Source organism: Pseudomonas berkeleyensis, assembly GCF_014109765.1.
Taxonomy (GTDB): Bacteria; Pseudomonadota; Gammaproteobacteria; order Pseudomonadales; family Pseudomonadaceae; genus Aquipseudomonas; species Aquipseudomonas berkeleyensis.
In genome coordinates this window covers 2,926,337-2,984,007 of sequence record NZ_CP059139.1, presented here as the reverse complement: position 1 = coordinate 2,984,007, position 57,671 = coordinate 2,926,337, and the positions used below count along the sequence as shown (strand labels likewise).

44 protein-coding genes (2 of these 44 running past the window's edge) are annotated in these 57,671 nt (G+C 62.6%); 17 read left to right on the top strand and 27 right to left on the bottom strand.

What is annotated here, in order from left to right:
- The 3 genes from HS968_RS13860 to HS968_RS13850 form a co-directional block, all read left to right on the top strand.
- Nucleotides 1-1,219 carry the 3' portion of a transglutaminase TgpA family protein gene (locus HS968_RS13860; protein ID WP_182366458.1) on the top strand. 767 nt of this gene lie to the left of the window's left edge, so only the last 1,219 of its 1,986 coding nucleotides appear in the window; its start codon lies beyond the left edge, outside the window; the stop codon is at nt 1,217-1,219.
- Nucleotides 1,220-1,292: 73 nt separating this feature from the next.
- The gene (locus HS968_RS13855) at nt 1,293-2,063 is read left to right on the top strand and encodes a CHAD domain-containing protein (RefSeq protein WP_182366456.1); all 771 of its coding nucleotides are present in this window, start codon (nt 1,293-1,295) and stop codon (nt 2,061-2,063) included.
- Between the two features lie 106 nt (nt 2,064-2,169).
- Complete coding sequence (locus tag HS968_RS13850) at nt 2,170-2,967, top strand: acyl-CoA thioesterase (RefSeq protein WP_182366454.1); 798 nt, start codon at nt 2,170-2,172, stop codon at nt 2,965-2,967.
- A gap of 38 nt (nt 2,968-3,005) precedes the next feature.
- Here the strand turns inward: HS968_RS13850 and HS968_RS13845 are convergent, their stop codons facing one another.
- From HS968_RS13845 to HS968_RS13825, 5 genes are all read right to left on the bottom strand, one after another.
- Nucleotides 3,006-4,577, bottom strand: coding sequence for a GGDEF domain-containing protein (locus HS968_RS13845; protein ID WP_182366452.1), 1,572 nt, complete (start codon nt 4,575-4,577; stop codon nt 3,006-3,008).
- A 5-nt stretch (nt 4,578-4,582) separates the two neighbouring features.
- On the bottom strand, nt 4,583-5,080 hold the full coding sequence (locus HS968_RS13840) for a molybdopterin-dependent oxidoreductase (RefSeq protein WP_182366450.1): 498 nt from the start codon (nt 5,078-5,080) through the stop codon (nt 4,583-4,585).
- 208 nt (nt 5,081-5,288) lie between these two features.
- Complete coding sequence (locus HS968_RS13835) at nt 5,289-5,459, bottom strand: hypothetical protein (RefSeq protein WP_179624865.1); 171 nt, start codon at nt 5,457-5,459, stop codon at nt 5,289-5,291.
- Nucleotides 5,460-5,554: 95 nt separating this feature from the next.
- Nucleotides 5,555-7,024, bottom strand: coding sequence for a methyl-accepting chemotaxis protein (locus HS968_RS13830; RefSeq protein WP_119691397.1), 1,470 nt, complete (start codon nt 7,022-7,024; stop codon nt 5,555-5,557).
- An 84-nt stretch (nt 7,025-7,108) separates the two neighbouring features.
- The gene (locus HS968_RS13825; RefSeq protein ID WP_182366448.1) at nt 7,109-7,936 is read right to left on the bottom strand and encodes a TatD family hydrolase; all 828 of its coding nucleotides are present in this window, start codon (nt 7,934-7,936) and stop codon (nt 7,109-7,111) included.
- A gap of 276 nt (nt 7,937-8,212) precedes the next feature.
- Between HS968_RS13825 and HS968_RS13820 the strand changes: the two genes are divergently transcribed.
- Both HS968_RS13820 and HS968_RS13815 read left to right on the top strand, forming a co-directional pair.
- On the top strand, nt 8,213-9,628 hold the full coding sequence (locus tag HS968_RS13820) for an MltF family protein (RefSeq protein ID WP_182366446.1): 1,416 nt from the start codon (nt 8,213-8,215) through the stop codon (nt 9,626-9,628).
- A gap of 107 nt (nt 9,629-9,735) precedes the next feature.
- Entirely contained in the window at nt 9,736-10,170 is a 435-nt protein-coding gene (locus tag HS968_RS13815) for a DoxX family protein (RefSeq protein WP_106740906.1), read from the top strand.
- Nucleotides 10,171-10,234: 64 nt separating this feature from the next.
- On the opposite strand, the gene HS968_RS13810 is transcribed toward HS968_RS13815, so the two are convergent.
- The gene (locus HS968_RS13810) at nt 10,235-11,164 is read right to left on the bottom strand and encodes a LysR family transcriptional regulator (RefSeq protein WP_106740908.1); all 930 of its coding nucleotides are present in this window, start codon (nt 11,162-11,164) and stop codon (nt 10,235-10,237) included.
- A 162-nt stretch (nt 11,165-11,326) separates the two neighbouring features.
- On the opposite strand from HS968_RS13810, the gene HS968_RS13805 reads away from it, so the two are divergent.
- Nucleotides 11,327-12,556 (top strand): acyl-CoA dehydrogenase, encoded by a 1,230-nt coding sequence (locus tag HS968_RS13805; RefSeq protein WP_182366444.1) that lies wholly within the window; start codon nt 11,327-11,329, stop codon nt 12,554-12,556.
- 98 nt (nt 12,557-12,654) lie between these two features.
- Here the strand turns inward: HS968_RS13805 and HS968_RS13800 are convergent, their stop codons facing one another.
- From HS968_RS13800 to xthA, 4 genes are all read right to left on the bottom strand, one after another.
- Nucleotides 12,655-12,813, bottom strand: a complete 159-nt coding sequence (locus tag HS968_RS13800) for a hypothetical protein (protein WP_170965108.1) — start codon at nt 12,811-12,813, stop codon at nt 12,655-12,657.
- 12 nt (nt 12,814-12,825) lie between these two features.
- Nucleotides 12,826-13,809, bottom strand: coding sequence for a TerC family protein (locus HS968_RS13795; RefSeq protein ID WP_119691393.1), 984 nt, complete (start codon nt 13,807-13,809; stop codon nt 12,826-12,828).
- A 166-nt stretch (nt 13,810-13,975) separates the two neighbouring features.
- Entirely contained in the window at nt 13,976-15,358 is a 1,383-nt protein-coding gene (locus HS968_RS13790) for a substrate-binding domain-containing protein (protein ID WP_182366442.1), read from the bottom strand.
- Nucleotides 15,359-15,639: 281 nt separating this feature from the next.
- Nucleotides 15,640-16,452, bottom strand: a complete 813-nt coding sequence (xthA, locus tag HS968_RS13785; RefSeq protein ID WP_119691391.1) for an exodeoxyribonuclease III — start codon at nt 16,450-16,452, stop codon at nt 15,640-15,642.
- Between the two features lie 166 nt (nt 16,453-16,618).
- On the opposite strand from xthA, the gene HS968_RS13780 reads away from it, so the two are divergent.
- The 9 genes from HS968_RS13780 to HS968_RS13740 all read left to right on the top strand — a co-directional run bounded on the left by HS968_RS13780 (nt 16,619) and on the right by HS968_RS13740 (nt 35,016).
- Nucleotides 16,619-17,263, top strand: coding sequence for a GNAT family N-acetyltransferase (locus HS968_RS13780; RefSeq protein WP_106740922.1), 645 nt, complete (start codon nt 16,619-16,621; stop codon nt 17,261-17,263).
- Nucleotides 17,264-17,475: 212 nt separating this feature from the next.
- Nucleotides 17,476-19,203, top strand: coding sequence for an autotransporter assembly complex protein TamA (locus tag HS968_RS13775; RefSeq protein ID WP_119691389.1), 1,728 nt, complete (start codon nt 17,476-17,478; stop codon nt 19,201-19,203).
- Complete coding sequence (locus HS968_RS13770; RefSeq protein WP_182366440.1) at nt 19,200-22,883, top strand: translocation/assembly module TamB domain-containing protein; 3,684 nt, start codon at nt 19,200-19,202, stop codon at nt 22,881-22,883. Before HS968_RS13775 ends, HS968_RS13770 begins: the two co-directional genes overlap by 4 nt.
- A gap of 163 nt (nt 22,884-23,046) precedes the next feature.
- The gene (gene tpx, locus HS968_RS13765; protein ID WP_182366438.1) at nt 23,047-23,547 is read left to right on the top strand and encodes a thiol peroxidase; all 501 of its coding nucleotides are present in this window, start codon (nt 23,047-23,049) and stop codon (nt 23,545-23,547) included.
- Between the two features lie 222 nt (nt 23,548-23,769).
- Nucleotides 23,770-25,005, top strand: a complete 1,236-nt coding sequence (locus tag HS968_RS13760) for an MdtA/MuxA family multidrug efflux RND transporter periplasmic adaptor subunit (RefSeq protein ID WP_182366436.1) — start codon at nt 23,770-23,772, stop codon at nt 25,003-25,005.
- Nucleotides 25,002-28,094 carry an MdtB/MuxB family multidrug efflux RND transporter permease subunit gene (locus HS968_RS13755; RefSeq protein ID WP_182366434.1) on the top strand — a complete coding sequence of 1,031 codons (3,093 nt, stop codon included), beginning with the start codon at nt 25,002-25,004 and terminating at the stop codon, nt 28,092-28,094. Before HS968_RS13760 ends, HS968_RS13755 begins: the two co-directional genes overlap by 4 nt.
- 106 nt (nt 28,095-28,200) lie before the next feature.
- On the top strand, nt 28,201-31,305 hold the full coding sequence (locus HS968_RS13750) for an efflux RND transporter permease subunit (RefSeq protein ID WP_179624869.1): 3,105 nt from the start codon (nt 28,201-28,203) through the stop codon (nt 31,303-31,305).
- Nucleotides 31,302-32,795 (top strand): efflux transporter outer membrane subunit, encoded by a 1,494-nt coding sequence (locus HS968_RS13745; protein ID WP_182366431.1) that lies wholly within the window; start codon nt 31,302-31,304, stop codon nt 32,793-32,795. The genes HS968_RS13750 and HS968_RS13745 overlap by 4 nt, the downstream gene beginning before the upstream one ends.
- A 139-nt stretch (nt 32,796-32,934) precedes the next feature.
- Nucleotides 32,935-35,016, top strand: a complete 2,082-nt coding sequence (locus tag HS968_RS13740) for a putative bifunctional diguanylate cyclase/phosphodiesterase (RefSeq protein WP_182366428.1) — start codon at nt 32,935-32,937, stop codon at nt 35,014-35,016.
- On the opposite strand, the gene HS968_RS13735 is transcribed toward HS968_RS13740, so the two are convergent.
- Complete coding sequence (locus HS968_RS13735; RefSeq protein ID WP_119691381.1) at nt 34,994-36,001, bottom strand: TRAP transporter substrate-binding protein; 1,008 nt, start codon at nt 35,999-36,001, stop codon at nt 34,994-34,996. The genes HS968_RS13740 and HS968_RS13735 overlap by 23 nt on opposite strands.
- Before the next feature lie 327 nt (nt 36,002-36,328).
- Between HS968_RS13735 and tam the strand changes: the two genes are divergently transcribed.
- Complete coding sequence (tam, locus tag HS968_RS13730) at nt 36,329-37,090, top strand: trans-aconitate 2-methyltransferase (protein WP_182366425.1); 762 nt, start codon at nt 36,329-36,331, stop codon at nt 37,088-37,090.
- A 117-nt stretch (nt 37,091-37,207) separates the two neighbouring features.
- On the opposite strand, the gene nuoN is transcribed toward tam, so the two are convergent.
- The 13 genes from nuoN to HS968_RS13665 form a co-directional block, all read right to left on the bottom strand.
- Nucleotides 37,208-38,677, bottom strand: a complete 1,470-nt coding sequence (nuoN, locus tag HS968_RS13725; protein ID WP_182366423.1) for an NADH-quinone oxidoreductase subunit NuoN — start codon at nt 38,675-38,677, stop codon at nt 37,208-37,210.
- Between the two features lie 19 nt (nt 38,678-38,696).
- Nucleotides 38,697-40,226 (bottom strand): NADH-quinone oxidoreductase subunit M, encoded by a 1,530-nt coding sequence (gene nuoM, locus HS968_RS13720; protein WP_179624873.1) that lies wholly within the window; start codon nt 40,224-40,226, stop codon nt 38,697-38,699.
- A 15-nt stretch (nt 40,227-40,241) separates the two neighbouring features.
- Nucleotides 40,242-42,092 (bottom strand): NADH-quinone oxidoreductase subunit L, encoded by a 1,851-nt coding sequence (gene nuoL / locus HS968_RS13715; protein WP_182366421.1) that lies wholly within the window; start codon nt 42,090-42,092, stop codon nt 40,242-40,244.
- Nucleotides 42,089-42,397, bottom strand: a complete 309-nt coding sequence (nuoK, locus tag HS968_RS13710) for an NADH-quinone oxidoreductase subunit NuoK (RefSeq protein ID WP_106740960.1) — start codon at nt 42,395-42,397, stop codon at nt 42,089-42,091. The genes nuoL and nuoK overlap by 4 nt, the downstream gene beginning before the upstream one ends.
- Nucleotides 42,394-42,903: an NADH-quinone oxidoreductase subunit J gene (gene nuoJ / locus HS968_RS13705; protein WP_119691375.1), complete on the bottom strand. Its 510-nt coding sequence runs from the start codon at nt 42,901-42,903 to the stop codon at nt 42,394-42,396. The genes nuoK and nuoJ overlap by 4 nt, the downstream gene beginning before the upstream one ends.
- A 10-nt stretch (nt 42,904-42,913) precedes the next feature.
- Nucleotides 42,914-43,462 (bottom strand): NADH-quinone oxidoreductase subunit NuoI, encoded by a 549-nt coding sequence (gene nuoI, locus HS968_RS13700; RefSeq protein ID WP_106740964.1) that lies wholly within the window; start codon nt 43,460-43,462, stop codon nt 42,914-42,916.
- 12 nt (nt 43,463-43,474) lie between these two features.
- A complete protein-coding gene (nuoH, locus tag HS968_RS13695) occupies nt 43,475-44,467 on the bottom strand; it encodes an NADH-quinone oxidoreductase subunit NuoH (protein ID WP_182366419.1) in 993 nt (330 codons plus the stop codon).
- Nucleotides 44,464-47,172 (bottom strand): NADH-quinone oxidoreductase subunit NuoG, encoded by a 2,709-nt coding sequence (gene nuoG, locus HS968_RS13690; RefSeq protein ID WP_182366417.1) that lies wholly within the window; start codon nt 47,170-47,172, stop codon nt 44,464-44,466. Before nuoG ends, nuoH begins: the two co-directional genes overlap by 4 nt.
- A 107-nt stretch (nt 47,173-47,279) precedes the next feature.
- Nucleotides 47,280-48,626, bottom strand: a complete 1,347-nt coding sequence (gene nuoF / locus HS968_RS13685) for an NADH-quinone oxidoreductase subunit NuoF (RefSeq protein WP_119691372.1) — start codon at nt 48,624-48,626, stop codon at nt 47,280-47,282.
- On the bottom strand, nt 48,623-49,123 hold the full coding sequence (gene nuoE / locus HS968_RS13680; protein WP_119691371.1) for an NADH-quinone oxidoreductase subunit NuoE: 501 nt from the start codon (nt 49,121-49,123) through the stop codon (nt 48,623-48,625). Before nuoE ends, nuoF begins: the two co-directional genes overlap by 4 nt.
- A complete protein-coding gene (nuoC, locus tag HS968_RS13675; RefSeq protein WP_182366415.1) occupies nt 49,120-50,901 on the bottom strand; it encodes an NADH-quinone oxidoreductase subunit C/D in 1,782 nt (593 codons plus the stop codon). The genes nuoE and nuoC overlap by 4 nt, the downstream gene beginning before the upstream one ends.
- Nucleotides 50,902-50,967: 66 nt before the next feature.
- On the bottom strand, nt 50,968-51,645 hold the full coding sequence (locus HS968_RS13670; RefSeq protein ID WP_106740978.1) for a NuoB/complex I 20 kDa subunit family protein: 678 nt from the start codon (nt 51,643-51,645) through the stop codon (nt 50,968-50,970).
- A gap of 10 nt (nt 51,646-51,655) precedes the next feature.
- Nucleotides 51,656-52,069, bottom strand: a complete 414-nt coding sequence (locus HS968_RS13665) for an NADH-quinone oxidoreductase subunit A (protein ID WP_106740980.1) — start codon at nt 52,067-52,069, stop codon at nt 51,656-51,658.
- A gap of 650 nt (nt 52,070-52,719) precedes the next feature.
- On the opposite strand from HS968_RS13665, the gene HS968_RS13660 reads away from it, so the two are divergent.
- A complete protein-coding gene (locus HS968_RS13660; RefSeq protein ID WP_119691369.1) occupies nt 52,720-54,117 on the top strand; it encodes a pectin acetylesterase-family hydrolase in 1,398 nt (465 codons plus the stop codon).
- Nucleotides 54,118-54,151: 34 nt separating this feature from the next.
- Here HS968_RS13660 and HS968_RS13655 read toward each other — a convergent pair whose 3' ends face one another.
- The 3 genes from HS968_RS13655 to HS968_RS13645 all read right to left on the bottom strand — a co-directional run.
- Nucleotides 54,152-54,634 (bottom strand): hypothetical protein, encoded by a 483-nt coding sequence (locus HS968_RS13655; protein WP_238338845.1) that lies wholly within the window; start codon nt 54,632-54,634, stop codon nt 54,152-54,154.
- Between the two features lie 317 nt (nt 54,635-54,951).
- The gene (locus tag HS968_RS13650; protein WP_179624881.1) at nt 54,952-56,547 is read right to left on the bottom strand and encodes an isocitrate lyase; all 1,596 of its coding nucleotides are present in this window, start codon (nt 56,545-56,547) and stop codon (nt 54,952-54,954) included.
- Between the two features lie 563 nt (nt 56,548-57,110).
- Nucleotides 57,111-57,671 carry the 3' portion of a secretin N-terminal domain-containing protein gene (locus tag HS968_RS13645; RefSeq protein WP_182366413.1) on the bottom strand. The gene runs 249 nt beyond the window's last position, so only the last 561 of its 810 coding nucleotides appear in the window; the start codon falls outside the window, past its right edge — the gene reads right to left on this strand; it ends in the stop codon at nt 57,111-57,113.

The window sequence follows — 57,671 nt, the reverse complement described above, 5'->3', positions numbered from 1 at the left end:
CGAGTTGCCGGCATCGCCGCAGTGGAGCAAGGCCGGTGAGGCGCTCGATTACAGCATCATCATGCAGCCCAGCGGTAAACCCTGGTTGTTCGCACTGGATGTTGGCGAGATGGCGCAGAACGACGTGCGGATGATGACGGATTTCCGCTGGCAGCGACGGCGCCCGGTGGATCGGCCCTTGCTCTATCAGGTGCGTTCCTGGCCCCAGGCACTGCGTGAAGCGGATATCGCCGCGCCGGCCTTGCAGCGTGCTCTGCAATTGCCTGCACAGGGTGACCCGCGCAGTCGCGCCTGGGCTGCTGAATTGAAGGCGCAGCATCCGCAGGCCGACGCGCTGGTAGCAGCGCTGTTGCAGCACTTCAATCGTGAACCTTACGTCTATACCCTGCGCCCGCAACCGTTGGGGCGTGACAGCATCGACGACTTCCTGTTCAACACCCGCCGTGGTTTCTGCGCGCACTATGCCGGCGCGATGACTTTCGTCCTGCGTGCAGCCGGTATTCCGGCACGTGTAGTGGCGGGCTATCAGGGCGGCGAACTGAACCCCAGTGGCAACTACATTCAGGTTCGTCAGTTCGATGCCCATGCCTGGGTCGAATACTGGCAGCCGGGGCAGGGCTGGCGCAGTATCGACCCGACGTTTCAGGTCGCACCGCAACGTATCGAGCAAGGGCTGGAAGAGGCGCTGGCCGAGGAGGACGGCTTTCTCGACGACCAGCCGTTCTCGCCGCTGCGCTACCGCGAGTTGGCCTGGCTCAATCAATTGCGTCTGAGCTGGGAGAACCTCAATTACGGCTGGCAGCGCTGGGTACTGGGCTACCAGGGCGAACAGCAATTGAAGCTGCTGCAGAACTGGTTCGGTAGCCTCGACTGGCAGCGCCTGGCGCTGGCTCTGGTGGGCACGGGTGGATTGCTGCTTGGCCTTCTGGCGCTCTGGCTGCTCAAACCCTGGCAGCAGCGAGCGGATCCGCAGCGCCAGGTTTTCCGCAAGTTCGAACGTTTGCTGGCGCGCCATGGGGTACAGCGTCAGGCAGGAGAGGGCGCCCGCTCATTCGCTTTGCGTGCCGCTCGTGAGCTGCCGGCGCAGGCGGTGCAGATCGAGGCGTTCGCCCGTTGTTTCGAACAGCAACGCTATGCGGGCCAGCCGGCTTCGCGCGCGGCTCTGCTCCAGGCGCTGGGGGATTTGCGTCGGGCGCTGCCCTGGCGTTTTTCGCGCTAGCGACCAATGGTCACGTGTATGCGATAGGCTCGGTGTTGTTAGCTTGGCCCATCGTCGTTCGGGAGGAACGAACATGAGCGATTTCATCGAACATTGTCTCAATCGTGTATTGGCATTGCAGGTGCGCCTGTATGCCTGTCAGGCACGATTGACCAGTTGTACCGATACCGAGGCGTTGCACGATCTGCGCATTGCCTTGCGCCAACTACGCAGCTTGCTGCGCCCACTACGCGGGCTCCCGGCAGTGGATGCGCTGGAACAGGGCGCAGCGGTATTGGGGCGTCTCAGTGGCCCGCTGCGTGATCGCGAGGTGCTGGTGGCCGAGCTGGAGCGACTGGGTTTGCCGCAATTGGCAATGGTCGATGCCGGGCAGCGTGCTGCAGGTTATGCCGCGATTGCCAGCAGTCGCGAGCTTGCCGAACTGATGCTGTTGCTCGATGCCTGGCCGGCGAGCTGGCGCGAGGCCGCCAGGCAAGGCCAGCTGAAATCGGTGGAAAAGCGCATCCGGCGTCGTTTGCGGCGTCAGCAAGACAAGCTGGCGCAGGCCTTGCGCGACCCGACGCATGATCGTCATCGCCTGCGCCTGCTGATCAAGCGCGTTCGCTATGCCGCGGAAACCTACCCGGCGCAAAGCGGCTTGAGCAAAGCCGTGCAACTGAGACTCAAGCGTGCGCAGAGCCAGTTGGGCGACTGGCATGACCGCCTGCAATGGCTTGCGCAAAGCGAGTCGCTACCGGCCCTGGAGTCTTGTCGAGCCATCTGGCAACAGGCTCTGCAGCTTGCCGAGCAGCGCGCCGATGATGCTTTGCTGGCGCTCTATGGTGATTTTCCCTTTCAGGGATAGGGTGCCATTCTCGCCGGCAATATGACCGAACGAGCGTATTGCCGGCCTATCGTTCGGCCTCCTGCATCCCCTAAGATCGTCGCCATTGATGACCTATGAGGTGCGTATGATCTTTTCCGAGTTGCTGGACGCGGTGCGTCGCGATCCCGAGGCCGTGGTGATCCCTGCCGAATGGGGGCAGGGGCGTGCCAGTTTTGGCGGCCTGGTAGCGGCACTGGCGTTCGAGGCGATGCGCGCCAAAGTGCCGCAAGGGCGTCCGGTTCGCTCGCTGGCCATCACCTTCGTTGGCCCGGTTGCGGCAGAGGTGCCGGTGAGTTTTCAGGCCGAGGTGCTGCGTGAAGGCAAGGCGGTCAGCCAGTTGTGTTTGCGTGCCGTGCAGGACGGCCAGGTAGTGACCGTGGTGCAGGGGAGTTTCGGTGCTTCGCGTGCGTCTGCCATCGCGGTGCAGGCAGTGCCTGCTCCGCAGATCGCCGCGGTCGAACAGTGCCAGGAACTGCCCTACGTGCGTAACGTCACTCCGGAGTTCACCCGCTTCCTGGCCATGCGTTGGGGCATAGGCGGCATGCCTTTCTCCAACAATCAGTCGCGCCAGATGGGGGGCTGGGTACGTCTGCGAGGCGAGGCCGAACCACAAGCATTGAGCGAGGCGTACCTGCTGGCATTGGTCGATGCCTGGCCGCCGGCGGTGTTGCCGCATCTCAAGAACCCGGCACCAGGCAGCTCGCTGACCTGGACCATCGAGTTCGTCCAGCCGCTGCAAGCGCTGAGTACCGAAGACTGGTGCCTGTACCGAGCGGAGATCGAGCATGCGCGGGACGGTTATGGCCACGTGGCGGCAGCGATGTGGAGCCCGACCGGTGAGTTGATCGCGTTGAGTCGGCAGACCGTGACGGTGTTCGGCTGATTCAGCGCCCTTGGCGTCTTGTTCGAGACGCCAAGGCCTCAGTTCATGGCCCAGGAGACGCGGTTGCGTCCAGATGTCTTGGCCTTGTACAGCGCCATATCGGCGCGTCCCAGTACACCCTCCAGCGGTTCGGCTGGATGTCGGCTCGCCAGGCCGATGCTCAGCGTCAGGCTCAGTGGGTGGCCGTTGGCGCAAGACAGCGGCATGGCTTCCACGCTGGCGCGAAGACGTTCGGCTACTTGCAGCGCGTCGATCTGGTCGGTCTGCGCCAGCAGGGCGGCGAACTCTTCGCCACCGAGGCGGCCGACGATATCGACTTCGCGCAGTTCCCTGGTGAGCAACTGCCCCAGGCTGGCCAGCACCTGATCACCCATCTGGTGGCCGTGGTTGTCGTTGATCTGCTTGAAGTAGTCGATGTCCAGCATTAGCAAGGTGCAGTTCTGATCGTAGCGCTCAGCGGTCTTCAGCAGTTCGTTGGCGCGTTGCATGAATGCGTGGCGATTGTTCAGCCCGGTCAGTGCGTCGGTGGTGGCCAGCACCAGAAGCTCCTGCTCCATGCGTTTGCGCAGGCTGATGTCGTAGCTCCAGATCAGCAGTGCGGGGCCTCCTTGATATTCCAGCAGGCGCCCGGAAACCACGCCCCAATAGGGCTCTTCGCCGGCCAGCATGCCTTCCCAGTCATCGACGCGATGGCGTGCTTGCAGGGCTTCACGAAAATGCAGGGCCTCACGGGCGTTGTTGAACAGGCGGCTCAGCGAAAAGTCATTGGGTGAGCTCAGGTTCAGCCGCTGCATCAAACGTTGGTTGACGAAGTAGACCTGCTTGCCGCTGCTGTCGGTGAGCGCCACATCGCTGGGGCTGGCATCGAGAATCTGCCGCAGCAGCGCCTGGCCCTCGGCCAGTTCGGTGGTGCGCTCCGTTACCCGCTGTTCCAGGTGTTGATTGAGCTCGCTCAGGTTGTGTGAAAGCTCGCGGGCTTCGCGGTAGTTGCCGACCAGGCGCAGCACCAGCAGCGAACCGCCGAGCAGCAGGCCGAGCAAGGCCCAGCCCAGGCCGGTGAAGTACTGATACAGGTGCTGGCGCTCGACATCCAGCTCGTTGGCCAGCGAGATGTTGGTCGCGACCATCACCTCGTGCATCGGCCGTTGCAGCGCGGGCAACGCTTGTACGGCTTGCTCGGCGATCTGCCTGACACCCGGCGTATCGCCCCAGTGCGCGCGTTGATCCCAGTCGCGACTGAGCGCGATGACGCGCTTCAGGGTGGTTTCGGCGGCCGGGCGTGATTCAGGGAGAAAGTCGAACAGGTGCTGGCCTTCCAGTGGCTGGGTCAGGCTGCGCAGCACCTGAACCCGCACGACCAGGTCGTCACTCGCAAGTTTGCCGTCCAGAAGCGCTTGAGCTGCCAGCAACAGTCGATCCAGCTCCATGTGGATCTGGTAGGCCTGCCATAACTCGCTATGCAGCGTCGGCAAGGCCAGTTGCCTGGCCTGCTTCTGCACCAGCCACAACGAGCCGGCCACGGTCAGGGTCATGGCGATCACCAATGCGGCCAGGGCGACGATCTTCAGGCGTGCTGGCATGGCAGGGTACTTGGCGGGCGTATCGGGCATCGGAGTCACTCGACATGAATCTCGCTGAGCTGCCAGATGGAACGGTTATAGAACATCTGCTGGCGCAGTTCGGGGTGATCGTCGAAGGGGTAGATCAAATACAGGGGGCCATAGTCGCGAATCGACATGAAGCGCCCGTTGAGTTGGTAGGCGATCAGGGGCTGGTAGCGCTGGATGTCCTCGTAGGGAACCAGCACCGAGTAATGGTTGAGTGCCGTGGTGTGCAAGGGTTTGCCGTTGTCGGCACCGGGAATCTGCGCAAGCAGTTGGTGAAGAGGGACGCCTACCCAGTTCTGCATGACGCCTTCACCATCACGCAACTGAATGCTGCCTTGGGGCAGACGTTGCAATTGCTGGAGGCTGAATGTCAGGCGTTGTCCATCCGCCAGGTGTACTGTCAATGCCGGGCGATCCAGTGGGTAGGGCGCTGTTTCGGCATTGGCGGATAACTGGCAAAGCAATGTCAGCAGGGCTGTGACAAGAAAATGCCGCAGTGGCGACATACGACTATCCTTGGTCAATATGTTGGCGATTCTATCGTGCCATGACTTTTCCCTTCAATTCGTCCGACCAGCGGCCAAATTGCAGTTTTCGTTTGCATCATGGGCATGGCCATGCATTCGCGAAGAAAAAGTGCGGGGAAGTTACCTGTTGTTCGAGTAATAGACGCTTGCTGGTGCGGCGTCCATTGCAGAAAGGTTGCACGGTTTGTCACGTCGGAGAGAGGCCATGAGGCCGTAGCGCCAGGGCGGCGTACAGCCCGATGAGGCCGAGTGTCAGCGGCACGAAGCCGAGGTGCCAGGCGCCGATCAGCAGCAGGGTCAGCGATAGCAGAAACAGCAGCACCGCCAGCAGGGGCGGCAGGTTGGGATGAGTGTCCATGGGGCAATCCTCGACTCGATGAAGGGAGTCTAGGACTGCCGATGTGGCTGTGACGAATTGCTCCTGGCTATGAAGCAGATAGCCTGAGGCCGTGGTTACAGGCGTAACTGGCGGATGGCCTTGCTCAATTCTGCGGCCAGTTCGGCCAACTGCTGGCTGGTGGCCGCCGACTCGAGGGTCTGGCCGACCGTTTGCTCGGTGACGTCGCGGATGCCGACCACCGAGCGGGTCATCTCCTCGGCGACTTGGCTCTGCTGGTTGGCTGCCACGGCGATCTGCGTATTGCTGTCACGCATCAGTGCCACTGCCGCGGTGATTGCCGCCAGCGACTCGCCTGCCTCCTGTGCCAGTTGTACGCAGTGGTTGGCGTTCTCCGAACTCTCACGCATGAACTCCACGGCGTCACGGGTGCCGCCCTGCAGGTTGCCGATCATCTGGGTGATTTCGTCGGTGGAGTCCTGCACGCGCTTGGCCAGGTTGCGTACCTCGTCGGCGACCACGGCGAAGCCACGGCCCATTTCACCGGCTCGCGCCGCTTCGATGGCGGCGTTGAGGGCGAGCAGGTTGGTCTGTTCGGCGATGCCATGGATCACACCGACCACACGGCTGATGTGCTGACTGTCCTCGGCCAGGCGTTCGATGCTGCCGGCGCTCTGCCGTACGCCTTGCGACAGCGCGGCGATGGATTGCTCGACGCGCTCGACCACTTGCTGCCCGGCGCGCGCCAGCTGATCGGCGTTGTGCGACTGATCCCGGGTGCTGCCGGCATGCTCGGCGATGTGCTGCACCGTGGTGGACATTTCATTGATCGCGGTGGCGGCCTGGTCGGTTTCGCTCTGCTGGCTGAGCATGCCCTGACGCACGCTACCCATGCGCTCGGCCATGCTGCGGGTGCCGTTGTTCAGCTCCGCCGCGACCTGGCCGACAGTACCGACCACACGTTGATAGCCGGCCTGCATGGCATTGAAGGCAGCGGCCATCTGGCCGACTTCGTCGCGGCTATCCAGTGGCACGCGCAAAGACAGGTCGCCACTGCGCTCAGCCTGCAGCATCACGTCCTTGAGTGTGTTGAGGTGACTGAGCAGAAAGCGGATCAGCAATTGTGAGGCGGCCAGCAGCAACAGCATCAGAATCGCGACCGCGAGCGCATAGGAAAAGGCGTGCTGGGCGAAGAGATCGAGCAGGCTGGGCGCACGCGCGAGGATCGCCAGATTGCGCCCGTCGCTGAGCGAGACGCGCTGCGCACCGATAAGCGGGTTGTCACCGAACCAGGCATCGTGAGCCAGCACCTGCCAACCACTGGCATCGGCCGAGCCCTGAGCGCCCGGCAAGCTGCCGTTGCCTTGCAGCACCTGGATATTCGTCGCGTTGGGCAAGGCAGCCTGCTGGGGCCATTGCTGGAGCAGGCGCGACTGCTCGACAGCAGCCTGCCTGGCATCGGCACTGCGCGCCTGTTGCTCGGTGTGCAGCGCGAACAGCACCAGCATCAGGCTGATGATCAGTGCGACGGCATTGACCGCCCAGAATTTGTACTTGAGGGAAAGATCGCTGATCCAGGCGCCCATGCTGTTGTTATCCGTCTCGTTGCAGTCGGTGTTGGCTAATTGCCAGCAGTATGCCTCGGCTATTTGTCAGAGTCTTGACGTCAATCAAAACTCTTGCACTGCTTCATCTAGTATGGCCGGCATATCGAAGAATGCTCGTGCGCAGGCGGTGGTTTGTGCAGCCAGTGCTTGCTCGGACTGACCTCTGTGCAAGGCGACTTCGCGCAGTACTTCACCCAGGAAGGCCGGTTCGTTGCGCCCACTTTTGGGTTTCGGGCGCAAGCTGCGTGGCAACAGGAAGGGCGCGTCGGTTTCCAGCATCAGGCGATCACCGGGAATGTCCTTGAGCAGCGGGTGCAGGTGCGTGCCGCGGCGCTCATCGCAAACCCAGCCGGTGATGCCGATGTGCAGGTCGAGATCAAGGTAGGCATAGAGGGCGCTGCGTTCGCCGGTAAAGCAATGCACGACGGCCGCCGGCAGTTGATCGCGACAGTCACGGAGAATCTCCAGCATGCGCTGGCTGGCAGAGCGCTCGTGGAGGAACACTGGCATGTTCAGTTCGACCGCCAGCGCCAATTGCTGCTCCAGGGCCTTTTCCTGGGCGGGGCGGGGTGAGAAGTCGCGGTCGAAGTCCAGACCACATTCGCCTACGGCACGCACCGCCGGCTCGGCCAGCAATGCCTTGAGCGCTGCGCTGCTGGCGTTGTTCCAGGAGCTGGCATCGTGCGGATGAACCCCAGCGGTGCTGAACAGGCGCTCGCCGCTGGCATCCAGCTGTCGGCAAAGTGCGAGACTGGCTTCGCTTTCGGTCAGACTGGTGCCGGTCAGCACCATCTGACACACACCAGCGGCATAGGCGCGCTCGAGCAGGGCTTCGGCCTGCGAGGCGAGGCTGGGGTGAGTGAGATTGACGGCGATATCGATGAGTTGCATGGTGCCACCTGCTGTGAGCGAAAGGGCAGAATAGCAGCTTCCATCCGTTCGTCAGAAAGTCGATTTAAAACAATAAGTTGGTCTCTGTTTTTAAGGTTGATGCAAGGCTATGGGGTGGCGCTGCAGCGCTTGGCTGTGCCACTCTCCGCGCCCCGTGCCCGTCATGGGAAGGTGTTTGACGGGTTTGCAGCCAGTTGTCGTCTGTCGCGCATCGGCGAAGAGCAGGCTATGAACCCCGCGAGGCTTCGGCGGCTTGCCGCCATTCCTGGAGAATCGATGTCGCGATTGCTGCTGATTCTGTGCCTGTTGGCCATGCTGCCGCTGCCGGTCAGCGCGCGCGTGGCCGGCCCTCCAGAGGTCACAGGCCAGACGCGCAGTACCCGGGACTTGCCGGCCATTCGCAGCAGCGGAGAGTTGCGCGTGCTGGTCAATCAAAGCCGCAACAGCTCGGGTTCGGTCAAAGGGCAAAGCATCGGCGTCGAATACCACCGCTTGCGTGCCTTCGAGCAGTACCTCAATCGCAATTCCCGCGACGGGCGTAGCCTGACGCTGAAGATCATTCCCAAGGCCAAGGATCAGTTGCTCGGCGCCCTGCAGCGCGGCGAGGGCGACCTGGTCGCACCAGGCGAACTGCTCAACGTGCGCACCGGGCACGATGTCAGTGCCAGTACGGCGATTCGCAGCGATGTTCCCCTGGTGCTGGTATCGAAGCAGGGCAACAGGCATTACCGCAGCCTCGAACAACTGGCCGGACGCAGCCTCTCGTTGCCGGCAGGCAGCGCTGTTGGCGAAGCGCTGCGACTGATCAACCAGCAACTGGCCGACCGCAAGTTGCCGCCCATCGTCGTCGAATGGGTCGATCCGACCCTGGCGGTGGAGGACGTGCTGGAAATGGTGCAGGCCGGCATCTTCGAGCGTACGGCGGTAGAGCTGCCGATTGCGGAGCGCTGGGCCAAGGTGATGCCCAAGCTGCGGGTCGACAAGCACTTGGTATTGGCGCGCGATGGCGACATGAAGTGGTTCGTGCGTCCCGATGCACCCATGTTGCGGGCCAGCATCGACCGCTTCTTCAGCGGCTACCAGAGTCCGGCCGATCAGGACGCTGCCTTTCAGCGCGTCTACCGGCGCCTGTACAAGGTTCATTCACCACTGGGGCGTACCGAGCGGCAGCGCCTGGAAAAGGTGCGCTCGGTACTGCAGCAACACGCCCGGCAACAGGATCTCGACTGGCTGCTGCTGGCTGCGTTGGCATTCAAGGAATCGACGCTCAACCCTACGGCCCGTGGCGCCAACGGTGCCACGGGGTTGATGCAGATTACCCCGGCAGCCGCGCGTAGCGTGGGGGTGAGCAATATCCAGAATGTCGACGGCAACGTTCAGGCCAGCAGCAAGTACCTGGCGATGATTCGCCGCAATTTCTTCAATAGCCCGCAGCTTAACGAGCGCGAGCGCATGGCCTTCGTGCTGGCGGGCTATAACCTGGGCCCGCAACGGGTTCAGAGTCTGCGCGCCGAGGCGCGTCGGCGAGGCCTCAACCCCAACCAGTGGTTCTTCCAGGTCGAGCGTGTGGCCATGGAGCAGATGGGCATGGGGGTGGTGAGCTATGTGAACGCGGTTAATAAGTACTACCTTGCTTATGACCGTGAGCGCTATCTATTGGAGCCGCAAGGCCAGCGCTTGACGGCCAATTAACTATCTATTAATTCGATTTTGATAAGCGGTTTTTTGCTATTTTTTTATCGAATAAATTGGATATTCTGTGCGCCATCAACTCCCACACACCAAAGGAAGCCTTGCAAATGAACAACCTGATCAAGAGCATTACCGCTAGCCAAGCCGGTTTCGGCATTACCGTACTGCGCATCATCGCCGGTATCACCTTCGCCGCCCATGGCTCGCAGAAGCTGTTCGGCTGGTTCGGTGGTTATGGTCTGGCAGGGGTTGCCCAATGGATGGAAAGCATCGGCCTGGCGCCGGGCTACCTGATGGCGCTGATGGCCGGTAGCGCCGAGTTCTTCGGTGGTGTGGCGCTGATCATCGGTCTGCTGGTGCGCCCGGCTGCGGCGGTGCTGGCAGTGACCATGCTGGTGGCCATCTTCACCGTGCACCTGGCCAATGGTTTCTTCATGAGCAACAACGGCTACGAATTCGCTCTGGCACTGCTGGCCATCAGCATCGCCCTGGTATTCGAAGGTGCTGGCAAGCTGTCGGTCGATAGTAAGCTTGCCCGCTGATCCCGCTTCCGCGAAAACAACAAGGCCCGCATTTGCGGGCCTTGTTGCATTTACAGCCTTTCACTCACGCCGCTTGTTCGGCCTTCTTCTCCTGAGCGGCAACCTGTTGGGCCAGCTCGATCATCTGTTCGCGCATCCAGCGGTTGGCCGGGTCTTGATCCGTGCTCTCGTGCCAGTACAGATGGGTTTCCAGTGCCGGCACGTCGCCGACCGGCAGCGTCACATGGTGCAGGTTATGGCGACGGGCAAAACGCTCCGGCACGGTCATCACCATATCGGTCTGCAGCATCACGCTGCTGGCCATCAGATAGTGCTGCGAGCGTAGGGCGATCTTGCGCTGAATGCCCATCTTGCCCAGCGCCAGGTCGACGTAGCCGAGGCCGCTACGACGGCTAGAGATGTGGATGTGAGTCAGTGACAGGTATTCGTCGAGGCTGATCTTTTCCTTGGCCAGTGGGTGGCCGGGGCGCATGGCGCAAACGTAGCGATCATCCAGCAACTTGACGTGGCGAACCTGCGGGTCGGTGTTCAGCGGCGCATCGACGGCGAAATCCAGGCGGCCAGCGGCCAGTTCCTTGGTGGTTTCGCGACGCTTGGCCAGAAAACTCTCGATGCACACGTTCGGGGCCTGGCGGCGCAGACGCTGAAAAAGCGGCGGCAGAAGAATCTGCTCGGAGAGGTCGGTCATGCTGATGCGGTAGGTCTTGTTCGCCTGCTGCGGGTTGAAGGTACGGCTTTCCTGTACCGACACGCGCAGCAGCTGCAAGGCGTTGCGCACCGGACCGATGATGTTCTGCGCCATGGGCGTTGGCACCATGCCTTGGGCGGTGCGCACGAACAGCGGGTCGTTGAAGGTTTCGCGCAGGCGGGCGAGGGCGTTGGAAACGGCTGGCTGGGTAATGCCGACGATCTGTCCGGCACGGGTCAGATTGGCCTCGGTGTAGATGGCGTCGAAGACGATGAAGAGGTTGAGATCCACCTTGGTCAGGTTCATGCCGGCAGTGCTCCAGGGGCGTCGATATCAGTCGATCATATATCGGTTATGAATGTTCATACACGCTGAAAATAGGTTCGATAAATCTTAAGCGCTGTTCTAGCATCATTTCCACAACCTCACACCCTCTTGTTATACACAGCCCCGTCAGAAGGTAGCCCGATGAATTTCGCTTATTCCCCCAAGGTTCAAGAGCTGCGCGAACGCGTCACGGCATTCATGGAAGCGCACGTCTACCCGGCTGAAGCGGTATTCGAGCAGCAGGTAGCCGAAGGTGATCGCTGGCAGCCGACGGCAATCATGGAAGAGCTGAAGAACAAGGCCAAGGCAGAAGGCCTGTGGAACCTGTTCCTGCCCGAGTCGGACTATGGTGCCGGCCTGAGCAATACCGAATACGCGCCGCTGGCCGAGATCATGGGTCGCTCCTTGATCGGCCCGGAGCCGTTCAACTGCGCCGCGCCCGATACCGGCAACATGGAAGTGCTGGTGCGCTATGGCAACGAGGCGCAGAAGCAGCAATGGCTGGAGCCGCTGCTGTCCGGCGAGATCCGCTCTGCGTTCGCCATGACCGAGCCGGGTGTAGCCTCGTCCGATGCCACCAACATGCAGGCCAACGCTCGCCGTGAAGGTGATGAGTGGGTGATCAATGGCCGCAAATGGTGGACATCCGGTGCCTGCGATCCGCGCTGCAAGGTGATGATCTTCATGGGCCTGACCAATCCGGATGCGCCGCGCCACCAGCAGCATTCGATGATCCTGGTGCCGATGGATGCACCGGGTGTCACCGTGCTGCGTCCGCTGCCGGTATTCGGCTATGACGACGCGCCACATGGCCACGCCGAAGTGCTGTTCGAGAACGTACGCGTACCGTACGAGAGCGTGTTGCTGGGTGAGGGGCGTGGTTTCGAAATCGCTCAGGGGCGCCTCGGCCCAGGCCGCATTCACCACTGCATGCGCTCGATCGGCATGGCTGAGCGTGCCTTGGAACTGATGTGCAAACGTGCGATTTCGCGTACAGCCTTTGGCAAGCCGCTGGCACGCCTTGGTGGCAACATCGACCATATCGCCGACTCGCGCATGGAGATCAATCAGGCACGCCTGCTGACACTCAATGCGGCCTACATGATGGATACCGTGGGCAACAAGATCGCCGCCAGTGAAATCGCCCAGATCAAGGTGGTCGCACCCAACGTCGCACTCAAGGTGATCGACCGGGCAATCCAGATGCACGGTGGTGCCGGGGTCTCCAATGACTTCCCGCTGGCCTACTGGTACGCCATGCAGCGTACCCTGCGTCTGGCCGACGGCCCGGACGAAGTGCACCGCGCAGCCATCGGCAAGTACGAGATCGGCAAGTACGTGCCGCGTGATGTGATGAAAGCCAGCCGCTGATCGCTACTGCCAGAAAAACCAAGGCCCGCATATGCGGGCCTTGGTTTTTCCAGGTGGAGCTTGCTGCGCCTGAGTCGGTTATGCGGCGCTGCCTGCGGCTACCTGCCTTCTGCCAGCCAGCTCAATCGCGCATGCAACTGGGCGGCAAAGGTGCGGGCGGCCTGCTCTTCGCGGAAGGTCAGGGCACGACGCCCGACGCGCACTTGCCAAAGCTTCTGGCCTTGTCGCTCGATGAGCTCTATGCGCACGTCGGGCATCGCCTCTCCCTGCTAGGCCGGTTTCTGGTCGCGGGTCTTGATCAGCGACAGGATCACGCCGCCAGCGAGCAGGCCGATCGTCACGGCCAGCGACAGCAGGGCCGGAACCTTGACCAGGTCGTGCAGGAAGATTTTGCCACCGATGTACATCAGTACCAGCGCCAGAGCGTACTTCAGGTAAATGAAGCGGTGCATCAGTGCCGCCAGGGCGAAGTACAGGGCGCGCAGACCGAGAATGGCGAAGATGTTCGAGGTATAGACGATGAACGGATCCTGGGAGATGGCCAGTACCGCCGGCACGCTGTCGACGGCGAATACCAGGTCGGCCAGCTCGATCAGCACCAGCGCCAGCAGCAGCGGGGTGGCATAGAGCAGTGGCTTGCCGCTGACCTTGTCCTTGATGCGTACGAGAAAGCGGCCCTCGTGCATGTCGTCGGTGACGCGGATATGCCGGCGCACAAAGCGGATCATCGGGTTCTGCGCCAGATCCGGGTGCGATTCCTCATCGCCACTGCGCAGCATCTTGATGCCGCTGAACAGCAGGAAGGCGCCGAAGATGTACAGAATCCACTCGAATTCCTGCACCAGGGCCGTTCCCAGACCGATCATGATGGCGCGCAGGACGATGACCCCGAGGATGCCCCAGAACAGCACGCGGTGCTGGTATTTGCGCGGGATATTGAAGTAACCGAGGATCATCGCCATGACGAACACGTTGTCCATCGACAGCGACTGTTCGACGAGAAATCCCGTGTAGTACTCCATGGCCTTGGTGGCGCCGAGCTGCCACCAGATCCAGCCGCCGAAGGCCACGCCCACGCTGAAATAACCGCTGTAAAGCAGCAGGCTTTCGCGCATCTCGATTTCGTGTTGATCGCGATGCAGGACGCCAAGATCCAGGATCAGCAGGGTGAGGATGAGTACCAGAAAGGCTAGCCAGAACCAGCCGGGTGTACCGAAGTACGAAGTGGTGAAAAAGGCAAGTAGAGCGTCCATGAGCCCTCCCTTATGTCTGCCTGAGTTGATATTCGACTCAGTGACTCCGACATCACGGTGAGAAACTCACCGCCAGAGGGGCCCGGCGTCACGCGCTGCAAAGGCTAACGCCGCTTTGTCATTCTGCCAAGCCCCAGCGACGTGAGGGCGCGCCACAGCGGCAGGTTCAGTAAACCCAGACTTCGACGCGGCGATTGCGAATGCGCCCGTTGTCTTCGCTATTGGCGGCGACCGGCAGCTCGTCACCGAGGCCGGTGACCTCGCGTGGCAATACGCCTTGCTTGGCCAGCTCGCGGCGCACGGCCATGGCGCGTAGTTTCGACAGCAGCTCGGCGCGTTGTGGGTCGCTCTTCGGATCGCCAAACCCGACCAGCACCACCTTGCCTTGCAGCTTGTCATGTTGCCGGAGGTAGTCCAGTACACGACCCAGATCGCGATGAGCCTTGTTGTCCAGCGTCGCGCTGCCCTCCTGGAAGCGGAAGTTAACCGACAATCTTTGCGCCTGTTCGGCCAGTTGGCGGTAATCGGCTGGCATCTTCGCGTCGGCGGTGACCTGCACTGCTTGCACGGTCTGGGCGATGAAACCGCTGCGCTCGACGATAGCCTGGCCGCGCGGGCTGTGGGCGAAGTCGATCAGGGCGCGGGCCCAGGCGTTGTCCAGCTGCGGCTGGTTGTACAGAAACAGGCGCCGCGACAGCGGGTAATCCTCGGTTGCGATCAGTGTGGTGCTGGGAGGCATTGGCTGCGAATCGCCTGCGGCGATGGCCACGGCTTTTGCCTGACGAACATAGGGCAGACCGATGAAACCGATGCCGTTCGGGTCGCTACTGACGGCATCGGAAAGCTGGGTGCTGGACTCGAAGCGCTGGGCTGTTGCCGCCAGGGCGCGGCCCGCGGGTGCCAGCACCAGTTCCTTGAAGGTGTCGTAGGTACCGGAATTGTCATCGCGCGCATACAGGCGAACCGCGCCGGGCTTGCCGCCGAGTGCCGACCAGTCATTGACCTCCCCGGAGAACAGCTGGGCGACCTGCGCCACGCTCAGTGCCGCGATGGGGTTGCTGGGGTGCAGGGTGATTGCCAGGCCATCGATGGCGATGATCTGTTCGGCCTGCGAGCTGCGCATGTCGCCGAGAGTCTTGAGGCTGGCGACTTCGGCGTCCTTGATCGGGCGCGAGGAGGCGGCGAGATCGGCAGTGCCCTCCTTGAGCGAGGTAAATCCCGTACCTGAGCCGTGCGCCGCGACCTCGATCATCACCAGACGACCGTCGGCCTGGCGTGCCAGCACGCGTTGTTCGTTGTCGCGGCTGCCGTCCTGGATCTGGATGTCATGCAGGCCCTGAGCTTCTAACAGCCCTTTGACCAGCTCCGGGCCAAGCTTGGCGCCGATGGTGTTGGAGCCCTGGATGCGCAACACCGGTTGACCGTTCTGTGAAGCGGGCAGGGCAGCGAGCACCGACAGGGGCAGGGCATAGCAGATGAAGCCCAGAAGCAGCAGGGACAGGGTGCGACTCCAAAGGTCGCGGTCGACAGCGGACGAAGCGCGCGGCATGCGGCAGGCACCTTCTGATGGGTGAGGGAAAGTGCCGCGCAGATTAAGTCAGTCAGGTTGCAGGGATATGACGAGGCGTTGCGCCTCGTGGCTGCTCAGAACCTGTTCAAAGTCTCGCGAGCTAGAGCCTGGCAATACCGGTGGTAGTCCCGCGAATCAAGCGAAGAACGCAAAGGGCTCACATTCGAGTTTACGAGCTGTAAATGAGCATTTGAGCGGCTGGCGTTCCAGCTTGATTTCAACGCAGCATGGCCGACGCGCAGCAGACTTTTAACCGGTTCTCAGGCCAGTTCCAGCCAGATAGGGGCATGATCCGATGGCTTGTCCATGCCACGCAGGTCATAGTCGATGCCGGCATCCTTGAGACGTGCCTGCAGCGGCTGGCTGGCGAGGATCACATCGATGCGCAGGCCGCGCTTGGGCTCGTCCTCGAAACCGCGGCTGCGGTAATCGAACCAGCTGAAACGGTCGTTCACCTCTGGGTGCAGGTGGCGGAAGCTATCGACCAGGCCCCAGTTCTTCAAGGTCGCCAGCCATTCGCGCTCTTCCGGCAGGAAGCTGCATTTGCCGGTTTTCAGCCAGCGCAGGCGGTTGGGCTCGCCGATGCCGATGTCGCAGTCCTCGGGGCTGATGTTGATGTCACCCATCACCACCAGAGCTTGCTGCGGGTCGAAGCGTTCCACCAGCAGTTGTTGCAGGTCGGCATAGAAGCGTTGCTTGGCCGGGAACTTCACCGGGTGGTCACGGCTTTCACCTTGAGGGAAATAGCCATTCATCACGGTGACCGGGTTGCCGTGTGCGTCGGCGAAGGTGCCGTAGATGAAGCGGCGCTGGGCGTCTTCTGCATCGCCGGGAAAGCCCTTGTGCAGGCTCAGCGGTTCCTGGCGCGAGAGCAGGGCGACGCCGTAGTGACCTTTCTGACCGTGGTAGTGCACGTGATAACCGAGCTGGCGGATTTCCGCTTCCGGAAACTGCTCATCGGCCACCTTGGTTTCCTGCAGGCCGATCACGTCCGGCTGGTGCTTTTCGATCAGTGCTTGCAGTTGGTGAGGGCGGGCACGCAGGCCATTGATATTGAACGAGACGATTTTCATGGGCGGCGGATTCTGGGACGAAAAGGCGATGCTAGCCGATCCGTCGCGCCGGCGACCAGCGCCTGGCAGCCAGAAGGCAGGGGTGCTAAGTTGCCTGTAACGCTGTATGGCCGACGCGCAGCAGACTCTGCGCACATTCTGAAAACGATAACAACAGAGGTTCGCCATGCCCCACAACGCTCCTGCCGAAATTCGTATGCTCGACGGTGGTTATGCCCGCGAAGTGCGCTCGCTGCTCTATCACGCCTACCGTCATGAACCGACTTTCGCCTACCTGTTCGAGGCCGAGCGCGCCGGGTTCGACCAGCGCGTACGGGCGACCATCCGGGAGCTGGTGCAGCGGCATTTCGACGAGGATCTGCCGGCCATCGGTCTGCTGATCGATGACCGCCTGATCGGCGCTGCCTTGATCGCGCCGCCGCAGCGCCGGCTGGACATCACCGAGAGCTGGAGTTGGCGCCTGCGCATGCTGCTGAGCACCGGTTTTCGCTGCACCAAGCGCTATCTCGAGTACCACGATGCCGTGCTCGCCTGCCTGCCGCCCGGCCCCTATCACGTGCTGCCCTTGCTGGGCATTCATCCCGAGTTCCAGGGCCAGCATCGCGGCGAACAGTTGCTCGAGGCCCTGCACGATTGGTGCGCCGAGGATTCCGGCTCGCAAGGCGTGGTGCTGGACACCGGCAACTCGCGCTACCTGGAGTTCTACCGGCGCCAGGGTTACGAGGAGGTCGGCGAGCTGGCCATCGGCCCGGTGGTGGAGCACGTGTTTTTCCACCCCAATCCACAGCCTGTGGTGCGCGCCAGCGCCTGAGAATCTGTTCACGATCAGCTGCGCGTCGGAGCTGCTGCGTTAAAAACAGACTCGGAAATGCTCATTTACAACTCGTAAACTGTGCTTTCTCGTCTGTTTTTGCCTTGCGTCTCTCTAGCTCGCAAGATCGTGAACAGATTCTGAACTCCGGCTGTCTGCACATGGCGCGAAGCTTCTAGCGCGCGCTTCGCTCCGTGGTAGCATCCCCGGCCATGAGTGTATATGGACATTTGCAGCGCAGCCTTGCACTGCTGCTGATCAGTACTGGTGCCCTTGCCGCAGGCGAGCTGGACGTGCGAGTCACCCCGAGCAATTCGGCGCTTAAGGCCAATATCGAAGGTTACGTCGGGAGCCTCGATGGCCGTGATGCGCAGGCCCTACGCCGTCTGCGCCGCATTGCCGAAAGCGAGGCGGACAAGGCCGCGCAGGCGTTGGGGTATTACCAGGCGCGTATCCGCAGTCGCATCGAGGAAGGTGAAACACCGCGCCTGGTGCTCGAGGTCGAACCTGGCGAGCGCGTGCGTCTGCGCAATGTGAACATCCGCATCGAAGGCCCGGCCAGTGAGCTGTCGGCCTTTCGGGTGCCCAATGCCAGTCGCCTGCAACCGGGCTCGGTGCTCAATCATGGGCGTTACGAAGATGCCAAGCGATTGATCCAGAACCAGGCCTCGCGTTACGGCTTCTTCGATGGGCGTTTTTCCCAGCAGAGCCTGGAGATCGACCCAACTGCAGGCGTGGCCGATATCGACCTGGTATTCGTCAGTGGGCCGCGCTACAGCCTGGGCGATATCGCCTTCAGCGGCGACTTCCCCTTCGATGAGGATTTGTTGCGGCGTATGGTGCCGTTCAAGGCCGATACGCCCTATGACTCCGAGCTGATCGCCGAGCTGTACCAGGCCTTGCAGTCCAGTGGCTATTTCGAGTCGGTGCGGGTCGATGCCATTCCCACCCAGGCTGACCAGTTGCGCATTCCCGTTGCAGTCGCGCTGCAGACCCGCGAACCGCGCACGATGGGGCTGGGCCTTGGTTTCTCCACCGATGTCGGGCCACGCCTGCGTGCCAACTGGACGCGCCACTGGCGGAACCCGCAGGGCCACAGCTACGGCGTGGAAACCGAGCTATCGGCGCCGCGGCAGAACGTCGGCCTGTGGTACGACATCCCCGGTGATCCGCCTTTGACCGACAAGTTGCGCCTGGCCGGCGGCTATCAGTACGAAGAACTGGCCAGCAAGGACAGCCTCAGCCGCCTGCTGACCGTTGGCCCGGAGTGGCATAGCCAGCGTGCTGGTGGCTGGCAGCGGGTACTGTCGGTCAAATGGCAGCGTGAGGAATATCGCCTGGGCGATGACTCCGGGCTCAGCACCTTGCTGATGCCGGGCGTCAGCTATTCGTTACTGCGCAGCGATAACCGCCTCGATCCGAACGAAGGCTATCGGGTGCAGTTCGATCTGGCCGGAGCAGTGGATGGCGTGTTGTCCGATGCCAACGTGCTGCACGGCAACGTCATGCTCAAGGGCCTGACCACCTTTTTCAGCAACCATCGCGTCCTCGGCCGGGTGCAGTTCGGTGGCACCGAGACCAACGGTTTCTCCTCCGTGCCGCCTTCTCTGCGCTTCTTCGCCGGTGGTGATCAGAGCGTGCGCGGCTACGACTATCAGAGCCTGTCGCCGGAGAACAACCGTGGTGACAAGATCGGTGGTCGTTATCTGTTCGCCGCCAGCGCTGAATACCAGTACAGCCTGACTGACAAATGGCGCCTGGCGACCTTTATCGACCAGGGCAACGCATTCAATTCGCTGGATATCCCCACCTTGAAAACCGGTGTCGGTTTCGGCGTGCGCTGGGTTTCACCGGTTGGCCCGCTGCGCCTGGATCTGGCCCATGCGTTGGACGACGACGGCGGTGTACGCCTGCACTTCTCCATGGGGCCGGAGCTATGACGCGGCGCCTGCTGAAAGGGTTGGCCATCGGCCTGTTGAGCCTGGCGCTGCTGCTTGGCGCCGTGCTCTGGCTGGTGCTGGGTACCCAGGGTGGCAGCCGATGGCTGTTGGCGCAGGTGCCTGGCTTGCAGGTCGACAACTTCAATGGCCGTCTCGGTGGCGCCTGGCAGGCCGATACGCTGCTCTGGCAGCAGGACGAGATGCGGGTAGAGCTGCAGCAACCCGACATGGCCTGGTCACCATCATGCCTGTTACGCCTGACGCTGTGCCTGGATCGTCTGCATCTGCAGCAGGTGGCCGTGACCCTGCCGGAAAGTGGCGAGTCCAGCGCAGAGCCGTTGAGCCTGCCGAACCTGAAACTGCCGCTGCGTCTGCAGTTGGGCGATATTCAACTGGGCGAACTGCGCCTGGATGGCCAGACGCAGCTAAGCGATCTCGAACTGGTCGCCAGTTGGAACGAGCAGGGCGTGCAACTGCAGCGCCTGGCCTTGCAGCGCGATGACCTGAGCCTGGATGTCAGCGGCCAGCTGACGCCGCAGGGCGATTGGCCGCTGGCCCTGAGTGGCCGCCTGCAACTACCGGAAGTCGACGGCAAGGCCTGGCAGGTAGTGCTGCAGGTCGGTGGGGAGTTGCAGCGCAGCCTCAAGCTCGAGGCCGATAGCAGTGGCTATCTCGATGCTCGCCTCGAAGGGCAGGTGCAGGCGCTGGCCGAGCATCTGCCAGCCGAGCTGCGTCTGACCAGCCGGCGTTTCCAGGCCAGCAGCGCCTTGCCACAGACGCTGGATCTGCAAGACCTGACAGTGCAGGCCAAGGGCGATCTGGCCGCGGGCTATCGCCTCGAGGGCACTGCCAGTCTGCCAGCCGAACAGGCCCCGATGCCGCTGACGCTAAGCGGGCGGGTGGACTCCAAAGGCGCTGATATCGAATGGCTGCGTATCGAGGCCGAGCAACAGCAGTATCTGCAGCTCACCGGCGCACTTGCCTGGAGCGAAGCGTTTCAGGCCGATGCGAAACTGGACTGGCTGGCCTTTCCCTGGCAGCGCCTCTATCCACTGGAGGCACCGCCGCCCGTGGCCTTGCATCAGCTGCAGGCGGAGGTCAGCTACAGCGACGGCAACTACCTGGGCAATTTCGCCGCCCAGTTGCAGGGGCCGGCGGGGGATTTCAGCCTGAGCAGCCCGGTCAGTGGTGATCTGGGCCAGGTGAGTCTGCCGCAGCTGCAACTGGTCGCGGGCCAGGGGCGCGCCGAGGGCGTGGTCAAACTGGGTTTTGCCGACGGCATCGACTGGCAGGCCATGTTGCAGCTTAGCGAGCTCGACCCTGGATACTGGCTGGCGGAGATGCCCGGTAACCTCGGGGGACCGCTGAATACCTCGGGCCGTTTCGATGACGGGGCGTTACAGGCGCAGGTCGACATCGACCTGAACGGGCGCCTGCGCGGTCAACCCGCGCAGTTGCAAGTGCAGGGCACTGGCGCCGGTGAGCAGTGGCAACTGGCGCGCCTGCTGGTGCGCCTGGGCGACAACCGGATCAGTGGCCAGGGCGCGCTCGATCAGCGCTTGCGTGGCCAACTGGAACTGGCGCTACCGCGCCTGGGGCAGCTCTGGCCTGGCTTGCAGGGGCAGATGCAGGGCCAGCTTTCGCTGGCCGGCACACTGCAGGCACCGCAGGGGCAACTGGCGCTCAGCGGCGAACGCCTGGCGTTCGGTGATCCCAGTCTGCGCAGGTTGCAACTCGACGCGACGCTCGATGCCCGCCAGCAGGCACGAATCGGCCTGAATCTGCGCGGTATCCGTGTGGGCGACACCTACCTGGGCCGTCTGCAGGTCGATGGCAGTGGTGACCTGCGCCGGCAGGCGCTGGAGTTGAGTCTGCAAGGGCCATTGTTGCAACTGGCGTTGGCGGTCGATGGCACGCTCAGCGAGCAGGGCGACTGGCGCGGACGCATCGCCAGTGGCCGTATCCAGAGCGGCGGACAGGACTGGCAGTTGCAGCAGGCGGCGAGTCTGGAGCGCCTGGCCAGTGGCCGGATGAATCTGGGCGCGCATTGCTGGCGATCCGGCGATGCCAGCTTGTGTGGTGCGCAGCAGCGTCTGATGCCTCAGCCGTCTCTGGACTGGCGCCTGGAAAACTTCCCCCTGGCCAGCCTGCAACCCTGGCTGCCTGATGATTTCGCCTGGCAAGGGCGCCTGGACGGCCAGCTCAAGCTCGATCTGCCGGACAGCGGCCCCAATGGACGCATCCTGCTCGATGCCGGGGCAGGTACCTTGCGCATTCGTCAGCCGGACGAGGAGCAGTGGCACGATTTCCCCTACGACAGCCTGCGTCTGGACAGCACCTTGCGACCACAACGGGTGGACAGTGAGCTGCGTTTCGTCAGCGCCGGCATGGGTGAGCTGACGTTGCAGGCGCAGATCGATCCGCGTCCGCAAAACAAACCGGTCAATGGCGAGTTTCGCCTGAGCGGTTTCGATCTGGCCGTGCTGCGTCCGTTCGTGCCGATGGCCGACAAGCTCGAAGGGCGCTTGCAGGGCAGTGGCAATATCGCCGGTCACCTGTTGGCGCCGCAGATCAACGGCCAGTTGCGCCTGGAGGGGGGCGAGCTGTCCGGCAGCGAATTGCCGGTCAGCCTGGAAGCGCTGCAATTACAGGCGCTGATCGCCGGTGAGCAGGTACAGCTGTCGGGTGACTGGCGCAGCGGCGAGCAGGGACGTGGCAACCTGAAGGGCGAGCTGAACTGGAGCGAGGGGCTGGTGGGGGATATGAGCCTGCAGGGGCAGCGTCTGCCGGTGAAGGTCGAGCCCTATGCCGAGCTTGAGGTGGAACCGGATCTGCAACTGCAATTGCGCGCCGAGCACCTGGCGGTCAAGGGCAAGGTCGCTGTGCCGCGTGGGCTGATCAGCGTGCGAGAGTTGCCGCCTTCCACGGTAAAACTGTCCAACGATGCGCGCGTAGTCGGACGTGAAGCGCCGGCGGCGGAGCAGGGCATGGGCATCGCCATGGATGTCGACGTCGAAGTCGGCCAGGACAAACTGGCGTTCAGCGGGTTTGGCCTGACTGCGGATTTGCGCGGCCGTATGCATATCGGCGATGACCTCGATACCCGCGGTGAGCTGGATCTGGTCAATGGTCGCTACCGCGCCTATGGCCAGCGTCTGACCATCCGCCGGGCGCGCTTGTTGTTCACCGGCCCCATCGACCAACCGTTCCTCGATGTCGAAGCCATTCGCCGGGTCGACAACGTCGTCGCAGGCATTCGCCTTTCCGGCAGCGCCGAGCAGCCCACGACCACGGTATTCGCTGAGCCGACTATGAGCCAGGAACAGGCGCTGTCCTATCTGGTGCTCGGCCGTCCGCTGGGGCAGAGCAGCGGTGACAACAACATGCTCGGCCAGGCCGCACTGGCGCTCGGTCTGGCCGGCAGTTCGTCGTTGACCACCAGCCTGGCCAACAGTCTGGGCATTCAGGACTTTCAGCTCGATACCGAAGGCAGTGGCGTGACCACCAGTGTCGTGGCCAGCGGCAACATCACCGAACGCCTGAGCCTGCGTTATGGCGTCGGGGTGTTCGAACCGGCCAATACCATCGCGCTGCGCTACATGCTCAGCCGGCGCCTGTATCTGGAAGCTGCCAGTGGCCTGGCCAGTTCGCTGGATCTGTTCTACCGCCGGGACTTTTGAACATGCGCTATATCCCTACACGGCCTCAGGTGTATCGGCCGCGCTTCTGCGCTAGGCTGGATGCATGGTCGGGCCGTGACCTGCCATTCGATGGGCTCTTCATCTCGGTGAAACCCGTGTCACATATTTGCCCTTCAACTCCCTGAACGATAAGGAAACTCCCATGGCGCAAGTCACCCTCAAAGGCAACCCGGTGCAGGTCGATGGTCAACTGCCGAGCGCAGGCCAACAGGCTCCGGCTTTCAGCCTGGTCGCTGGCAACCTGAGCGACGTCACCCTGGCCAGCCTGGCCGGCAAGCGCAAGGTGCTGAACATCTTCCCGAGCGTCGACACCCCGACCTGCGCCACCTCCGTGCGCAAGTTCAACGCCGAGGCCAGCCAGCTGGAAAACACCGTGGTGCTGTGCATCTCCGCTGACCTGCCGTTCGCCCAGGCGCGTTTCTGCGGCGCCGAAGGTCTGGAAAACGTGGTCAATCTGTCGACCCTGCGTGGCGCCGACTTCCTCAAGAACTACGGCGTGGCCATCGCCAGCGGCCCGCTCACCGGCCTGGCTGCCCGTGCCGTGGTGGTGCTGGACGAGAACGACAAGGTGCTGCACAGCGAGCTGGTCGGCGAAATCGCTGACGAGCCGAACTACGCAGCAGCGCTGGCCGTGCTCAAGTAAGCGGCAAGTAAAAACAGACGGCCTGCCTAGCAGGCCGTTTTTATTTGTGCGCCCCGGCGAACGCCGTGTACACCGTGACAGTCTCTTGCCTGCCCTAAATTGTTCGCTGATCCAAACAGTTAGTTACGTAAGAAGAGAGTAAAAAGCCGGTAAATAGACTTTGCTTGCCACCGGCCAGTGCTTATCGTTCCGACTCCCTAAAGAAGTGACTCGTTTTCCGCCATGTCCAATGCCTCTGCGACCTCTGCCAAGACCTCCCGCCAATGGCTGATCGGCCTGACCCTGCTCGCCGTACTGTTCCTGTTGCTGTGGTGGTTCTGGCCGAGTGCGCCGCAATCGCAACAGACCGGGCGTGGTCGCTTTGGCGACATGGGGCCAACGCCGGTACGGGTGGCTGAAGTCAGACAGGCGGATTTCGCCATCGAACTGAAAGCGCTGGGTACGGTGACGGCCTACAACACCGTCAACGTACGCTCGCGGGTCGATGGCGAGCTGGTCAAGGTGCTGTTCACTGAAGGCCAGCAGGTCAAGGCCGGTGACCTGCTGGCAGTGATCGACCCGCGTTCCTATGAAGTGGCGTTGCAGCAGGCGCAGGGCGCGCTGCAGGAGAACCAGGCGCAACTGAAGAACGCCGAACTGGATCTTTCCCGCTATGAAGGCCTGTACGCCGAAGACAGCATCGCCAAGCAGACGCTCGACACCCAGCGTGCGCTGGTCAACCAGTATCGTGGCAGTATCAAGAGCAATCAGGCGGATGTCGCGACCGCCAAGCTCAACCTCGATTTCACCCAGATTCGCGCACCTATCAGCGGCCGCCTGGGCCTGCGTCAGCTGGACGTCGGTAACCTGGTCAGCAGCGGTGATACCACGCCACTGGTGGTGATCACCCAGACCGATCCGATTTCGGTGATCTTCACCATTCCCGAGGGTGACCTGCCCGCCGTGCTCAAGCGTGTGCGCAACGACGTGACGCTGCAGGTAGAAGCCTGGGATCGCGGCGAACGCCTGAAACTGGCTGACGGCGTGCTGGAAAGCCTCGACAACCAGATCGACACCACCACCGGTACGGTCAAGCTCAAGGCGCGTTTCGAGAATGCCGAGCAGATGTTGTTCCCCAACCAGTTCGTCAACGTGCGCCTGCGCGTGGAAACCCGCGAGGCGGCTACCATCATTCCGTCATCGTCGCTGCAGTTCGGTAATCGCGGCACCTTCGTCTATGTGGTCGATGGCGAGAACAAGGTCAGCATCCGCCTGGTCAATGCTGCCGCCAGCAACGGCGAAGACACGCTGGTCGAGGAGGGCGTGCAGCCGGGCGAACGCCTGGTGCTGGAAGGCTCCGACCGCCTGCGCGACGGCGCCGAGGTCGAAGTGATTGACCCCAGCCAGGCTGAGCAGCCGACGCCAAACGCAGCGCCTGACAGCAGCAAGCGCGCCGGCAGTCCGCGGACTGACGCATGAACATCTCCCGCCCGTTCATCCTGCGGCCGGTCGCCACCACGCTGTTGATGGTGGCGATCTTCCTCAGCGGCCTGATCGCCTACCGCCTGTTGCCGATCTCGGCGTTGCCGGAGGTGGATTACCCGACCATTCGCGTGCTCACCCTGTATCCAGGCGCCAGCCCGGATGTGATGACCAGCGCGGTCACCGCGCCGCTGGAGCGCCAGTTCGGGCAGATGGCCGGCCTCAAACAAATGTCCTCGACCAGTTCAGGCGGCGCCTCGGTGATCACCCTGCGCTTCAATCTGGAAGTGTCGTTGGCGGTGGCCGAGCAGGAAGTGCAGGCAGCGATCAACGCGGCAAGCAACCTGCTGCCCAATGATCTGCCTGCGCCGCCGGTGTACAACAAGGTCAACCCGGCCGACACGCCGGTGCTGACTCTGGCGGTCAGCTCCAAGAGCCTGCCGCTGCCGCAGGTCAACGACCTGGTCGATACCCGCCTGGCGCAGAAACTGGCGCAAACCAGCGGTGTTGGCTTGGTCACTCTGGCTGGCGGCCAGCGGCCTGCCGTGCGCATTCGCGTCAATCCCGAGGCCCTGGCGGCCTATGGCCTGAGCCTGGCGGACGTGCGCAGCCTGATCACCGCCAGCAACGTCAACCAGCCCAAGGGCAACTTCGATGGGCCAACCCGCGTCTCACAGCTCGACGCCAACGACCAGTTGCGCTCGGTCGAGGAATACCGCGAGCTGATCCTCAGCTACGAGAATGGCGCTGCGCTGCGCCTGAAGGATGTCGCCGACATCGTCGACGGCGCCGAGAACGAGCGCCTGGCCGCCTGGGCCGACCGTAACCAGGCGGTGCTGGTCAATGTGCAGCGTCAGCCCGGCGCCAACGTCATCGACGTGGTCGACCGCATCCAGGCCCTGCTACCGCACCTGACCGAAAGCCTGCCGGCCAGCGTCGAGGTCAAGGTGCTCACCGACCGCACCCAGACCATCCGCGCCGCCGTGCGCGACGTGCAGCACGAGTTGCTGCTGGCCATCACCCTGGTGGTGCTGGTGACCTTCCTGTTCCTGCGCAAGCTGTCGGCGACCATCATTCCTTCGGTGGTGGTGCCACTGTCGCTGATCGGCACCTTCGCCGTGATGTACCTGGCCGGTTTCACCATCAACAACCTGACGCTGATGGCGCTGACCATCGCCACCGGTTTCGTGGTGGACGATGCCATCGTCATGCTGGAGAACATCGCCCGCCATCTGGAGGAGGGCGAAACGCCGTTCAACGCTGCGCTCAAGGGCGCGCGGCAGATCGGTTTCACTCTGGTGTCGCTGACCCTGTCGCTGATCGCCGTACTGATCCCGCTGCTGTTCATGGCCGATGTGGTGGGGCGATTGTTCCGTGAGTTCGCCATCACCCTGGCGGTGGCGATCATGATTTCCCTGGTGGTATCGCTGACGCTGACGCCCATGATGTGCGCGCGCCTGCTCAAGGCTGAAAAGTCCGAGTCGGAAGGGCGCTTCTACCACGCGGCCGGTGGCGTGATCGACCGTATGATCGAACGCTATGGCGTGTGGTTGCAGTGGGTATTGCGTCACCAGCCGCTGACCCTGCTGGTGGCCATCGCCACCATGGGCCTGACCGTGCTGCTGTACCTGGCCGTCCCCAAGGGCTTCTTCCCTGTGCAGGACACCGGGGTGATCCAGGGCATTTCCGAGGCGCCGCAGTCGATTTCCTTCAGCGCCATGAGCGAGCGCCAGCAGCGCCTGGCCGATGTGATCCTGCGTGATCCGGCGGTGGCCAGCCTGTCGTCTGCGATTGGCGTGGACGGCGACAACCCGACGCTCAATAGCGGCCGCCTGCTGATCAACCTCAAGCCGCACGCCGAGCGCGACGTGACGGCGAGCGAGGTGATCGACCGCCTGCGTCCCGAGCTGGCACGCATTCCCGGCATCGAGCTGTACATGCAGCCGGTGCAGGATCTGACCATCGAAGACCGCATCAGCCGCACGCAATTCCAGTTCACCCTGGAGTCGCCGGAAAGCGCCTTGCTGGAAGAGTGGACGCCACGCCTGGTCGAGGCCCTGCGCGAGCAGCCAGAGCTGACCGATGTGGCCAGCGACCTGCAGAACCGTGGCCTGCAGGTGTATCTGCAGATCGACCGCGACGCCGCATCGCGCCTGGGCGTGAGAGTCAGCACCATCGACGACGCGCTGTACGACGCCTTCGGTCAGCGTCAGATCAGCACCATCTACACCCAGGCCAGCCAGTACCGTGTAGTGCTGGAGAGCCGCGACGGCGGGCGTATCGGCATGGCCGCGCTGGGGCAGATTCACGTCGCTACCGCTGAAGGCGGTCAGGTGCCGCTGTCATCGCTGGCGCACATCGAGGAGCGCCCGGCCAGCCTGCTAATCAACCATATCGGCCAGTTCCCGGCGGTGACCCTGTCGTTCAACCTGGCGCCCGGCGTATCGCTGGGCGAGGCGGTGGCGGTGATCGAGCAGGTGGAGGCTGACATCGGTCTGCCCGGTGCGATCGACACGCAGTTCCAGGGCGCTGCCGAGGCCTTCCGCGCGTCACTGTCCTCGACGCTGCTGCTGATCCTGGCAGCCATCGTCACCATGTACATCGTGCTCGGCGTGCTCTACGAGAGCTACATCCACCCGATCACCATTCTCTCCACGCTGCCGTCGGCGGGCGTCGGCGCCTTGCTGGCGCTGCTCTTGACCGGCAACGACCTGGGCCTGATCGCGATCATCGGCATCATCCTGCTGATCGGTATCGTCAAGAAGAACGCCATCATGATGATCGATTTCGCCCTGGAGGCCGAGCGTCATCAGGGCATGGCACCGGAGGCGGCGATCTACCAGGCGGCGTTGCTGCGCTTCCGACCGATCCTGATGACCACCCTGGCCGCACTGTTCGGTGCGGTGCCGCTGATGCTGGCTTCGGGCTCTGGCGCGGAATTGCGCCAGCCACTGGGTCTGGTGATGGTTGGCGGCCTGCTGGTCAGCCAGGTGCTGACACTGTTCACCACGCCGGTGATCTACCTGTACTTCGACCGTCTGTCACGCCGTGTCAGCGGGCGTAGCGCGGCTGGGGTGGCGGTATGAGCTCCCAGCGTAGGAGCGGCTTCAGCCGCGAATATCCTGCACCGACCTGTTCGCGGCTGAAGCCACTCCTACAGGATTGGCGAAGCCTTGGCAGGGCCAATCACGCATGAACCTGTCCGCCCCCTTCATCCGTCGCCCGGTGGCGACTCTGTTGCTGAGCCTGGCGATCATGCTGCTCGGCGGGGTCAGTTTCGGCCTGTTGCCGGTATCGCCGCTGCCGAACATGGATTTCCCGGTGATCACCGTGCAGGCCAACCTGCCCGGTGCTAGCCCGCAGATCATGGCGGCAACCGTGGCCACGCCTTTGGAGCGTTCGCTGGGCAGCATCGCTGGCGTCAACCAGATGAACAGCAATAGCAGCCAGGGCAGCACGCGGATCATGGTCGAGTTCGACCTGAACAAGGACATCAACACCGCGGCCCGTGAGGTACAGGCGGCGATCAACGCCGCGCGCGAGCTGTTGCCCAGCGGCATGCGCACCATGCCCAGCTACCGCAAGATCAACCCGTCGCAAGCGCCGATCATGGTCATTTCGCTGACCAGCGACACTCTGAACAAGGGCCAGCTCTACGACGTGGCGTCGACCATCCTGGCGCAGAAGCTGTCGCAGGTCACCGGCGTCGGTGAGGTGCAGGTCGGCGGCAGTTCATTGCCGGCCGTGCGCGTGGCGCTGGAGCCGCGCCTGCTCGACCAGTACGGCATCGCCCTCGACGAAGTGCGCCAGGCCATCTCCGCCAGTAACGCCCTCAAGCCCAAGGGGGCGGTAGAAGACGATCAGCGCCGCTGGCAGGTGCAGGCCAGCGACCAGTTGGCCAAGGCCGCCGACTACATCCCGATGATCATTCGCTACCAGGATGGCGCTGCGGTGCGTTTGGGCGACGTGGCGACCGTCACCGATGGCGTTGAAGACCGCTACAACAGCGGTTTCTACAACGACAAGGAGTCGGTGCTGCTGGTGATCAACCGGCAGAGCGGGGCGAATATCTTGCAGACCATCAGCGACATCCGCGCCGAGTTGCCGGCGCTGCGCGAAGTGATCCCGGCCAGCGTCGAACTGGAAGTGGCCATGGATCGCTCGCCGGTGATCCGTGCCACCTTGCATGAGGCCGAGCAAACCCTGCTGATCGCGGTGGGGCTGGTGATCCTGGTGGTACTGGCCTTCCTCGGTCGCTGGCGCGCTGCGCTGATCCCGGCGCTGGCGGTGCCGGTATCGCTGATCGGAAGCTTCGCCGCCATGTACCTGCTGGGTTTTTCGCTCAACAACCTGTCGCTGATGGCGCTGATCATCGCTACCGGCCTGGTGGTGGACGACGCCATCGTGGTGCTGGAGAACATCTCCCGGCATATCCAGAACGGCGAGACACCGATGCAGGCGGCGTTCAAGGGCACCCGCGAAGTGGGCTTCACGTTGCTGTCGATGAACCTGTCGCTGGTGGCAGTGTTCGTCTCTATCCTGTTCATGGGCGGCATCATCGAGCGGCTGTTCCGCGAGTTCTCGCTGACCCTGGCGGTGGCTGTGGTCATTTCCCTGCTGGTGTCGCTGACGCTGACGCCGATGCTCTGCGCGCGTTGGCTCAAAGCCGAGGACGAGCAGTCGCGCGGGCGCCTGCAGCAGTGGGGTGACCGCCTGCAAAATCGTGTGCTGGCGTTCTACGGTCGCAGTCTGGACTGGGCGCTGCGCCATTCGCTGCTGATGCTGCTGAGCTTCCTGGCCACCATCGCCCTGAACGTCTACCTGTTCGTCAGCGTGCCCAAGACCTTCATGCCGCAGCAGGACACCGGCCAATTGATCGGCTTCATCCGTGGTGATGACGGTCTGTCGTTTCAGGTCATGCAGCCGAAGATGGAAATCTTCCGCAACGCAGTGCTGGCCGATCCGGCCGTGGAAAGCGTGGCCGGTTTCATCGGCGGCAGCGGCGGCATCAACAATGCCTTCATGATCGTGCGCCTGAAACCCATCGCCCAACGCAGCGATTCCGCCCAGGACGTGATCAATCGTCTGCGTACCAGCGTGCCCAAGGTGCCGGGCGGGCGCATGTTCCTCATGCCGGATCAGGATCTGCAGATGGGCGGGCGCCAGGGCCGCAGTTCGGAAAACGAGTACATGTTGCTGTCCGACGACCTCGATGCGCTGCGCACCTGGCTGCCGCAGGTACGCGATACGCTGCGTGCGCTGCCTGAGCTAACCGGGATCGACGCCCGGGAAACCGAGGGTGCGCAGCAGATTCGTCTGGTGGTCGACCGCGAGGCGGCGCGCCGCCTGGGTGTGGACATGGATATGATCACCGCGGTGCTGAACAACGCCTTCAGCCAGCGCCAGGTGTCGACCATCTACGAGGCGCTGAACCAGTACAGCGTGGTGATGGAGATCAACCCCAAATACGCCCAGCATCCTGAGGCGCTCAACCAGATCCAGCTGATCACCGACGAGGGCGCGCGCGTACCGTTGTCGACCTTCGCCCACTGGGAGCGCAGCCTGGAGAACGACCGAGTCAGTCACCAGGGCCAGTTCGCCGTGGAGAACATCGGCTTTTCGCTGGCCGAAGGTGTGAGCCTGGATCAGGCCACCCGCGCCATCGACGCCGCCATCGCCCGACTCAACCTGCCCACTGCGGTGCAGGGCACGCTGGGCGGCACCGGTGCAGCATTCCAGAAGGCGCAGGACAACCAGCCGCTGATGATCCTGTTGGCGCTGGTGGTCGTATATCTGGTGCTTGGCGTGCTCTATGAGAGCTACGTGCACCCGCTGACCATTCTCTCGACCCTGCCATCGGCGGGCGTCGGCGCTTTACTGGCGCTGCAACTGGTGGGCATGGAGTTCAGCCTGATCTCGTTGCTGGGCCTGTTCCTGCTGATCGGCATCGTCAAGAAGAACGCCATCCTGATGGTCGATCTGGCCCTTCAACTGGAGCGTGGCGAAAAGCTGAGCCCGCAGGAGTCGATCCGCCGTGCCTGTCTGCTGCGCTTCCGGCCGATCCTGATGACCACCCTGGCTGCCATTCTCGGTGCCTTGCCGCTGGTACTGGGCAGCGCCGAAGGCTCGGAAATGCGCCAACCGCTGGGCGTTACCATCGTCGGTGGCCTGGTGCTCAGCCAGTTGCTGACCCTGTACACCACTCCGGTGATCTATCTCTACTTCGACCGCCTGCGCCATCGCGTCAATCGCTGGCGCGGCGTGCGTACCGATGCTTCGTTGGATACCCCGTTATGAATCGAGCTCCCTTTGCCCGAACCCTCGTCTCTCTGCTGTTGGTCGGCGTCCTCGGCGGATGCGCCCTGGGGCCTGACTATCAGCGTCCCGAATTGGCGGCGCCTACGCAGTTCAAGCAGGTCGAGGGCTGGAAGGCCGCGGCCCCGGCTGACGCGTTGGAGCGCGGTAACTGGTGGGCGCTGTATGGCGACACCGAGTTGAACGCATTGGCCGAGCGCCTGCAGGTGTCCAACCAGAACCTGGCTGCGGCCGAAGCCCAGTATCGTCAGGCGCGTGCCTTGGTGCGCAGCGCCCGGGCCAGTTTCTATCCCACCTTGTCCGGTAGCGCCGGAGTGACACGTGCCGGGCAGGGCGGTGGCGATAGCACGCTGAGAACCTCCGATGGCGTTGCCGTCAGTGGTTCGAGTGCCTCTCGCATCTCCAAGAGCTATGACCTGAGCCTCAATGCGGCCTGGGAACTGGATATTTGGGGCAAACTGCGCCGGGGTCTGGAGGCAAGCCGGGCCGAGTTCGACGCCAGTGCAGCCGATCTCGCTGCCGCGCGCCTGAGTCTGCAGAGCGAGCTGGTGCAGAATTATCTGCAACTGCGTGTTCTGGATGAGCAGAAGCGTTTGCTCGACGCCACCGTGGCGGCTTACCAGCGTTCCCTGCGGCTGACCGAAAACCAGTACAAGGCCGGTATCGTGCCCAAGTCCGACGTGACTCAGGCCACTACCCAGCTCAAGAGCACCCAGGCGCAGGCCATCGATCTGCAGTGGCAACGTGCGCAGTTGGAACATGCGATTGCCGTGCTGGTGGGCGTCAGCCCGGCGGAACTGTCCATCGCTCCGCGTGAAAGCCTGCCGACCTTGCCGGCGGTTCCTGTGGCGTTGCCGTCGCAGTTGCTCGAACGTCGCCCGGACGTCGCGGCAGCGGAGCGTCGGGTGATGGCCGCCAATGCGCAGATCGGTGTGGCCGAAGCCGCGTGGTTCCCTGATCTGAGCATTTCCGCCACGGGCGGCTACCGCGGCAGCAGCTTCGCCGATTGGATCGAAGTGCCGAATCGCTTCTGGTCGCTTGGTCCGCAACTGGCGCTGACCCTGTTCGACGGCGGTGCGCGCCGTGCCGAGCTGGAGCGCAGCGAAGCCGCCTACGACCAGACCGTGGCGCAATACCGTCAGGCCGTGCTGGACAGCTTCCGTGAGGTCGAGGACTACCTGGTGCAGTTGCGCGTGCTGGAGCAGGAGAGTGGTGTCCAGCAGGAAGCGCTGGATGCGGCGCGCGAGTCACTGCGCCTGATCGAGAACCAATACCGCGCCGGCACCGTGGACTACAACAGCGTAGTCACCGTGCAGGCCACGGCGCTGAGCAATGAGCGCACCAACCTGACCCTGCTCGGCAGCCGGCTGACCGCCAGCGTGCAACTGATCGCGGCCCTTGGCGGTGGCTGGCAGTTGGAGCAATTGCACGATCCGGCAGCGATTACCACGGGTGAGAAAGAGACTCGCTAGTCAGCGCATCATTACCTGACCTCAAGGCTAACTTTTCCGTTAGTATTCGTTGCGTCGTTTTCAGTAATCGCAACTGGCCATCAGGGATGTGGGGCGGAGAGCGTCCTTCGGTCGTGCGTTTTCTACTCAGAGCCCTTCGATGCTGATTGGTAGTTACGATTCATCCCTGGTAGCGCTTTCGCTTTGTGTCGCCATTCTGGCCTCGTATACGGCGCTTGATCTGGCTGGGCGCATCGCCAGCGCCCAGGGCGCCGCGCGCGTCCTGTGGATCGGTGGTGGCGCTGTGGCGATGGGCATCGGCATCTGGTCGATGCACTTCGTCGGCATGCTTGCTTTCAGCCTGCCAATCCCCCTCGGTTACGACCTGACCATCACCTTGCTGTCGCTGGCCATCGCCATGCTCGCCTCGGGCTTCGCCCTGTGGCTGGTGAGCCAGTCCGAACTGCCTGTTTGGCATATTGCGCTGGGCTCGTTGGCCATGGGCGCGGGCATTGGCGCGATGCACTACATCGGTATGGCGGCGATGCGCATGCAGCCAGGTATCGACTACGACCCGCTGTTGTTCGCCTTGTCACTGCTGATCGCGGTCGCGGCATCGGGGGCGGCATTGTTGATCGCCTTCCGTTTGCGCCGCCATACGCCTTATGTGCGCCTGGCCCGAGCCGGCGCGGCGGTGATCATGGGCTTCGCCATCGTCGGTATGCACTACACCGGAATGGCTGCAGCGAGCTTTCCCGAGGGCAGCCTGTGCGGCGCCGCCTTCAGCGGCCTGGACAGTCGTTGGCTGGCCAGCTTGGTAATCGTCACCACCTTCGCCGTGTTGGCCATTGCCCTGTTGACGTCGATTCTCGACGCCCGTCTTGAGGCGCGCACGGAGCTGCTCAACAGTTCGTTGGCCAAGGCCAATGAGGAACTCACTCAATTGGCTCTGCACGATAGCCTGACCAAGCTACCCAACCGTCTGCTGCTGGAGGATCGGATTGGCCAGAGTATTCTCAAGGTGCAGCGCAACGGCGGCTACTTCGCCTTGCTGTTCATGGATCTGGACGGCTTCAAACCCGTCAACGATGCCTTCGGTCATCACGTCGGCGACCTGTTGCTGGTAGCCGTGGCTCAGCGTTTGCGCGCCCATCTGCGGGCTCATGACAGCCTGGCACGGATCGGCGGTGATGAGTTCGTGCTGCTGGCCGAGCTGCGCCATCCGGACGATGCGGCCAAGGTCGCCAGCCATGTGGTTGGCCTGCTGGGGCAGGCGTTCGACATAGACGGGCATGAATTGCGGGTGTCGACCAGCGTCGGTATCACCCTGTATCCCGGCGATGGCATCGACCAGCAGGAGCTGTTGATCAATGCCGATGCGGCGATGTACCACGCCAAGAGCCTGGGCAAGAACGGCTACAGCTTCTTCGAGAGTTCGATGAACACCAACGCCCGGCAGCAACTGCAGTTGTTGCACGATCTGCGTGTGGCGCTGGAACGCAGAGAGTTTCGCCTGCATTACCAACCCAAATTCGCCAGCGAAAGCGGGCACATGCTGGGCGCCGAGGCCCTGCTGCGCTGGCAGCACCCAGAGCAGGGGTTGTTGGCGCCGATCCACTTCATCGGTCTGGCGGAGAAGACCGGGCTGATCATTCCCATCGGTGAATGGGTACTGGACGAGGCCTGCCGACAGATGCGCGTCTGGTACGAGCAGGGTCATGAGGATTGGCGCGTCGCGGTCAACCTCTCGGCATTGCAGTTCTGCCACGGCGAGCTGGTCGAGAACGTACGGCAGACCCTGTCACGCCACGAGCTGCCGGCCAATTGCCTGACCCTGGAGATCACTGAAAGCACCGCCATGCACGATGTGGGCGCCAGTCAGGAGATTCTCGAGCGGCTGGTCGAGATGGGCGTGGATATCTCCATCGACGATTTTGGTACCGGCTATTCGAGCCTGCTCTATCTCAAACGCCTGCCAGCCAATGAGCTGAAGATCGACCGTGGTTTCGTACGTGACCTGGAGCATGACGGCGATGACGTCGCCATCGTCTCCGCCATCGTGGCGCTGGGGCAGGCGTTGAACCTGCGTATCGTCGCCGAAGGGGTGGAAACGCCCGAGCAGCAGGCGTTTCTTACCCAACTGGGCTGCGACTCACTGCAGGGCTATCTGCTCGGCCATCCGCTACCGGCTGAGCACTTGCCCACTGGTGAGGGTGCGGTCAGTCGCGTTTCTTGCGATTGACCGTTTGCGCGGCCTTGATCACGTCGCTGCCGATTATCGGCTCGAACTGCTGCCACACCGGGCGCATTGCATCACGCCAGGCCTGACGTTCCTCGGCGCTGAGGCTGATCACCTGGCTACGACCGGAATCGATGATGCGCTGGCGATCGCTCTGGTTGGCGGCTTCGGCCTGTTTGTTAACCGCATAGGTGACCTCGTCGATGATGCTTTCGAGCTCCATGCGTACCTGATGCGGGATGCCGTACCAGAAGCGTGAGTTGCTCACCAGCATGTAGTCGAGCACGCCGTGATTGGTCTCGCTGATGAAGGGCTGCACTTCGTGCAGTTTCTGGCTGTAGATATTTGACCAGGGGTTTTCCGCGCCTTGTACCTGGCCGCTCTGCAGCGCTTTGAAGACTTCGGAAAATGGCAGTTTCTGCGTTTTTGCGCCCAGTTGGCCGAATTGCGCTTCCAGCACAGCGGACGGCTGGATACGGAAGCTCAGACCATTGGCATCGCCCGGCAGGTTCAGCGCCCGGGTTGCCGAGAGCTGCTTCATCCCGTTGTGCCAGTAGGCCAGGCCGACGATGTTGTGATCTTCCATCGAGCGCAGCAATTGGCGGCCCTTGGCGCGCTTTTGGAAGCGGTTGACTGCTTCGAGGTCATCGAACAGGAAAGGCAGATCGAACACCTGCAACTGCTTGGTGTATTGCTCGAACTTGGCCAGGGACGGTGCCAGCAATTGCACGTCGTTGTTGCGCAGCGCCTCCAGCTCGTTGGCGTCGCCGTAAAGGCTGGAGTTGGGGTAGACCTCGACACGAACCTTGCCAGCCAGACGTTGTTCGACCAGTTCCTTGAACAGCAGGGCGCCCTGGCCCTTGGGCGTGCTATCGGCGACGACGTGGGAGAACTTGATCAGGATAGGTTCATCGGCCAGCACCGCAGTGGCGCTGAGAGAGGCTAACGCCAGGGCGCAGACGGCCAGGGCGCGGATCGAATTGAACATACTGCTACCTTTTCTTCTTATCGGTTGTGGGGGCTTTGAGGCCGCCTCGTGTTGGTGGCTTTGTCGTGGGATCAGGCCGAGAGACGCCGTGGCAGCACCTGTTCGTCAGAGCAAAGCTGGGCCTTGTGTGGCAAGGGTTATGCCATTGTGGCGAGTTTCCGCCAGCCTGCTCGCGGCGGTAAAAAGGCTGTGATCTGGCTCACAGAGGATGGCGGATATCCGCCATTTATGTGCTGAGCAGGAGCGGAAATTTGCCGGTTGTTCGTTCGCTAGAGGCGGCGCAGAGCCTGTTATTCTGCAAGCCCCGATGCCATGAGGAGTCAGATGATGAGTTGGTCCGCTCAGCAATACAGTCTGTTCGAGCGTCAGCGCACCCGACCCGTGTACGACCTGCTTGCTTCAGTGCCGAATCACGGGATCGACCTAGCCGTGGATCTGGGCTGTGGCCCAGGCAACTCCACGCAGGTGCTGCAAGAGCATGTGCCGACGGCGCGCGTGCTTGGCCTCGACAACAGTGAAGACATGGTGCGTGCGGCTCGTGAGCGTTTACCGAACATTCGCTTCGATCTGGCGGATATCCAACACTGGCGCGCCAGCGAGGCTCCGCAACTGATTCTGGCCAACGCCTCGCTGCAGTGGCTGCCGGATCATGCCCGGCTCTATCCGCACCTGCTCGCACAACTGGCTGCGGGAGGCTGGCTGGCGATCCAGACGCCGGACAACCTGCAGGAGCCAGCCCATCGCCTGGCGCGCGAAGTGGCGGCCGACGGGCCATGGGCGTCGCGTGTTGGTGAGGTAAGTCATCCGCAGCGGCATAGTGCGCAGGCCTACTACGACATTTTGGGCCCGCACTGCAGTGAGCTGGATATCTGGCGCACCACCTATTTCCATGTGCTCGATGATGCGGCAGCGGTGGTGGAGTGGTTCAAGTCGACGGCGCTGCGGCCGTTCCTGCAACCGTTGGATGCCGAGCAGCAAGCTGCGTTTCTCGAGCGCTACCTGGCTGCCGTCAGTGAAGCTTATCCAGCACAGGCCGATGGCCGTGTGCTGTTGCCATTCCCGCGTCTGTTCCTGGTCGCGCGGCGCTGACCCCGTAGCCCGGATGAAATCCGGGAGCGTGTTTCCAGGCAGCGATTTCCCGGGACTACATCCGGGCTACAGTTTTCAGTGACCATGAAAAAGCCCCGCATCTGCGGGGCTTTTCGTTCACTGCGCCAGGGCGACGAGGCCGGCCTGTTGCACCAGTTCCAGCAGCGGCTGTGGGTAGACGCCGAGGAAGAAGGCGAGCAGGGCGACCACTAGCAGCATGATGCCGCCGGCACGCTGGCCCCAGTCGAATGGTGCATCGTGGCGATGCAGGTTAGGTTCGCGCATGAACAGGGTGACCATCACGCGCAGGTAGTAGAACACGCCAATGGCGCTACCCAGCACCATGGCACCGAGCAGCCACCACAGTTGCGCTTCGACACCCGCGGCGATCACGTAGAACTTGCCGATAAAGCCGGCAGTCAGCGGGATGCCGGCCAGCGACAGCATCATCACGGTGAGCACGGCGGTCAGGTACGGACGGCGCCAGAACAGGCCGCGGTACTCGTACAGCGCGTCAGCATCACGGCCACTGTACGGCGTGGACATCAGGGTGATCACGCCGAACGCACCGAGGCTGGTCAGTACATAGGTGGCGAGGTAGACGCCGATGGCTTCCACGGCCAGGCCCTTGCTGGCGACCAGCGCCACCAGCAAGTAACCGAAGTGGGCGATGGAGGAGTAGCCGAGCAGACGCTTGAGGTTGTTCTGCAGCAGCGCCAGCAGGTTACCGAAGAGGATCGAGGCCACGGCGAGCAGTGTCAGCAGCTCGTTCAGCCAGCCGCCAGCGGTCGCCGGGGAGATCTGGTACAGCCGCAGCAGCACGGCGAACACGGCGATCTTGCTGGCGGTGGCGAGGAACGCCGCCACCGGTGCAGGAGCTCCTTCGTAGACATCCGGCGTCCACAGGTGGAAGGGGACCAGCGACAGCTTGAAGGCTAGGCCGATCAGCATCATGCCGATGCCGATTTCCACGATCAGGCTGTTGCCATTGGCCAGGCTCGCGCCGATTTCGCTAAAGGCCAGGCTGCCGGACTCTGCATAGAGCAGGGCCATGCCGAACAGCAGGAACGCCGAACCGGCGGCCGACAGCACCATGTACTTGATGCCGGCTTCCAGCGAGCGCTTGTTGAAGAAGGCGTAACCGATCATGCCGTAAGTCGGTACCGACAGCAGTTCCAGGCCGATGAACAGGCCGGCCAGGTTCTGTGCGCTGACCAGCACCAGGCCGCCAGCGGCCGAGAGCAGGATCAGCAGGTACATTTCCTCGCGGTTGCCCGGATAGCCCTTGCCAGATTCAGCGCCCAGATAGGCATGAATCAGGGTGACGCAGGCCAGGGTAGAGGCCAGCACCAGGGCCATGTAATAGCCGGCGAAGCTGTCGACCAGCAAAAGCGGGGTGACCTGGATTGGCGCCACGCCCATGGCCGGGATCAGCGACAGCAGAGCCAGGTTCAGGCCGATGACCGAGAGAATGAACGTCAGGGCGTGATTGCGTTTGGCGGCGACGGCCAGCATCACCACCAGCACGGTCACACTGGTGACCACCAGCGGCAGCAGGGCGATCAGGTGTTGGGTCGTGAATTCCACAGCGTGATGTTCCATAAGGCTACCGAGCCGAAGCGAGTTGATTGAGGGCGCCCGCGATCCACTGCTGCACGCCGTGCATGCTGGCAGCGGAGGTGTCCAGCACCGGTTGCGGATAAACGCCGAGCAGAATCAGCAGCACGCCAAGGCCGAGCACCATGCTCAGCTCGCGCGCCTTGAGGCCTGGCAGCGCCGCTTCGACCTTCACCGGGCCGAAGTAAGCGCGGTGAATCATCGCCAGGGCATACACCGAGCCCAGTACCAGGCCGGTGGCGGCCAGCACTACGACCCACGGCGCGCTCGGGAAGCTGCCGAGCAGAATCAGGAACTCACCGACGAAGTTGCCGGTACCCGGCAGCCCCAGGGCGGCGGCAGCGAAGAACAGGCTGACGGCCGGCAACCAGGGCATGCGCGCCCAGATACCGCCCATTTCGCGCAGGTCACGGGTGTGGATGCGCTCGTACAGCTGGCCGCAGAGGATGAACAGCGCTGCGGCGGACAGGCCGTGGGCGACCATCTGCACCACCGCGCCTTGCAGGGCGATCAGGCTGCCAGAGTAGATCGCAATGAGCACGAACCCCATGTGCGAGACGCTGGAGTAAGCCACCAGGCGCTTGATGTCGGTCTGTGCGAACGACAGCAGGGCACCATAGACGATGGCGAACACGCCGAGCCACTGAGCGATCGGCGCGAACTCGGCCGAGGCATTGGGGAACAACGGCAGGGCGAAGCGCATCAGGCCGTAAGCCGCAGTTTTCAGCAGGATACCCGCCAGATCCACCGAGCCGGCGGTGGGGGCCTGGGCGTGCGCGTCCGGTAGCCAGGAGTGCACCGGCACCACCGGGAACTTCACCGCGAAGGCGATGAAGAAGCCGAGCATCAGCAGGTATTCGGTGCCGGGCGCCAGTTCGGTCTTCAGCAGGTCGGCATAGTTGAAGGTCAGCAGGCCGGTCTGATTGAAGTGCACGAACACCAGGGCGAGGATCGACAGCAGCATCAGCAGGCCGCTGGCCTGAGTGAAGATGAAGAACTTGGTGGCGGCGGTGATGCGGGTCTTGCCGTCGCTACCGCTATGACCCCAGAGCGCGATGAGGAAGTACATCGGCACCAGCATCATTTCCCAGAAGAAGAAGAACAGGAACAGGTCGACCGCGAGGAACACGCCGACCACGCCGCCGAGAATCCACATCAGGTTGAGGTGGAAGAAACCGACGCGGTTCTGGATCTCGTTCCACGAGCACAGTACCGAGAGCACACCGAGCAGGCCGGTGAGCACCACCATGAGGATCGACAGGCCGTCCATCGCCAGGTGGATGGTGATACCCAGACGCGGTATCCAGTCCACCACGAATTCGTGGGCCCAGCGCGGGTCGCTGCCGGGTGCTGGAGCCAGACCGAAGTCGCCGGTCAGCCACAGCCACAGGCTCAGGCCGAACAGCAGGCCCATGGTGATCAGGGCGATCCAGCGCGGCAGCACATTGCCGAAGCGTTCAAGCTGCCAGCAGAGCAGGCCGCCGATGAAGGGAATCAGGATTAGCCAGGGCAGAATCATGACAGGCTGCGTTCCTTAGCTCAGAAAGAGGATGACGGCGAGTACCAGCACTGCGCCGGCCGCTATGGATACGGCGTACCAGCGGGTCTGGCCGGTCTGGCTGCTCGACAGCAGGGCGTTGCCGCCACGCGCCAGCAGTGGCACTACACGCAGACCACGGTCGATCGGGTCGCGGCGCAGCAGGCGGCACAGCAGCAGGTAGGGCTGCACGAACAGCTTGTCGTAGAGCCAGTCGAAGCCCCAGGCGGCGAACCACCAGGCCGACAGGAAGCGGCCCGGGGCGCTCTGCGCAACCGCCGTGGAGAAACTGCGCTTGCCGAGGAACAGCAGCGCCGCCAGGAGGATACCGGCCAGGGCGATGCAGCCCGAGACGATCTCCAGGCTGTGCTTGGCCTCGCCACCAGCATGGCCGACGCTCTGTGGCAGCACGCCGGCGAGTGGCGGAGTGATCCAGGCGCCGATGAAGGTCGACAGCACGATCAGCACCATCAGCGGCAGGTTGTGGGCGATGCCATGACCCGCGTGTGCTTCGGTCTTCTGTTCGCCGTGGAAGGCGATGAAGATCAGGCGGAAGGTGTAGATTGAGGTCAGGAAGGCGCCAGCCAGACCGGCATAGAGCAGGCCGCTGTTACCACTGGCGAAGGCTTCCCAGAGGATCTCGTCCTTGGAGTAGAAACCGGCGGTCAGCAGCGGCAGCGCAGCCAGAGCCGCACCGCCGACGATGAAGCTGGCGTAAGCCAGGGGCAGTTTCTTCCACAGGCCACCCATCCTGAAGATGTTCTGCTCGTGGTGGCAGGCATGGATTACCGCACCGGAGGCGAGGAACAGCAGGGCCTTGAAGAAGGCGTGAGTCATCAGGTGGAAGATCGCCGCGTCCCAGGCGCCGACGCCCAGGGCCAGGAACATGTAGCCGATCTGGCTCATGGTCGAGTAGGCGAGGATGCGCTTGATATCGGTCTGCACCAGCGCGGCGAAGCCGGCCAGTACCAGGGTCACGCCGCCGACGACGCCGACCAGATGGAGAATCTCCGGGGTCAGCAGGAACAGGCCATGGGTACGGGCGATCAGGTAGACGCCCGCGGTGACCATGGTCGCTGCATGGATCAGCGCCGACACCGGCGTCGGGCCGGCCATGGCGTCGGCCAGCCAGGTCTGCAGCGGCAACTGGGCTGATTTGCCCACCGCGCCGCCAAGCAGCATCAGCGTGGCGACCCACAGCCAGGTGTCACCGGCCACGTATTTCTGCGGCGCCAGCACCATCAGTTCCTGGATGTTCAGCGTGCCGAGGTTGAGGAACAGCAGGAACAGGCCAATCATCAGGAACACATCGCCGACGCGGGTGACGATGAACGCCTTGAGCGCCGCGTTACCGTTGGGCACGTGCTTGTAATAGAAGCCGATCAGCAGGTACGAGCACAGGCCCACGCCTTCCCAGCCGAAGAACAGCACCAGCAGGTTATCGCCGAGCACCAGCAGCAACATGCTGAAGATGAACAGGTTGGTGTAGGCGAAGAAGCGCGAATAGCCTTCCTCACCCCGCATGTACCAACTGGCGAACAGGTGGATCAGGAAGCCTACGCCCGTGACCACGCCGAGCATGGTCACGGCCAGGCCGTCCAGGTACAGGGTGAAGCTCGGCGCCAGGCCGTCGACGTTCATCCACTGCCACAGGGTCAGGCTGTAAGAGCCGCCTGCTGTCGGGTTGCCAAGGAACTGGAAAATGGTCACCGCCGCGCTGGCGGCGGCCAGGCCGATGGAGCCAACGCCGATCACAGCACTGGTGTTTTCCGAGAGTCGCCCGCGCGAGAAGGCCAGCAGGAACCAGCCAAGCAGCGGGAAGAATAGAGTCAGGGCTAGAAGATTCATCCGCGCATCTCGCTGGCAGCGTCGATATCGAGGGTATTGAAGCGGCGATACAGCTGCAGCAGGATCGCCAGGCCGATACTGGCCTCGGCGGCTGCCAGGGTGATCACCATGATGAACATCACCTGGCCGTCAGGCTGGCCCCAGCGGGCTCCGGCCACTACGAAGGCGAGGGCGGCGGCGTTCATCATCACTTCCAGGCTCATCAATACGAAGAGAATGTTGCGGCGCACCATCAGGCCGATCAGGCCGATGCTGAACAGGGCAGCGGCCAGTGCCAGGCCGTGCTCCATGGGGATGCCGGTCATAGGGTTGGCTCCTTGGCGTCGTGGCGGCCCAGGTGGAAGGCGGCTACCAGGGCGGCGAGCAGCAGCAGCGCGGCCAATTCGACGGCCAGCAGGTAGGGGCCGAACAGGCTGATGCCGACGGCCTTGGCTTCGACGCTGGTGTGGCCGATGGCTGCACCGCTGGGCTGGATGAACAGGGCGTACAACAGTTGCGCCAGCAGCAGCGCACTGAGAATCGCCGGGCCGAACCAGATGCCGGGCGTCAGCCATTTGCGCTCCTGAGTCACCGCCGCCGGGCCGAGGTTGAGCATCATCACCACGAACACGAACAGCACCATGATGGCGCCGGCGTAGACGATGATTTCCAGTGCACCGGCAAAGGGAGCGCCGAGGCTGAAGAACACCATCGATACCGCCAGCAGCGAAACGATCAGATAGAGCAGGGCGTGCACCGGGTTGGTGTGGGTGACGACGCCAACCGTTGCAGCAACGGCTACCCCGGCGCAGAAGTAGAAAGCGAATTCCATCAGCAGCTCCTCAAGGCAGCAGGCTCTTCACGTTGATCGGCTCGGCCTCGTTCTGCGCGGCGCCTTTCGGCTTACCGGCGATGGCCATACCGGCAACGCGGTAGAAGTTGTAGTCCGGGTTCTTGCCTGGGCCGCTGATCAGCAGGTCTTCCTTCTCGTACACCAGATCCTGACGCTTGAACTCGCCCATTTCGAAATCGGGGGTGAGCTGGATCGCGGTGGTTGGACAGGCCTCCTCGCACAGGCCGCAGAAGATGCAGCGCGAGAAGTTGATGCGGAAGAATTCCGGGTACCAGCGACCGTCATCGGTCTCGGCCTTCTGCAGCGAGATGCAGCCGACAGGGCAGGCCACGGCGCACAGGTTGCAAGCGACGCAGCGCTCTTCGCCGTCGGGGTCACGGGTGAGGACGATGCGACCACGGTAGCGCGGCGGCAGGTAAACGGGCTCTTCCGGGTATTGCAGGGTGTCACGCTTGCGAAAACCATGGCTGAACACCATGGCCAAGCTGCGCAGCTGGGTGGCGGTGCCAACCAGGATGCCCCAGATGTACTTGAACATTGTCATCTCTCCTTACTGGGCCGCGACCAGCACCAGGGTGCCGGTTACCAGCAGGTTGATCAGGGTCAGCGGTAGACAGAACTTCCAGCTGAACGCCATGACCTGGTCATACCGTGGGCGCGGGATCGACGCGCGCAGCAGAATGAAGATCATGATGAAGAAGCAGGTCTTGATCGCGAACCAGAAGAATGGGATCTGCGGCAGGATGCCGAACGGGCCGTGCCAGCCGCCGAAGAACAGCGTTACCAGCAACGCCGAAACGGTGACGATGGCGACGTATTCGCCGACGAAGAACATGCCCCATTTCATCCCGGCGTATTCGATGTGGTAGCCGTCGGCGAGCTCCTGCTCGGCTTCCGGCTGGTCGAACGGGTGACGGTGGGTCACGGCGATGGCAGCGATGAAGAAGGTACAGAAACCGAAGAACTGCGGAATGATGAACCACAGGTTTTCGGCCTGGTAGTCGACGATATCGCGCATGTTGAACGAGCCGACCTGCGCCACCACGCCCATCAGCGCCAGGGCCAGGAACACCTCGTAGGACACCGTCTGCGCCGATGCGCGCAGGGCGCCGAGCAGGGCGAACTTGTTATTGCTCGACCAGCCAGCGAACAGCACGGCGTACACCGACAGACCGGCCATGGCGAAGAAGAACAGGATGCCGATGTTCAGATCCGCAACGCCCCAGGTCGGGGTGATGGGGATGATGGCGAAGGCCATCAACATGGCAGCGAAGGCGATCATCGGCGCCAGGGTGAAGATGAACCTGTCGGCGAACGGTGGCGTCCAGTCCTCCTTGAAGAACATCTTGATCATGTCCGCTGCGATCTGGAACATGCCGAACGGCCCGACCCGGTTCGGGCCGTAGCGATCCTGCCACCAGCCCAGCAGACGGCGTTCGACGAAGCTCAGCAGCGCACCGCAGATCACCACCACCAGCAGGATCACGATGGCCTTGAGCACTGCGATCAGGGTTTCCATCACCTCGGGAGTCAGCCAGCTCATTGCGCGGCCTCCTGCAGGTTGGTGACGCTGGCGCCCGCGAACACCGCCGGAATACCCGCCAAGCCGACCGGCAGGCCAACCACGCCGAGCGCCAGCTCTTCACGCACCTGCAGCGGCAGGCGCAGGGTCTGGCCGGCGACGGTCAGGCTGAGCAGGGCGCCGTCATTGACACCGAGGCGATCGGCCTCATCCTTGGCCAGGGCCACGTAAGGCTGTGGGATGCGCGTTTGCACCGGTGCGGCGCGCGAGCTGTTCTCTTCGCTGCCGAACAGGTGGTGCAGCGCGACAGCCTGCCAGGTGCCCTGAGCCGGATTGAACGGGGCGTTGATGGCGAACCAGGGCAGTGTTTCGCCCTTGGCTTCGATCAGGCGAACGCCCGGGTCACCGGCGCGCAGATGGCCACCGACTTCGTCCTGGAACTTGTTCCAGGCCTGCGGCGAGTTCCAGCCTGGCGACCAGGCGAATGGAATCTGCTGACGGTCTTCCTGAGTGCCGGCGTAACCTTCCATGGAGAAGGCGAAGGCGCTGTCCTGATCCTGCGGCTGACGTGGCTCGTGCACGCTGATATTGGCGCGCATGGCAGTACGGCCGCTGTAGCGGTGCGGTTCGCGTGCCAGCTTCAGGCCCTTGATACGGAACGAGGCGCTTGGCGCGGCATCCTTGATGCCGGCCAACTGCGGGTTGCTGGCCGCGCAGGCTGCGGTGACCTGATCCAACTGCGTCCAGTCCACGGCCTGGCCTTGCAGGGTGCTGTGCAAGGCGTGCAGCCAGCGCCAGCCTTCACGGATGAGGATGTTGCTGTCGTAGTAGCTGGGCTCATAGACCTGGAAGAAGCGCTGGGCACGGCCTTCCAGGCTGACCAGGGTGCCGTCGCCTTCGGCGAAGGACGCCACGGGCAGCAACAGATGAGCGCGCTCGCTGGTGGCGGTGCGCTGGTGATCGGCGAGGATCACCACTTGAGCGGCGTTCAGCGCAGCATCGACCTTGGTAGCATCGGCGCGGCGATAGAGGTCGTTCTCCAGCACCACCACGGCATCGGCCTGGCCGCTGCTTAGAACTTCCAGCGCAGCATCGACGGACTCGCCGCCGAGCAGGGCAAGGCCCAGGCTGTTGGCTTCAGGCACCACCAGGCTCAGCGAGCCGTTCTTCTCACGATTCTTCAACGCGCTGGCGATGTTGGCAGCGGCTTCGATCAGCGCCTTCTCGCCCAGCGAGGCGCCGGAAACGATCAGCGGACGCTTGGCATTGATCAGGGCATCGGCGATGCGCTGCACCAGCTCGCGTGCTTCGGACTCCAGGCCTTCGACGGCCGGAGCGCTCGGGTCGATGGCGTGAGCCACGGCGAAACCGATACGGGCCAGATCTGCCGGTGCGGCATGCACGCTTTCCGCGGCTACGTCGTCGAGGCGGGTCTCGCCCACACTGGCGATGAACAGCGGGTGCAGGGCGTGCTGGGCGACGTTCTGCACGGCGGCCATGTGCCAGTCCTGAATGCGTGCGCCGGCGGCGATTTCGGTGGCCTTGCCCTTGACGGCCTGGCGCAGGGCCAAGGCCAGACGAGCAGCGGTCTGGGTCAGGTCTTCGCCGAGGACGAAGATGGCGTCGTGCAGTTCGACGTCGCGCAGGGTTGGCGTCGGCAGCGGGCCGTTTTGCAGCACGTCGCGAATCAGGCGGATGTTTTCCAGTTCGCCTGCAGCGATGCCACTGTAATAGTTGCCTGCACCAACCAGCTCACGCAGAGCGTAGTTGGACTCCAGGCTGGCCCGTGGCGAACCGATGCCGATGACGCGTTTGCCCTTGAGCAGCTCGGCGGCCTTGTCCAGTGCAGCGTCGATGCTCAGTGCCTGGCCGGCCAGCAATGGCTGACGCGGACGGTCTTCGCGGTTGACATAGCCATAGCCGAAGCGGCCACGGTCGCAGAGGAAGTACTGGTTGACCGAGCCGTTGAAGCGGTTCTCGATGCGGCGGATCTCGCCGTAGCGCTCACCGGGGCTGATGTTGCAGCCACTGGAGCACCCATGGCAGATGCTCGGGGCGAACTGCATGTCCCACTTGCGGTTGTAGCGCTCGGAGTGGGTCTTGTCGGTGAATACCCCGGTCGGGCAGACCTCGACCAGGTTGCCGGAGAATTCGCTCTCCAGCACGCCATCCTCGACGCGGCCGAAGTACACGTTGTCATGCGCGCCGTAGACACCGAGATCGGTGCCGCCCGCGTAATCCTTGTAGTAGCGCACGCAGCGGTAGCAGGCGATGCAGCGGTTCATCTCGTGGGAAATGAACGGGCCGAGCTCCTGGTTCTGGTGGGTGCGTTTGGTGAAGCGGTAGCGCCGGGCGTTGTGCCCGGTCATCACGGTCATGTCCTGCAGGTGGCAGTGACCGCCTTCCTCGCACACCGGACAGTCGTGCGGGTGGTTGGTCATCAGCCATTCGACGACACTGGCGCGAAACGCCTTGGATTCTTCATCGTCGATGCTGATCCAGGTGTTGTCGGTGGCAGGCGTCATGCAGGACATGACGATACGGCCACGCGTGTCGTTCTCGTCGTTGTACTGCTTCACTGCGCACTGGCGGCAGGCGCCGACGCTGCCAAGCGCCGGGTGCCAGCAGAAGTAGGGGATGTCGAGTCCGAGAGACAGACAGGCCTGCAGCAGGTTGTCCGCACCATCGACTTCGAAATCTTTGCCGTCTACGTGGATAGTGGCCATTTTCTTCAGTCTTCGTTTGCCCACCCGAAGGTGGACGGGCTAAGGGAATTCTTCTCAACGACCCGGGCCGGACGGCGCTATTGCGCCCACTTGTCCGGCCGTCAGGCTCATAAGGCGTGGGCTGCCACCTTCGGTGGGATCACCTCGGCGGCGACGCCGGCCTCGAACTCTTCACGGAAATACTTGATCGCGCTGCCCAGCGGCTCTACGGCGCCTGGTGCGTGTGCGCAGAAGGTCTTGCCTGGGCCGAGGAAGTTGACCAGACCGAGCAGGGTCTGGATGTCTTCCGCTGAACCTTGCTTGCGTTCCAGGGCGCGGAGGATCTTCACGCTCCACGGCAGACCATCGCGGCATGGGGTGCACCAGCCGCAGGACTCACGGGCGAAGAACTCTTCCATGTTGCGCAAGAGCGAGACCATGTTGATCGAGTCGTCCACCGCCAGCGCCAGGCCGGTGCCCATGCGCGTGCCGACCTTGGCGATGCCGCCGGCGTACATCTGCGCCTCGAGGTGCTCTGGCAGCAGGAAGCCGGTGCCAGCGCCGCCGGGCTGCCAGCACTTGAGTGTGTAGCCGTCGCGCATGCCGCCGGCGTAGTCCTCGAACAGTTCGCGGGCAGTCACGCCGAAGGGCAGTTCCCACAGGCCGGGGTTCTTCACCTTGCCGGAGAAGCCCATCAGCTTGGTGCCATGGTCTTCACTGCCGGGGCGCGCCAGACTCTTGTACCAGTCGACGCCACCGGACACGATGGCCGGCACGTTGCACAGGGTCTCGACGTTGTTCACGCAGGTTGGCTTGCCCCACACGCCGACGGCAGCGGGGAAGGGCGGCTTGGCGCGAGGGTTGGCGCGACGGCCTTCCAGCGAGTTGATCAGTGCGGTTTCTTCACCGCAGATGTAGCGGCCGGCGCCGGTGTGCACGAACAGTTCGAAATCGAAGCCGCTGCCGAGAATATTCTTGCCGAGCAGGCCGGCGGCCTTGGCTTCGTCGATGGCGCGGTTGAGGTTACGTGCCGCGTCGACGTATTCGCCACGCAGGAAGATATAGCCGCGATAGGCCTTGAGCGCGCGCGCCGAGATCAGCATGCCTTCCACCAGCAGGTGGGGCAGCTGTTCCATCAGCATGCGGTCTTTCCAGGTGTTGGGCTCCATTTCGTCCGCGTTGCACAGCAGGTAGCGGATGTTCATGGATTCGTCGGCAGGCATCAGGCCCCACTTCACCCCGGTGGGGAAGCCGGCGCCACCACGGCCCTTGAGGCCGGAGTCCTTGACCGTCTGCACGATGTCGGCCTGGGCCATTTCGCCCAGGGCTTTGCGTGCGGCGGCGTAGCCGTTCTTCTGCTGGTATTCCTCGAGCCACACCGGCTGGGCGTCATCGCGCAGGCGCCAGGTCAGCGGGTGGGTTTCTTCCGTGCGGGCAATGCGGTTGGCCGGGCCAATGGAGGTCAGGGTTCTCATTGGTAGTCCTCCAGCAGCTTGGCGACGCCGTCAGGCTGAACGTCGCCGAAGGTGTCGTCGTCGATCATCACGGCTGGCGCCTTGTCGCAGTTACCCAGGCAGCACACCGGCAGCAGGGTGAAACGGTTGTCGCCAGTGGTCTGGCCGAGGCCGATGCCGAGTTGCTTCTGCATTTCGCTGACCACCGACTCGTGGCCGCCGACGTAGCAGGTCATGCTGTCGCAGACGCGAATGATGTGGCGACCCACCGGCTGGCGAAATATCTGGCTGTAGAAGGTGGCCACACCCTCGACGTCGCTGGCAGGAATGCCGAGCACTTCGCCAATGGCATCGGCGGCGCCGTCCGGCACCCAGCCGCGTTCCTTCTGCACGATCTTCAGCGCTTCGATGCTGGCCGCGCGTGGGTCTTCGTAGTGATGCATCTCGTGCTCGATGGCCGAGCGCTCGGTTTCGCTCAGGGCGAAACGGTCAGTCTGGATAAGCGTGCTCATAATCAGCGGTCCACGTCGGCCATGACGAAGTCGATACTGCCCAGGTAGGCGATCAGGTCAGCCACCATGCTGCCGCGGATCACCGAAGGAATCTGCTGCAGATGAGGGTAGCTGGGCGTACGGATGCGCGTGCGGTAGCTCATGGTGCTGCCGTCGCTGGTCAGGTAATAACTGTTGATACCCTTGGTCGCCTCGATCATCTGGAAGCTTTCGTTGGCCGGCATGACCGGGCCCCAGGAAACCTGCAGGAAGTGGGTGATCAGGGTTTCGATGTGTTGCAGCGTGCGCTCTTTCGGCGGCGGCGTGGTCAGCGGGTGATCCGCCTTGTACGGGCCTTCCGGCATGTTGCGCAGGCACTGGTCGATGATGCGGATGCTCTGGCGCATCTCCTCGACACGCACCATGCAGCGGTCATAGGCATCGCCGTTGGCGGCCAGTGGCACTTCGAACTCGAAGTTCTCGTAGCCGGAGTACGGGCGCGCCTTGCGCAGGTCGAAGTCGCAACCGGTGGCGCGCAGGCCGGCACCGGTGACGCCCCATTCCAGCGCTTCCTTGGTGTTGTACTGCGCCACGCCGATGGTACGGCCCTTGAGAATGCTGTTCTTCAGCGCAGCCTTTTCGTACTCGTCGAGACGCTTGGGCAGCCAGTCGACGAATTCCTTGACCAGCTTGTCCCAGCCGCGCGGCAGGTCGTGGGCGACGCCGCCGATTCGGTACCAGGCCGGGTGCAGGCGGAAGCCCGTGATGGCTTCGATCACCTTGTAGGCGCGCTGGCGGTCGGTGAAGGTGAAGAACACCGGGGTCATGGCGCCGACGTCCTGGATGTAGGTACCCAGGAACAGCAGGTGACTGGTGATGCGGAAGAACTCGGCCATCATCACGCGGATGAAGTCGACGCGCGCCGGCACCTGAATGCCAGCCAGTTTCTCCACCGACAGGACGTAGGGCAGGTTGTTCATCACTCCGCCGAGGTAGTCGATACGGTCGGTGTAGGGGATGAAGCTGTGCCAGCTCTGACGCTCGGCCATCTTCTCGGCACCACGGTGGTGGTAGCCGATTTCCGGCACGCAGTCGACGATCTCTTCACCGTCGAGCTGCAGGATGATACGGAACGCACCGTGCGCCGATGGGTGGTTGGGGCCGAGGTTGAGGAACATGTAGTCCTCGTGCTCGCCGCCGCGTTTCATGCCCCAGTCTTCGGGGTTGAAGCGCGCGGCTTCTTCCTCGAGCTGCTGCTTGGCCAGGGTCAGGCTGTAGGGATCGAACTCGGTGGCGCGTGCCGGGTAGTCCTTGCGTAGCGGGTGACCTTCCCAGGTCGGCGGCATGAGGATACGGGTCAGGTGCGGGTGCCCGGAGAAATGCACGCCATACATGTCCCAGACTTCGCGCTCGTACCAGTTGGCGTTGGGCCAGATGCTGGTGACGGAAGGCAGGTTGAGGTCGCTTTCGGACAGCGCCACCTTGATCATCACGTCACTATTACGCTCGAGCGACATCAGGTGGTAGAACACCGTGAAGTCAGCGTTCGGCAGACCGCGACGCTGGGTGCGCAGGCGCTCATCGACGCCATGCAGGTCGTAGAGCATGACGTAGGGGCGCGGCAGTTGGCGCAGGAAGCGCAACACCTCGATCAACTGATCGCGGACGACCCAGATCACCGGCATGCCGGTGCGGGTCGCCTGCGAGGTGAAGCTGCCTTCAGGGAAGCGCGATTGAAGTTCGTTGACGACATCCTGGTCGTCGGCCTTGTACGGGGCAATAGACAGAGCGGTGTCTGCAGTCATGGTCTCGGTCGCTTTCGGTCAACGTAGAGAATGAATCGGGTTTCCTTGCCAGCAGGAAAAGGCGATTCAGACTTCGTCCGGGCTACGCAGGTTGGTAACGGCGATACGCTGTTCGCGGCGCTGTTCCTTTTGCGAAGGCATTTCGGCACGGTAGATGCCTTGGTCGCCAACGACCCAGGAAAGCGGGCGGCGCTCCTGTCCGATGGACTCCTGCAGCAGCATCAGGCCTTGCAGGAATGCCTCCGGGCGCGGTGGGCAGCCAGGGATGTAGACGTCGACGGGAAGGAACTTGTCCACCCCCTGGACGACCGAGTAGATGTCGTACATGCCACCCGAGTTGGCACACGAACCCATGGAAATGACCCATTTGGGCTCGAGCATCTGCTCATAGAGGCGCTGGATGATCGGCGCCATCTTGATGAAACAGGTGCCGGCAATGACCATGAAGTCAGCCTGACGGGGTGACGCACGAATGACTTCCGCGCCAAAGCGGGCGATATCGTGCGGGGCAGTGAACGCGGTGGTCATCTCCACGTAGCAGCAGGAAAGGCCAAAGTTGTATGGCCACAGGGAATTCTTGCGCCCCCAGTTGACTGCGCCGTTAAGCACGTCTTCCAGCTTGCCCATGTAGATGTTCTTGTGAACCTGATCCTCTAGCAGCGGGTCGGAGACAATCTCCCGCTGGCCGATCGGATACTGCTCGTTGGCAGCATTCGGGTCGACCCGAGTAAGTTTGTATTGCATCGCCAAAGCCTCATTGTTTCAGCTTCGCCTGCCGCTTGCGGCGTCCCTCAGGTGCCCAATCCAGCGCACCTATCGCCGACTCGTAGACAAGACCCGCGAACAGAATGGTTATGAAAACGGTAGCACCGACCAGGCCGACCCATGCGCTTTCACGCACGGATACGGCCCAGGCGAACAGAAACAGGGCTTCGACATCGAAGATCACGAAGAGCATCGCGACCAGATAGAACTTGGCCGACAGGCGCAGGCGCGCGCTGCCGGTGGGGAGCATGCCGGACTCGAAGGGTTCGTTCTTGCTACGGCCCCACGCCTTGCTGCCGAGAAGACTGGACAGGCCAAGCATGAAGGCAATGAGTCCACAGACTCCGAGAAGGAAAACAGCGAAGGCCCAGTCGTGAGACATGGTCGATACCGCATCAGGCATGCCGGTACTCCTTAGGTCAAGGAACGGCTTTTAATTTAGTAGTGAGCGCGACCCTGTAGGGTGCCCCGCAAAGTATGGGCGCAATTCTATGCGCCTGTGACGGTGTAAGTAAATTTTTCCGAGCAAAAAAATAACCTGTCTGCTTGTGCATTTAGGGCGCTTTCTCTATTGACTTGAGGTCAACTAGCTGCGCAATAAGCCTGGCGCTAAACGCTGTCGCTCGGCTTAAGGCCTCATGCATAGTGGGCTGCACTGATTCGCCCGAGAGCGCCCGGCGCGCCTGGGTTGCTTCGATTATTTTGCGTGCATAAACCGGAGGGCCGCGCGGGCATAATAAAGTGTCGTACTTCTGTAACTCTTTGTTGGCGTGCGAAGCGCTGCTGGCTTTTAAGGTCAGGACTAAAGCAGCAGGAAAGTTGTACTTGAGAATGACTTTTTAAATAACTGGATGTGCTTAAAAGAGTTTTGCATATCCCTAAAAGGTATTTTTTAACCTGTGCTGTCCTTCTGATCTTGTACTAGCGTGCATGAAGCGCCGCCTTCTGGTGCTTTCGCTGATCGAGCAGTCCCCGATGCTTCATTGGGTCTGCGCAGTTGCCCCTGCCTGGGTATGCCGACCCTCTACACAAAAACAATAGGAGGGTTTTGCCATGCCTGTCGCCGTGCCATTGCAGCGCGCTTTGCCTGTCACTCTCATCTTGCTGCTGTCTTTGCCTGTGCAGGCGGAGCAGGGCGACTACAACTTCTGGCAGACCATGAGCAATCTGCTCTCGCCACCGAAGGCCGACAACCCGGTGACGCCTGCACAGCGCACGGGGCCTTACCCGCTTCTGGCCAATCCATCCGGGTTCAACAGTGGCTTCAACCCCGGAAATTACTACGGTTGGCAGACCATCCAAATGGCGCCGCAGACCGGTGCGGTCTGCGGTAATGGCTCGCCTTACAAGTTCTTCGTCAATCGCGTGCCGAACACGCGCAACACCATCATCTACCTCGAGGGAGGCGGCGCCTGCTGGGATTACGCCAGTTGCAGCGGGCAGAGTGGTATTCGCGGTGCGCGCAATCCAGATGGCATCCCTAACGACTACATGTCGCTGCTCAACCCCGGTGCCAGTCTAGTCAGCCCCTTCGTCGTGCGCCTGCACCCCTGGACGCGGGTGAAAACGCAGAACTGGAACATGGTTTACGTGCCTTACTGCACGGGAGACATCTATTCCGGTGACAAGGTGGCGGTGTATGAAGACCCTCAAGGGCAACAGTCGCCTTTGGTCTGGCACCACAATGGCCTGCGCAACATGCGTGCGGTGGTCGGCTGGCTGAAGGACAACCTGCCGCGGCCAACGCAGATGCTCACCACTGGTTGTAGCGCTGGTGGTGCGGGTAGCCTGACCAACTACGCGAACATCCGGCAGGATATTGACCCGCCGCGCGGTTACCTGATCAATGATTCCGGTCCGGTTTACACGGCGTTGGCTGGGGACAACCAGGCGTATCCGTCCTACCCGTTGCAGGCGTTCATCCGTCAGGCCTGGGGGCTGGATTCGCCGCAAGGCCCGCTGCAGTACCTGCAGGCTCGGTTGCCCGGCTTCAATCGCAATGACCTGGGCAGCCTGTATCCAGCGCTGTCGAGTAACCTGCCAGGGGATCGGATGGGGCACACCCATTTCTGGCAGGATCTGAACTATTCCTCCTATTCCTACGAGCGCTTCTATCCAGAGATCGTCAACGCACCGAATCAGGCTGCCAAGGAGGCATTGATCAAGCAGCGCTGGGCAACCGATACCACGCGCCTGCGCAGTCAGCTGGCCAGCCTGAACAATGTCGGTGGCTATTTCCCGCAGTTCCGTAACGTCAACGAAAGCCACTGCACCAGCATCATCGAGTTCGCCAATGCCGATATCCAGGAGCAGAACCTGCAGTTGGATCATTTCGTCAGTAGCGTGCTCGAAGGTAGTGGCCAGGTGTTGGATGCTTCGGAAAGCAGTGATGTCGCGGATCGCAACAAGCCGTTCAACCTTCTCTATTACCTGCTGGATCAAGCGCTCTGAGGGTGCTCGCCGGGTCGAGTGAGTCGATCCGGCGTCACTGAAAACTACGCTCGCGCGCCTCTTGCAGGCGCCGGCGCAGGTATTCGTCGCGGCTCAGTCCATCGGGAATGCTCTGCAGGGCCAGCACTTCCTCGACGATGCGCTTTTCCTCGGCCTTGTACTTCTCAAAGTTCGGATCGGGCTGCGCGGCCAGTCGCGCTTCGCGTTCGGCGCTGATCTGCTGGTAGCGTTCGATCAATCGCTGCGCCTGCATTTTCTGTGTTGCCTCATCGCTCTCGGTCGCGCGGATCAGGCCCAACTGCATCAGCAACGCTTCGCTCAATGCCAGTTCACCTTGTGCCTCCAGGGCATCGATACGTTTGCTCAGGCGCTCGGCTTCACTTCGTCGAGTGGCGTGCTCAGGCTGCCCAGCTTGCTGGACGAAGCTGCGGTATTGGTTGTGAAACGCCAGACGCTGCTCCAGGTCACGCGCCTGAGGTGAATTCAGCAGTTGCTGCTGTTCGCTGTTGGCTGCCATTGGATCGGGTTCATCGGAATCTGCCGCGTGAGGGGTGGGCGCTTCGATCGTGGCGGGAGGCTCGGTACTTTCTGTGGCGGGACGCGACCAGTGCCAGGTCAGGGCGAGTGTGCTCAATAGAAGTGCTGCACCGAATAGCAGTGGCTTTGTACGCATGAAAGGCTTCCGCAGAGGGCAGAGAGTGCTTTCAGCATAGAAGGGATGAGTGTCTTTTCACGGCGGTCGCCAGGATCGGCAAGCAAAAAAAGCCCCGGCAAGCCGGGGCGGATTAGGCAAAAAGTCGCTGCGGATGCGTGGTCCGCAGCGGGAACCAGCTCTTAGTGGAACTGGTTCATGGTGTTGTCTTTACCGCTTGCCTTCAGAGCAGCTTCGCCAGCGAAGTACTCTTTGTGGTTGTCGCCGATGTCGGAGCCAGCCATGTTCTGGTGCTTGACGCAGGCGATGCCCTGACGCAGTTCCTGACGCTGTACGCCTTTGACGTAGGCCAGCATGCCCTGGTCGGCGAAGTAACCTTTGGCCAGGTTGTCGGTGGACAGCGCGGCGGTGTGGTAGGTCGGCAGGGTGATCAGGTGGTGGAAGATGCCGGCGTGTGCCGAACCATCGCGTTGGAAGGTGCGGATCTTCTCGTCAGCAACCTGAGCCAGTTCGGTTTCGTCGTACTCGACGCTCATCAGCTTGGCGCGGTCGTAGGCAGAAACGTCCTTGCCTTCGGCGACGAACGCATCGAACACCTGCTGGCGGAAGTTCAGGGTCCAGTTGAAGGACGGGCTGTTGTTGTAGACCAGCTTGGCGTTCGGGATGACTTCGCGGATGCGGTCAACCATGGCCTTGATCTGACCAACGTGCGGTTTCTCGGTTTCGATCCACAGCAGGTCGGCGCCGTTCTGCAGGCTGGTGATGCAGTCCAGTACGCAGCGGTCTTCGCCGGTGCCAGCGCGGAACTGGAACAGGTTGGAAGGCAGGCGCTTCGGACGCAGCAGTTTGCCACCACGGTTGATCACGACGTCGCCGTTGCCCAGGTCGGCAGCGGACACTTCTTCGCAATCCAGGAAGCTGTTGTACAGGTCGCCCAGGTCGCCCGGCTCGTTGGTTACGGCGATCTGCTTGGTCAGGCCGGCACCCAGGGAGTCGGTACGAGCAACGATCACGCCGTTGTCGATGCCCAGCTCGAGGAAGGCGTAGCGAACGGCTGCGATCTTGGCCAGGAAGTCGGCGTGAGGAACGGTTACTTTACCGTCCTGGTGGCCGCACTGCTTCTCGTCGGAAACCTGGTTCTCGATCTGGATGCAGCAGGCGCCGGCTTCGATCATGCGCTTGGCCAGCAGGTAGGTGGCTTCCGGGTTACCGAAACCAGCGTCGATGTCTGCGATGATCGGCACGATGTGGGTTTCGTGGTTGTCGATCTGGCTCTGGATTTCAGCGGCCTTGGCATGGTCGCCAGCTTCACGAGCAGCGTCCAGGGCGGTGAACAGAAGATCCAGCTCGCGGCTGTCAGCCTGGCGCAGGAAGGTGTACAGCTCTTCGATCAGGTCGGAGACGGCGGTCTTCTCGTGCATCGACTGATCCGGCAGCGGGCCGAAGTCGGAGCGCAGGGCAGCGACCATCCAGCCGGACAGGTAGAGGTAGCGCTTGTTGGTGGTCTTCAGGTGCTTCTTGATCGAGATCAGTTTCTGCTGACCGATGAAGCCGTGCCAGCAGCCCAGCGACTGGGTGTAGACAGAGGAGTCGGCGTCGTACTCTTCCATGTCCTTACGCATGATGTCGGCGGTGTACTGAGCGATTTGCAGACCGGTCTTGAAGCGGTTCTGAGCGCGCATACGGGCGACGGACTCGGGGTTGATAGCGCTCCAGCTGTTACCGAATTGCTCTTTCAGAGCGGCTACAGCCTTGATGTCGTTTTGATATGCGGACATGGTCAATCCTTCAAAGAATGTGTTGTTTGAGCACCAACTACCCACTCTAGACGCGCACGGATGCAACGGCTGCGGGCGGCTACCACTTGACGGCGAGAAAACGGCTGGAAAGGCGAGGGTGTACTGCGAAGAGGGGGATGTAGGCGAGCAGGTCGTCGGCTGTCTCAAGGCTTCGGGTTCGTGGAAACCCTTGGCGTTGCGGCTAGCGTGTCGAGCTGTCTGTTACTTAACGCTTCCCCGTCCCTCAGGACAACTTCGTTCCAGTCGCAACCTCGTCGTACGGCCTTGTGGGCTGTTGGGACACGGATCGCTACGAAGTGCTTCGTTGGCGATCTGGAGATCCTTTTCAGGACCCCTGGCTAGCGGGAGCGAGGCCATCATGCCTCTGGGGAAATGCTTCGTCAAACGTTTTGTAGTGGTTTTTTTAAACTACTACATATTCAGTAGACGACTGGCCAGTCACGCACAACAGCCCATGAGGCGGGCGTTTCAGGCATTTCGCGGGATTTGCAGGCTGGCCATACTGCAAAGGATGTAGTGCCATTCGACTTTGGTCGGAGGGCTCAGTCGAGCGCTTCGACCTTCAGGCGCAGCGACATGTCCTCGCGCCCCTGAGTCGTGTGTCGACGCAGCACATCTCGGCCGCTGGAGCTGGTTTCCTCGCTGACGCCGCCCAGGGTGATCCATTCGCCAAGCCGACCGCTGACGCGCGTATCGGTGCTTTGCACGTCGATGACGCCAGGGTGATGGTCATTCATCCGGTCGCGCTGACTGCTGATGGAAACATGCACCAGCTCGCCGGAAAGGCTGGCCGTCACGTAGAAGCCGCGGGTCACATCGCGGTATTGGGTGTCCTGGTAGACCTGGCCGTAGGGGCCGGTGCTGGTGGTGGTCAGCGGCACGCTCTGGCCGACCTGAATCAGCGCCGGATAGCCTTCGGTGGCCTGTACCTGCTGGGTGCCGCCACCACGGCTGTCGGTACTGCGGCGGATGATGCGCACTTGGTCGCGACCGTTGACTTCGCCACGGCCGACCTGCGCCTCCGCATTGCCGGCGCTGAGGGAACCGTCGACGCGATAGCCGCGATCGTTCTGGTAGTTGCTGTCGGCGCTTTCCACGGTGAT

Bases quoted from the DNA above. Each gene is read 5' to 3' on its own strand.
- HS968_RS13770 (WP_182366440.1), top strand. From the start codon at position 19,200: ATGACGCGGCGCCTGCTGAAAGGGTTGGCCATCGGCCTGTTGAGCCTG.
- HS968_RS13855 (WP_182366456.1), top strand. From the start codon at position 1,293: ATGAGCGATTTCATCGAACATTGTCTCAATCGTGTATTGGCATTGCAG.
- HS968_RS13835 (WP_179624865.1), bottom strand. From the start codon at position 5,459: ATGGACACTCATCCCAACCTGCCGCCCCTGCTGGCGGTGCTGCTGTTT.
- tam (WP_182366425.1), top strand. From the start codon at position 36,329: ATGAGTTGGTCCGCTCAGCAATACAGTCTGTTCGAGCGTCAGCGCACC.
- xthA (WP_119691391.1), bottom strand. From the start codon at position 16,452: ATGAAAATCGTCTCGTTCAATATCAATGGCCTGCGTGCCCGCCCTCAC.
- HS968_RS13660 (WP_119691369.1), top strand. From the start codon at position 52,720: ATGCCTGTCGCCGTGCCATTGCAGCGCGCTTTGCCTGTCACTCTCATC.
- HS968_RS13850 (WP_182366454.1), top strand. From the start codon at position 2,170: ATGATCTTTTCCGAGTTGCTGGACGCGGTGCGTCGCGATCCCGAGGCC.
- HS968_RS13845 (WP_182366452.1), bottom strand. From the start codon at position 4,577: ATGCCCGATACGCCCGCCAAGTACCCTGCCATGCCAGCACGCCTGAAG.
- HS968_RS13800 (WP_170965108.1), bottom strand. From the start codon at position 12,813: ATGCCCGACGTGCGCATAGAGCTCATCGAGCGACAAGGCCAGAAGCTT.
- nuoM (WP_179624873.1), bottom strand. From the start codon at position 40,226: ATGATTCTGCCCTGGCTAATCCTGATTCCCTTCATCGGCGGCCTGCTC.
- nuoL (WP_182366421.1), bottom strand. From the start codon at position 42,092: ATGAATCTTCTAGCCCTGACTCTATTCTTCCCGCTGCTTGGCTGGTTC.
- HS968_RS13790 (WP_182366442.1), bottom strand. From the start codon at position 15,358: ATGCCGCGCGCTTCGTCCGCTGTCGACCGCGACCTTTGGAGTCGCACC.
- nuoH (WP_182366419.1), bottom strand. From the start codon at position 44,467: ATGAGCTGGCTGACTCCCGAGGTGATGGAAACCCTGATCGCAGTGCTC.
- HS968_RS13670 (WP_106740978.1), bottom strand. From the start codon at position 51,645: ATGCAATACAAACTTACTCGGGTCGACCCGAATGCTGCCAACGAGCAG.
- HS968_RS13750 (WP_179624869.1), top strand. From the start codon at position 28,201: ATGAACCTGTCCGCCCCCTTCATCCGTCGCCCGGTGGCGACTCTGTTG.
- nuoK (WP_106740960.1), bottom strand. From the start codon at position 42,397: ATGACCGGCATCCCCATGGAGCACGGCCTGGCACTGGCCGCTGCCCTG.
- nuoC (WP_182366415.1), bottom strand. From the start codon at position 50,901: ATGACTGCAGACACCGCTCTGTCTATTGCCCCGTACAAGGCCGACGAC.
- HS968_RS13755 (WP_182366434.1), top strand. From the start codon at position 25,002: ATGAACATCTCCCGCCCGTTCATCCTGCGGCCGGTCGCCACCACGCTG.
- HS968_RS13650 (WP_179624881.1), bottom strand. From the start codon at position 56,547: ATGTCCGCATATCAAAACGACATCAAGGCTGTAGCCGCTCTGAAAGAG.
- HS968_RS13830 (WP_119691397.1), bottom strand. From the start codon at position 7,024: ATGGGCGCCTGGATCAGCGATCTTTCCCTCAAGTACAAATTCTGGGCG.
- HS968_RS13735 (WP_119691381.1), bottom strand. From the start codon at position 36,001: ATGTTCAATTCGATCCGCGCCCTGGCCGTCTGCGCCCTGGCGTTAGCC.
- HS968_RS13815 (WP_106740906.1), top strand. From the start codon at position 9,736: ATGAACAACCTGATCAAGAGCATTACCGCTAGCCAAGCCGGTTTCGGC.
- nuoF (WP_119691372.1), bottom strand. From the start codon at position 48,626: ATGAGAACCCTGACCTCCATTGGCCCGGCCAACCGCATTGCCCGCACG.
- tpx (WP_182366438.1), top strand. From the start codon at position 23,047: ATGGCGCAAGTCACCCTCAAAGGCAACCCGGTGCAGGTCGATGGTCAA.
- HS968_RS13825 (WP_182366448.1), bottom strand. From the start codon at position 7,936: ATGCAACTCATCGATATCGCCGTCAATCTCACTCACCCCAGCCTCGCC.
- HS968_RS13665 (WP_106740980.1), bottom strand. From the start codon at position 52,069: ATGCCTGATGCGGTATCGACCATGTCTCACGACTGGGCCTTCGCTGTT.
- HS968_RS13805 (WP_182366444.1), top strand. From the start codon at position 11,327: ATGAATTTCGCTTATTCCCCCAAGGTTCAAGAGCTGCGCGAACGCGTC.
- HS968_RS13840 (WP_182366450.1), bottom strand. From the start codon at position 5,080: ATGTCGCCACTGCGGCATTTTCTTGTCACAGCCCTGCTGACATTGCTT.
- HS968_RS13810 (WP_106740908.1), bottom strand. From the start codon at position 11,164: ATGAACCTGACCAAGGTGGATCTCAACCTCTTCATCGTCTTCGACGCC.
- HS968_RS13795 (WP_119691393.1), bottom strand. From the start codon at position 13,809: ATGGACGCTCTACTTGCCTTTTTCACCACTTCGTACTTCGGTACACCC.
- HS968_RS13780 (WP_106740922.1), top strand. From the start codon at position 16,619: ATGCCCCACAACGCTCCTGCCGAAATTCGTATGCTCGACGGTGGTTAT.
- nuoG (WP_182366417.1), bottom strand. From the start codon at position 47,172: ATGGCCACTATCCACGTAGACGGCAAAGATTTCGAAGTCGATGGTGCG.
- HS968_RS13760 (WP_182366436.1), top strand. From the start codon at position 23,770: ATGTCCAATGCCTCTGCGACCTCTGCCAAGACCTCCCGCCAATGGCTG.
- HS968_RS13655 (WP_238338845.1), bottom strand. From the start codon at position 54,634: ATGGCAGCCAACAGCGAACAGCAGCAACTGCTGAATTCACCTCAGGCG.
- HS968_RS13820 (WP_182366446.1), top strand. From the start codon at position 8,213: ATGTCGCGATTGCTGCTGATTCTGTGCCTGTTGGCCATGCTGCCGCTG.
- nuoI (WP_106740964.1), bottom strand. From the start codon at position 43,462: ATGTTCAAGTACATCTGGGGCATCCTGGTTGGCACCGCCACCCAGCTG.
- nuoJ (WP_119691375.1), bottom strand. From the start codon at position 42,903: ATGGAATTCGCTTTCTACTTCTGCGCCGGGGTAGCCGTTGCTGCAACG.
- HS968_RS13740 (WP_182366428.1), top strand. From the start codon at position 32,935: ATGCTGATTGGTAGTTACGATTCATCCCTGGTAGCGCTTTCGCTTTGT.
- HS968_RS13775 (WP_119691389.1), top strand. From the start codon at position 17,476: ATGAGTGTATATGGACATTTGCAGCGCAGCCTTGCACTGCTGCTGATC.
- HS968_RS13745 (WP_182366431.1), top strand. From the start codon at position 31,302: ATGAATCGAGCTCCCTTTGCCCGAACCCTCGTCTCTCTGCTGTTGGTC.